The sequence below is a fragment of the Phreatobacter sp. genome (genome assembly GCF_016793595.1).
In the GTDB taxonomy this organism is placed as follows: domain Bacteria; phylum Pseudomonadota; class Alphaproteobacteria; order Rhizobiales; family Phreatobacteraceae; genus Phreatobacter.
The window spans coordinates 112,939-167,286 of sequence record NZ_JAEULY010000003.1; the positions used below are offsets into that span (position 1 = coordinate 112,939).

Below are 54,348 nucleotides of genomic sequence, written 5' to 3' on the forward strand. Positions count from 1 at the left end.
CGACCGGGGCGCCCTTGGCCGGCGCCGATTCTTCCTGGTCGGCCTCTTCGAGGCTGACGAGCTCGGCGTCTTCCACCTCGAGTTCGGCTTCCTCGTCGTTCGGCTTCGGCGCGGCCTTGGCCGCGGCGGCCGCGGCCGCCGACGAACCGCGGCGGGCCGGCTCGAACATCGCGCGCTGCAACACCTCGCCCGTGTAGGGCGACACAATGGGGTCGCGGTTCAGGTCGTAGAATTTCTTGCCGGTCGTGGGGCAGATACGCTTCACGCCGAGTTCGGGTCTCGCCACGTGCGGACTCCTTGAAGAGCAGTCGGACTGTGTCTGGAAGGCGGTCAGTTGGACGCACAGCCCCCGCTTGTCAAGAGGCTTGCGGCGCGGGATAGAGCGCAGCTTGAGAGTTTTATCGAGAATGGGCGAGGCGCAGTGAGCACATCGGCAACCAGGACTCCGTTGACCGCCCGGCGCGGAGCGGCCCTCACCGGCACCGTGCAGGTGCCCGGCGACAAGTCCATCTCGCACCGCGCGCTGATGTTCGGCCTGCTCACCGTGGGCAGGACCACCATCACCGGCCTGCTCGAGGGCGAGGACGTGATCAACACCGCGAAGGTCTGCCGGGCGCTCGGCGCAAGGGTCGAGCAGACCGGCCCGGGCGCCTGGACGGTCCATGGCGTCGGTGTCGGCGGGCTTGTCCAGCCGGCGGAGCCTCTCGACTTCGGCAATTCCGGCACCGGCTGCCGGCTGATGATGGGCGTCGTCGGCGCCCACCCGATCCGCGCGACCTTCGATGGCGACGCCTCGCTCAGGAAGCGCCCCATGCGCCGCGCGCTCGACCCGCTGGAACTGTTCGGCCTCACCGTCGTCTCCCAGGCCGAGGGCGGCCGCCTGCCGATCACCACGCAGGGCCCGAAGGACGCGGTTCCCGTTGTCTACGAATCGCCGGTCGCCTCCGCGCAGGTGAAGTCGGCGGTGCTGCTCGCCGGCCTCAACACGCCGGGCGTCACCACCGTCATCGAGAAGGAGGCGACGCGCGACCATACCGAGCGGATGCTGACCCATTTCGGCGCCGAGGTGACAGTGACGCCGCATGGCGAGCATGGCTGGCGCATCGACCTCGTGGGGCAACCGGAACTGAAGCCGGCCCCCGTGGTCGTGCCGGCCGACCCCTCCTCCGCCGCCTTCCCGATGGTTGCCGCCGCCATCGTGCCGGGCTCGGACGTGACCATTACCGGCGTGATGATGAACCCGCTGCGCACCGGCCTGTTCACCACGCTGGTCGAGATGGGCGCGGAGATCGAGATCCTCAACGCGCGCGTCGAGTCCGGTGAGGATGTCGCCGACCTGCGCGTGCGCGGCTCGAAGCTGACCGGCGTCGATGTGCCGGCGCATCGCGCGCCCTCGATGATCGACGAATATCCGGTCCTCGCGGTCGCGGCCGCCTTCGCCGAGGGGCCGACGCGCATGCGCGGCCTGCACGAACTGCGGGTGAAGGAATCCGACCGCCTGGCCGCAGTGGCGGCCGGGCTCGCGGCGGCCGGCGTCGATCACACGATCGAGGGTGACGACCTGATCGTCGCCGGCAACGGCAAGGTGCCGGGCGGCGGCACGGTGGAGACCCACATGGACCACCGCATCGCCATGAGCTTCCTCGTCATGGGCCTCGGCACGACGCAGCCGATGACCGTCGACGATACGGCGTTCATCGCCACCTCGTTCCCGGACTTCACCGGCCTGATGCGCGGCCTTGGGGCGGATTTCTCGTGATCGTCGCCATTGACGGTCCGGCCGCCTCCGGCAAGGGCACGCTGGCGAAGCGCATCGCCGCGCATTACGGCCTGCCGCATCTCGACACCGGCCTCCTTTACCGGGGCGTCGGGCGGATCATGCTCGACCGCGGCTTTCCGCTCGACAATGTCGAGATTGCCGCGACCATCGCGGACCATCTCGACATTGCTGATCTCAACGCGGAGCGCCTGCGCACCCGCGAAACCGGCGAGGCCGCTTCCGTCGTCGCAGCGCATGGCCCGGTGCGCAAGGCCCTCCTCGATCTGCAACGTCGCTTCGCCGGCCAGCCGGGCGGCGCGGTGCTCGACGGGCGCGATATCGGCACGGTGATCGCCCCTGATGCCGGGGCCAAGCTGTTCGTCACGGCAAGTTCCGAGGAGCGCGCCCGCCGCCGCTTCCACGAACTCGTGGCGCGCGGAGAACTGACCGATAGCGATGCCGACTACCGCGCCGTGCTCGCCGATATCGAGAAGCGCGACGCCCGCGATTCCGCCCGCGCCGACGCGCCGCTCATGGTCGCCGCCGACGCGACCATCCTCGACACGACGCAGCTCGGCATCGAGGAGGCCTTTGCCGCCGCCCTCGCCATCGTCGAGGCGAAGCGGGCATGACGCCGTTCGGCGCCCGCGTAAGGAGCCTGCGCGAGGCGAAGGGCGCCACCCTCACCGCCATGGCAGAGGCCATCGGCGTTTCCGCCGCCTATCTCTCGGCGCTGGAACACGGCAAGCGCGGCCGCCCGAGCTGGTATCTCGTCCAGCGCATCATCGCCTATTTCGGCATCATCTGGGATGACGCAGAGGAACTGGCGAAGCTCGCCGAGATCTCCCATCCACGCATCGTCATCGACACGTCCGGCCTGTCGCCGCAGGCGACCGAACTCGCCAATCTGCTGGCGCGGCGCGTGTCGCTGCTCTCCGACGAGGAGATCGCCGAACTGCTCTTCGTGCTGAAGTCCAAGCTGCCGGGACGCTGAGGGCTCGGAGATTCCGGCTCAGAGCCCCTTCAGGAAGGCGACGGCGCGCTCCAGCGCCATCCGCCCATCCGCATCGTCCAGGTTGAACTGATATTCGTGCGGCAGGGCCGGCTTGTGGTCAGCCGCGAAGAACAGCCGGTCCACCCGCACGCCCAGCCCCTCCAGCCGCCTTGCCAGCGCCACTGACTGGGGCGCTAGCGGATCGCCGTTGCCGGCCGAGATGAACGCGGGCGGGAAGGCGGCGGTCAGGTGGTCCGTGACGTCCATCCGCCGGAAGACCGGGTCGGACAGGAAGTCCTTCCGGCCGCTATAGGCCCACAGAACGGTGTGCACGAACCAGCCACCGATCCCGCCCCCGCGCGCGGCATCGATGTCGTAGCCGCCGCAGAACAGCAGCGTGCCGATGATCTGGCGACGCTCGATGCCCGGCGTGATATCGACCGCCCGCGCATAGTCCGGCGAACTCGCAATGGCTGCCGTCTGCGCCGCGATCTGCGCGCCGGCCGAATCGCCCGCCAGAACGATGCGGTCGGGGTCGATGCGATAGGCGGCCGCCCGCGCGGTCAGATAGGCCAGCGCCACCATCGCCTGACGCACTGGCGTTGGATAGCGCGCCTCCGGAGCGATGGAATACTGCACCGATACAACCGTGAAGCCGCGCGCCGCCAGAATGCGCGCATAGGGGCCGATCTGCGCCTTGTCGCCCGACACCCAGCCGCCGCCGTGGATCCAGACGATGGTGGTCAGCGGCGCGGTGCCCTCCGGCGGGTGATAGATGTCCAGCCGGCCATCGGGATCGCCCGGGTCGTAGGCGACATCGATATGGGCGACGACACCGGCGGGCACGTGTTTTTGCAGCGCCGCGACGGTGCGTGCATCGCCGATGCCGAACACCACGCGAACCAGCATCGCCCCCGGCCAGGGGCTGACCTGAAAGCTCGCATAGACGACCAGCGCGAGAACCAGCGGCACGGCGGCGATGCGCGCGAGCCGCCGACCGAAGCTCCGTGGCCCGGCGGGGGCTTGCGCACCATCCGTCACGGCGACACTCCGGGATGCCGCATCACGGTCTGCTCGCGCGCGGCGGGCGTCGGCTGAAGCACCGGCCGGAAGATGCGGACGCTGTCCTCGCGCCGGACCGCCGCGGGCCGATAGACCTGCTTGGTCGCCTCGACCAGATGAACCCCGGCAAAGGGCAGCGACAGCGCCGAGCCCATCCGCTCCCAGGCGATCGCCGAGCCGAGGATCAGCGATTTCTTCAGCGGCGGCACCCACAGCGCCTGGCTCCAGGCGACCGGGGTGAACGAGGACTGGCGCATCAGCTCGGTGAGCTGGCGCGCCGAATAGGGCCGCCCCTGCCCGAACGGCGTGTTGTCGCGCTGCGCCCATAGCCCCCTGCGGTTCGGCACCACCGCCAGCACGCGGCCGCCGGCCGCCAGCACCCGCCAGGCTTCGGCCAGCAGCGCCTGCACGTCATTGGACACCTCCAGCGCGTGGACGATGATGAGCCGGTCGACGGCCGCGTCGGGCAACGGCAGCATGTGATCCTCAACCAGCACGGAGCGGCAGGGACGCGCGGTCGGCCAGTGGATCACGCCCTGCTGAGCCGGCATGAAGGCCAGCGAGCGGTCCGGCTCGTCGCGGAACAGGCCGAGATAGGGCGTGCAATAGCCAAGCCCCACCGTGGTCATGCCGCGCGCCGACGGCCAGTGCGTGCGGATGGCGCGGCTCACCATCCGGCGCGCGACCGTGCCGAGCTGCGAGGTGTAGAAGACGCGAAGGTCGATGACGTCGGACACGAGCGGATGCTTCAGCGGTAGCGGGAGCGGCTGAGCCGGAGAATGGATTGCCGGGGGGCGGCAGGCAATGTGATAAACGCCGCCTGATGAATGCCCGGAGAATGCCATGACCGCCCAGACCCACCAGTTCATGTGCCTCAGCGACAATTTCGGCCTGCTGATCCACGACCCGGCAACGGGGAAGACCGCTGCGGTCGACGTGCCGGAGGCGGCGCCCGTGCTCGCCGCGGCGAAGGAAAAGGGCTGGACGATCAGCCACATCCTCGTCACCCACCATCACGCCGACCATGTGCAGGGCATTGCCGAGGTGAAGCAGGCGACCGGCGCTGAAGTCATCGCCAACGGCGCCGACGCGCATCGCATCCCGCTGGTCGATCAGAAGGTCGCTCCGGGCGGCAAGGCGACGTTCGGCTCGCTGGTCGCCGACGTCATCGACACGCCCGGCCACACGGTCGGGCACATCAACTATCACTTCCCCGCCGACAGGATCCTCGCCTCCGGCGACACGCTGTTCTCGCTCGGCTGCGGGCGGCTGTTCGAGGGTACGCCCGGGCAAATGTGGGAGGCGCTCAAGGTCCTGCGCGCCCTGCCCGACGATACCAAGGTCTTCTGCGGCCACGAATATACCGCGTCCAATGCGAAATTCGCCGTGACGGTCGACCCGGACAATGCCGCCCTGAAGGCGCGCGCCGAGGAGGTCGCGACGCTGCGCGCGGCTGGCAGGCCGACCTTGCCGACGACGATCGGCCGGGAAAAGGCAACCAATCCCTTCCTGCGCGCCGATGACGCGGCCATTGCCGCGACGCTCGGCATGGCCGGCAGGCCGGCGGCGGAGGTCTTTGCCGAACTGCGCGAGCGCAAGAACAAGGCGTGAGGCGGCGGATAGCCGGCGTCAGAAATCGACGGCGATGCCGCCGACTTCCCAGTCGTCGTAGCGGACGGGATCGGAGCCGCCGCGCCCGTGCAGTTCGGGATTGGCGGCGAGTTCCTTTGCCTTGGCGTCCAGCGCCGCGCGCCGCTCGGCCGCCTCGGCCAGCGCGCGCTTGGCAGCCTCCGGGAGCACTTTCCTGGGCGTTTCGATGGCTGCCGACGGTCGATCGACCGCAACCGCGGTGGTGAAGACGGGCTTGTCGCTCATGGCCCCCGAGAAACCCCCGGCAAGGCCCTGAGTCAACTCCCGAAGGCGTGAGACCAGCGGGCGGAGCCGGGTGTGTTGACCGCCCGGAGGCCATGGCTATAGTCCGCGCCCGTTGCCCCTATGGCGGAATTGGTAGACGCGCTCGACTCAAAATCGAGTTCCGCAAGGAGTGCTGGTTCGATCCCGGCTAGGGGCACCATCCTAAACCAGACATGCCGTCACTGCGGACAGGGCGCGCCCGCGGCAGCCCATGCGCCGAGTGCCTCGCCCAGTTCCGCGATGGTCAGCGGCGGCGGCTTGCGCTGCCCGCCACGGCCGTCGAGGCCGGGCTGCCAGGCCCAGAGCACCAGGGCGTCCTCGGTCATGTGCCTGACGAGGTCGGCCACGGTGCGGTTTCCATTGGCCTCCGGGTCCTTGAGCCGCCGGCAGAGGTCGCCCGACGACAGGCCGACCCAGCCCATCGAGCGTGGCGCCAGTCCCCAGTGCGGCGCGCCCGGCACGCCGCTCGCGGCATTGTTGCGCTCCTGATGGCAGGCCGAGCAATGCAGCCCGGGTGCGCCATGGTTGTTCGGCCCGCGCGTGACGCTCATCCGGTGGGGATGCATAGCGTCCGTCTGCGTCGGGCGGTCGGATGCGGGATGGCAGTTGATGCAGCGCGGCGAGGTGAGCACTTGCTCGATGCGCCCCCAGGCCCGTTCTCCCTCGGACGCTATCGGCTGGGCTAGCGCCGCACCGCTGGCGACGATCAGCGCCACGGCGAACAACGACGGACGCACGAATGCCATTCCCCACCTCCCGGGATGATGCATGCACCTGCGATGTTGCCTGAGCTCAAGCCCTGCCATACGCACGGCAATCCGGCATGTTGATCGGATCAGTCGCCCGCGGCGGGCCGATCGGCATTGTCGTTCGACGAACGGTTCAGCGCGGTCTTCACGAATGAGAGGATGTCGCGCGCATGGAAGGGCTTGCGAACGAAAGCCGCGCCATTCAGTTCATGCGGCAGGTCGGTCGGCAGAGAGCCCGAGACGAAAGCGAACGGCGTGCCCCTGCGATGGAGGGCCAGCGCGATTTCGAAGGTCTTGCCACCGATGACGTCGACGTCGAGCAGGGCCAGATGCACCTGATCGTCAGCCAGGCTGCTCGCCGTCCGCAAGCTGTCGGCCAGCAGAATCTCCGTCTGGTCGCCCAGATGGTCGATCACCGCCGCCTCGATATCCATCGCGATGAACGGATCGTCCTCCACGATGAGTATGCGCTGCCTCGACATACCGCCTCACCTACCGTCTGTCGCGGACATGCCTTCGCCATGCCCCCCGTCAACCCGTCCGCCGTGGTGCGATCCGCGCCCGGCGACAATATTGTCGATATGCACTTAACGGGCCGTGTCCGCGAGGACCCTCCCGTGCATGCTGCCGCGTCGAGGACGACCCGGCCGGCTGTCCGTGGAAGCCGGAGGCCCTCAATCCGGGCCTTCGAGCAACCCCATCCCCATATGCGCCCCGCTGGCCGCGAGGGTAACCACGGCGACGTCCAGAACGGCCGGGGTCACGGCGAGGAAGCCGCCAAAGACTGCCGTCCCGACCAGAACGGTCGCAATGGCCGATACCGTCCATGAGATCATGGAGGACCCTCCGACCGGCCGAGCGCCCTCGGGACGGTCGGCCTTACGCTACGATAACCGCCACCGCGGCGGAATTGTTCCAGCCCATGTCGCGAAAACCTGAATCGTTTTTGACGGCGCTGCACCGGGATGGCGAAGGTGCCGGTTACGCCACCTGGCGCTCGGGATTCCGCCCGAAGAACAGGGCCTGGCTGATGGCCGCCTTCACGGCGTCCGGCTGGAACGGTTTGGTGATGAGGAAGGCCGGCTCCGGCCGCGATCCGGTAAGCAGCCGCTCTGGATAGGCCGTGATGAAGATCACCGGCAGGTCGATCGATTGCAGAATCTCGGCCACGGCGTCGAGGCCCGACGAGCCGTCGGCGAGCTGAATGTCGGCGAGCACGAGACCCGGCCGGCGCTGGGTGACGAGCCCCACCGCCTCCTTGTGCGTGCGGGCGATGCCCGTGACCGAGTGGCCGAGCTCCTTGACCAGCGTCTCGATGTCGAGAGCGATGATCGGTTCGTCCTCGATGATCAGCACGTCCGTCGCCACCTGCTCCGCGATCTCGCGGCCGGCCCGGCCGATCAGGTCTTCCGCGGCAGCCACGTCCACATCCAGGATCCGCGCCACGTCCTCCAGGCTGAACCCCTCCACGGTGCGGAGCAGGAAGGCCTGGCGCGGTCGCGGGGTCAGCGCGTCGAGATTGCGTTCCACGGGTCCGGCCCGGAGCGGAGCGCGGGAAATCTGCGCCATGTTGGCCGGCATGGACGACCACAGCTTCAGGAAAATCCGGTAGAGAGCGATGCGCGCGGGAACATCGCGCGGGAAGGTCGAGGGATCCGCGACCAGCGCCTCGAGCGTCGTGACGACATAGGAATCGCCGCTCGCCTGGCTGCCGCCGAGCGCACGGGCGAAACGGCGGAGGTAGGGGATGTGCGGTGCAATATCCGCAGCGATCGTCATCTCTGGCACTCCTGTCCAACCGACCAATGGCAACTCGGAACCCCTTGTCGAAGCAAGCATTTTATTTTTCTGAATCGACGGAACCATGCCATTGTCGGCACGTTCTGGGTTGGATCGGCAGCGCCTCGCCGACGTGTCTGGTGGAGAATTCGATGGGTGGCTTGCCCGAACCGAACGAGGGTCGCGACAGCGATGACGATGGCCAGGACATCGTTCTCGACGCCCGGATTCAGGACGCCATCGGCAGATCGCTCAAGGCGCATTACGACGACCTGATCAGCGCGCCGATCCCCGACCGGCTGCTCGTCCTCCTGGCCGAGCTGGAAGCGAAAGAGCGTCGCGATGATCAGCAATGACTTCCGCGAGGGGCTGATCGCCGAACTGTCGAACCTGCGTGCCTTCGCCGTCTCGCTTTGCGGTTCGGTCCAGCAGGCCGACGATCTCGTGCAGGACACGATGCTGAAGGCCTGGAGCAATGCCGACAAGTTCCAGCCCGGCACCAGCCTGCGCGCCTGGCTCTTCACCATCCTGCGGAACACCTATTATTCGCTCTACCGCAAGCGCGGCCGCGAGGTGCAGGACAGCGACGGCACCTATGCCCAGCGGCTGGCGGTTTCCGGCGAGCAGGAGAGCGCGCTCGACCTTGCCGATTTCCGCGTGGCACTGGCCAAGCTGTCGGAGGAGCACCGCGAGGTTCTGATCCTCGTCGGCGCCAGCGGTCTGTCCTACGAGGAGGCTGCGGAGATCTGCGGGGTCGCCGTCGGCACGATCAAGAGCCGGGTCAACCGGGCGCGGGCGCGGCTTGCCGACCTCCTCGGCATATCGAGCGTCAACGACATCGGGCCGGACCGCAACAGCACGGCCGTGATCCACGCCTCGCCAGTGGATCTTGCGCGCACCTGATCGGTGAAAGTCATGGCGTTCCGCACCGTCCGGGCTCGTCTGCTGGCGCTGATGGTGCTGGTTGTCCTGCCGATCGCCGTGATCGCGGCGGTCACGGCGACGCTGACCTACCGATCGGTCCTGACCTCGATCGAGGCCGCGCAGGTCCAGACAGTCGGCAGTTTCGCGGTCCGCACCCGCATCTGGTATCGCGAGACCCTCCGTTCGCTGCTCACCGCCGTCGCCGCGGTCAAGGCGAGCGAGGCCGCGTCGGTCTGTGACGCGATCGCGAACCGCATCGTCGGCGACGCGACCGGGTTCGAGTTCATCTCCATCCGGGTCGGCGACCGTCCCGCCTGTCAGGCGAGCCGCGGCGTCGAGGTCACCTCCGGTACGCTCGGCGCGATCCTGACCTCGTTCCGCCAGCGACAGCGGGTCGCGAGCTGGGCCGGCACCGACCTCGCCGACAGCCGCTACGGCCAGATCCTCATCGGGCAGAGGCGCTTTCTGGGCGTTCACGCGCGCCAGGAGGCAACGGCCGCGGGAGAGCCGATCGAGGCTCTGCTGCTGGTCGATTCCGCGACCCTCGACCGCAGCTTCGACCTCGGCACCACAGCACCGGGCGTCGTCGTCGGCCTCATCCAGATCCCCGATCAGGTCATCATCGCGCGAGGCGCGCCGGAGGAGGACGCGTCCTGGCTGCCGCGCGAGGAGATCACCGGCGCCGGGACGACCCGTTGGGAAGGCGTCAGCCGCGCCGGCGTCCGCGCCACCTTCGCGGCGCAGGCGGTGGCCGTACCGGACCTCTACATCCTCGCCCGCTTCGATCGGGCAGCCGAGCGCGCCGCCTTCCTCCAGTTCATCGCGCTGCTGCTGACCCCGCTGGTCACGCTGGCCATTCTGTTCGCTGCCTATTCGCTCGCGATCGATTCCAACATCATCCGCTGGATTCGCGGCATCGAGGCGGCCGCCGTCGCCAGCACCTCGCAGGCCCCGAAGCCGGCCCCGGTCGATCCGGCCATGCCGGAAGACATCCGGCGCGTGTCGGAGGCGTTCAACCGGCTGACCGCGGAGCAGGCGGATCGTCTCGAAAACCTCAACGCGACCGTCGGCGCGAACCGCCATCTCGTGCGCGAGCTGCATCATCGGGTGAAGAACAGCCTGCAGGTGGTCCAGAGCTATCTGGGCCTTGCGCGACGCGAACACGGCGACCTCCATCGCAGCGTCCTGTCGGAGGTCGAGGCCAAGGTGCAGGTGCTGTCCATCGCCTACCGGCACGCATTGGCGCAGGGCGAGATGCGGCCGGTCGAGCTGCGGCCCATGCTGGACGAAGTCGCCGCCATGCTGGCGGGGCTGATGCGCGCCGGTGCGCCATGGGTCTCCGTATCCGTACCGGACGGCATCGCGCTGGTCATCGACCGCGCCATCCCGCTCGGCCTGCTGGTGGTCGAGGTGGCAGGATCGGTCCAGCGCGCCGATGCCAGTGCGCATATCGATGTCTCCGTGCGCCCCGAGACCGCCGATGGGGTCCTGCTCGCCATCGAGACCGGCGCCGATGTGCCGGGTGCCGCCGACACGCGCATCGTGCATGGCCTGCTGCGCCAGCTTGAGGCGACCTCGGCGCGACCAGCCGGCGGGCGTTCGCTCGGCGAGTGGCACGTGCCGCTCTGACCCCTGCCGTCAGGCGACGCCCGCGTGGCTCACCGCGCGCGAAATATCGACGCCGACGGCGAGGCCAAGCTGCGCGCCGAACGGGCCGGTGAAGCTGCCGGCGACCGGCGAGGCATCGCCGGGCACGCGGGCCACCGCGACGCGGATGAGATGCGGATCGGCGACCAGCGCATTGGTCGGGTCGAACTCCACCCAGCCGTCGCCCGGCACGAAGACCTCGGCCCAGGCGTGGGTCAGTCCCACCGCCGCGCGGCTGGCGGGATCGTCATTGCCCTGATTGTGGAGATAGCCCGTGACGAAGCGGGCCGCATAGCCGAGCCTGCGCACCGCCTCGATGAACAACCAGGCAAGGTCGCGGCACGAACCGGACCGGACGGCGATGGTCTGTCCCGGAGCCTGCGTCCCCTCCTCGAAACGCACCGAATAGCCAAAGCCGGAATGGATGGCGTTGGACAGGCGCGCGAGCGGATCGGGATCGCCGGACTGATCGGCCAGAACCTCGCCGATCCACGTGACCAATGCGCCGTCCTCGTCCTCGCTGGCCGGCGCCATGAACGGCTGCAGCACGATGCGCTCGCCGTCGGAATAGTGCGGAGCGAAGGGCGCCGTCGGCCCGGCGCGGGCGCTGGGGAAGGCCGACGCATAGCGTCGCAACACCAGCCCGCTGGCGATCTCCAGCCGGTCGCTCGGCTCGCCGAAGGTCGCGATCGCGACGGGATTGCCATACGCGTCGTGCATCCACTGCAGGCTGGCGGCGGGCGAGATCTCGATCCGGGTGTCGAGGATGCGGATGTCGAAACTGTCGCGCGGACGGATCATCAGCCTGTGCGGACCGAAGCTCACCGGGACAGAATAGGTGTAGGTGGTCACATGCCGGATGAAGAGGTCCATGACCGAACTCGAAGGCTGAGGCGCTGGCCGCTCCGCGCCAGCCTAGCGCAATGGGCAGCCGCGCAAAAATGAAGCCGCCCGAGGCGGCTTTCAGTTTGGAGAGTTGGAGAGGTCCATATCGCGGAAAGTGAAGCGATATGCCCGAACAACACCCGGGCAGGCCTCTGGTTCCCGTCTTGTGGCAAATTACCGCGCCTCCAGCGCCGGTTCGCGCCGGCGCATCATGCGCCAGAGCGACTTGCGGATCGGCTCGGATTTCACCTTGGCGCCTGCCGGCCGGCGCACCAGTACGATCTTGCGCTCGTGGAACTCATCGAGCCCCGCGCGATGGCCGACGCTGATCAGCGTTGACTGCGCCAGTTCTTCCGCGAACAGGCCCAGGAGGCTCGCCTGGCTGCCTTCGTCGAGCGCGGCCGTCGCTTCGTCCATGATGATGATCGACGGCTTCTGGATGACGAGGCGGCAGAACGCGATGCGCTGCCGCTCGCCACCCGAGAGGACGCGGTCCCAGTCGTCCTCCTCGTCCAGCCGCCTGACCATGTAGTCGAGGCCGCAGCGCTTCATGGCCGCAACGATGGTCTCGTCCGGCACGTCGCCCTCCGTGTCGGGGTAGAGCAGCGCGTCGCGCAGCGTGCCCTTCGGCACGTAGGGCTTCTGGGGGACGAAGGCGTATTTGACGCCCCTCGGGAACGCGATCGCGCCCGAACCCCATGGCCACAGCCCCGCCAGCGCGCGGATCAGCGTGCTCTTGCCGGAGCCGCTCTCGCCCGTGATCAGCACCTTCTCGCCGGGCGCGATATCGATGGACGCGTCATCGATCACCACGCGGCCGTTGCGGTGGGCAAGCGACAGGTCCTTGATGTGGATGTGATCATCCTCGCTGACGCCGAGTGCGATCTGCTGGTCCTCCTCCATGATCGTGCCAACGTCGATCTCCTGCAGCGTCTCGGCGAACTCATCGACGCGCACCAGCGAGGCGTACCACTCGGACAGCCGCACGAAATTGTCGACGAACCAGATCAGTGCCGCCTGCACCGCGCTGAATGCCGCCGCGACCTGCATCACCGCACCGAGCGTCAGCTCGCCGGACAGGTATTTCGGCGCGATGAGCAGCAGCGGGACGATGGGGAAAAGGGCGCCATTGGTATTCAGCACGAGCGCGATGAAACCCTGCCTGCGAACGACCGCGAGCCAGGCGCGCACCACCTCCGCATAGGTGCCGCGCACCGACTGGCGCTCGTCGGCATCGCCCTTGATCAGGGCGATGCTCTCGGCATTCTCGCGCAGCCGGGTCATCTCGGCGCGGAACAGCGCCTCTGCCTCGTTCTTGGCGGCGACCCTGCCGACCAGCGCCCGCCCGACGAAATAGGCGGCGGCCGAAGCGATCGCGGCATAGAGAACCGCCGCCATGGCCATGTATCCCGGGATCAACAGCGTCCGCCCGCCGAGTGAGACGCCGATCGAGCCGGCAACCGTCCAGAGGATCGCCGCAAAGGTCACCGCCGTCGTGAAGGCCGCGATCAGGCCTATCGCGAATTCCACCAGCGGCTCGGTGGCGATGCGGACATCCTCCGCGATGCGGAATTCCGGGGCGGTCTGCTCGGTCTCCAGAAATCCGAGGCGGTAATAGCGCTGGTCGGCGATCCACCAGCCCGCAAGGCGGTTGGTCAGCCATTCGCGCCAGCGTACCTGCAGCAGCATGCGCAGCACGACGAGGCCGGACATGGTCAGCGCCGCCGCGCCGACGAGAACGGGCAGCAAGGCGATGGCCGACATCACCGCCGGCAACTCCTTTTTCTCCAGCGCGTCGAAGAACAACCGGTTCCAGCTGTTGATGCCAACCTGCGCCGCGATCTGCGCGAAGGCGAAGGCCAGCACGGCGACCGTCAGGATCCACGCACGCCGGCGCGATCGCCCGGTCCAGAAGCCAAGCGCGACACGAAAGAACTCCGTCGTCCGGGAGCGCCGGTTCGCGGCCGCCGTCTCGTCGGGCTGATCGCTCATGGGATGGTTCTCTCGGGGCCTCCCCAACGCACTCTGCCGGCCCGAGCGGAGGAACGCCGCTAGGCGCCGCAGGTTCCTCGCGGCACAAGACACCCTGTGCTTTTTCCCGGCCTCGCGTCACAGGCACGCCCGCGCAGGAACAATTGCCGCGCCCCTTCGTTGCTTTAACAGCCATGGGCGACGCCCCGCGCCTTGCCCGCGGTCCGAGCCATCACCGACACCAACGGGAGATCACCATGATCCGGACCTTCCTCACCACCGCGTCAGTCGCCGCCGTGCTTGCCACGGGCGCGATCGCCCAGACCCAGACGCCGTCCACCCCCGCGACGCCCGCGCCGATGCAGCGTCAGCAGGCTCCGGCCGCGCGCACGGCTCCGGCCGAACCGACCGTCCATCTCTCGGCCAACGAGTTCTCGGTGAACAAGCTGATCGGCATCTCGGTCTACGCGCCAAAGCCGGACAATGCCGCAGCCGCGACCTCCGACCCGACGACAACGGCCTCGACCGCCGGTACCGGGGCCATCGCTCCGACGCCGGCCAGCGACGAGCAATGGCGGGCCATGCGCGAGCGCCACGACTCGATCGGCAAGATCGATGACCTCGTCATCGGCGCCGACGGCCGCATTACCCATGCCGTGATCGGCGTCGGCGGATTCCTCGGCATCGGCGAAAAGAAGGTCGCGCTGGAATTGCGCGAAGTGAAGCTGATGCGTCAGTCCGACGGCACCGTGTTCGGCGTCATCATGCGCACCAAGCAGCAGCTTCAGGAGATGCCGCGGTTTGCCGGCGAGCGGACCTGACGCTCCCGCAGAATGTAAGGTCTGTCGCCAAGAGGCGGCCGCGGGCCCCGCGCTCTCCGGAGCGCGGGGTTTCTTTTTGGGCTACTGGCAAAGGCGGGACTGCCCGTCCCGGCCGCGACGCTCGGCATCGAAATGCAGGTGATTGGCGTGGGCGGCATCGGATCCTGGCCCGAGGACCGTGGTGAACCAGCCGCAGGCCGCCTTGCGAACCGCCGACAGGAAGCGCCGCTCCGCGTCGGAGGCGGGCGTCTCGACAACGACGCGTCGCCGCCCATCCAGTTCGAACCATGCGATGTCCACCGCGAGCCCCTGGCCGTGGGCGCTGAGCTTCGCGCCAGCCAGCCGGCTGCGCGGACGACACTCGAAACCGCTCCCGGTGCCCGCCGCGACCAAGTCGGCGCCGAGGATGCCGCGCGCCATCGGCCGCAATGCATCGCGCGTGAAGCTCGCAAATCGCTCCGCCGCGTCGCAGGCGAGGATCGGGCGATCGGGCCAGCGGAGAACGGTCCCGCCATCCTGCATCCGCTCGATCTGGACGGCATCCTCGATCACGCAACGCGCATCGTTGCGGGCGGGTGGAGATGGCCGCTGGAATGTCACGCCCATCGCCGCGAGACGCTCCGCGCAGGTGCCGGGCCGCGGCGGAGCCGCGGCACTCTCCCCGGGCGGCTGGGCGGGCATCGCGGGAGCCGCCTCTGCCGGTTCGGCGGGAGCAGACGGCCGGGGCTCAGGCAGAGGCGCGGAGAATAGGGGCACGCGCTGCCGGCGCTGGCGCGCCTCGGCGATATCGAGCGCCGTGGCCATGCCAAGCGCTGACACGACCGTGATCGTCGCGAGCGCCGCGAACTGAACCCGTTGCCGTCTGCCGCGTTGTTCAACCATGCAGTCGACCTCGATTCCGGAGGAATGCCCCATGTCTCGCCGGACATCCCGCACGAACGGCTTCGTCCTTCTGGCCCGGCCCGCCCTGCTCGGCATGGCCGGCGCGATCGCCACGGTCGTCACCCTGACCGTCGGGGAGTTCCGGCCGGCCCGGTCGTTGGGTCCGATCGCCAGCGCTCAGGCGCTCGCGGTTGCGCCGAGCCATGCCGATCTCGACTATGCGCATGGCGCCTTCGAACGCTTCCGCGATCAGCCCGATACGGGTGCGCGCCCCTCGACCATCGCGGCCGTTCACCGCTCGATCAGCAACTGATCCGGCTCTCGCGACGGGGCGCGTCCGCCCGCTGGATGCGAAAAACCCGCGGAAGGCGATTTCGCCCTCCGCGGGTTTCAGCATGAGCGAATCCGGGCTCAATGGGTGGTCGTGAAGCGCGTATAGTAATCGAGCGAGGGAGCCTGCCCCGCGCCGTCGTTCTTTTCCCCGATCGATCATCGCAATATTCGGCCACGAGACCTGCGCCAGCCCTGCCCCGGCCTCACCGGCAATCGCCTCGATCTCGCTTGCGAGCAACCCGTCGTCCTCGCAGATCAGAACAGGCATCGTCGGTCCTCGCGGATGGCCGGCATGAGCGCGATGGGATGAGGGGTCAGCCGTTCTTGCCGAGCTGGCGACCGACAAGCGCGCCGAGCGCGACGGCACCAGTGATGACGCCGGCACTGACCGTGGCGCTGGAGGCGAGCGCGCGGGCCGCGGGCAAGACCATCGGCGCGGCGACCAGGGCCGCCGTCGCGACATTGGCCCGCCGCCTTGCCCGATGCCGCAGGATCATGCCGGTCAGGACCAGCATCAGCGCGATCCCGGCGAGAGCGCCGGCAATGATCAGGCTGGCGGCGATGGCGCCATGGGCCGCCGCCAGCATCATATGTGCCACGGCGATCAGGAAGCCGCAGGCAGCCGCGAAAACGATCAGCGCCACGGCATGGATCGCGAGAATCGCGACGTTGCGCCGGACGGCGCCACCGAGTTCCGATGCCGCCAGCAGTGAGAGAGCCCGCAGCATGGTGCTCACCGCGCCGAGAGATAACCGACGATGAGGCCGGCGGCCGCCGCAAGGCCCAGCGCGCGCAACGGGCGGGTCTTGAGCTCGTCGGCGACCAGCTTCTGCAGTTCGCCGGCCTGATCCTTCGCGGCCCCCAGCATGACGTCGGTGTCGACGCCGACGGCCTTCAGCTTCTCCTGTACGTTCGCGGCGAATTCTCCTGCTTCCTCGACGACCGCCCGACCCATGTCAGCGGCCCCGGCGGTGGTCTTGCCGCGCAGCTCCTCCGCGCGCCCGACCGCGTCTCCGGCGGTGGAACGGAGGACTTCCGATACCGTGTCGTCGTTCGTCTTGACGCGGGCCATGGAGCACTCCTGACTATCGCATTTCGTCGCGGCCCGGAGACCCTATGCCTCCGCGCCGCTCCGCAGCATTGAACGCGCCGCGCTCGCTTCTGTTCCGGCCGTGGGCACGCCGGAAGCCTCCTCCTCGTTCATCGAGCGATAGCTCGACAGCACCTCGAACATGACGAGACCGATGAGCAGCAGCGGCGTCGACAGCACGGCGCCGACCGGCCCCCAAAGCCAGAGCCAGAACACGAAAGACAGGAAGACGAGGAATGGCGACATGGTCAGCCGGCGGCCAATCAGGCTGGGCGTGACGATATTGCCCTCGATGGCATGCATGCCGAGAAACACCGCCGCGGGCCAGATCGCGCCGAACAGGCTGGTATCGGCCGTCAGCCCGGCGCCGAGGATCAGGACAGTGGCGATGAACGGGCCGACGAAGGCGAGATAGTTGAGTACGAAGGCCATGGCGCCCCAGAATGGCGGATAGGGGAAGCCAGCCGCCCAGGCGAGCACGGTGGCGAGCAGACCGACGACCAGATTGATCACTGTGACGACGCCGAAATAGGTCGCGATCCGGCTTTCGGTCTCCTGGAAGAAGGTATCGGCGACCTGTCGCGCGCCGCGCCCGAGGCACATGCGCAGCAGGCGCGCCTTCAGGGTGCGCCGCCCCGCAAGATAGAAATAGACCGTGGCGATAAAGATCAGCACGCCGCCGGCGGCGCTCGTCGAGGTCAACGCGATGTTGAGCAGCGGGCTGAACTGGTTGCCGGTGGAGACCTCCAGCGCCGGGCCGCCGGAGCCCGTCGCGCCCTGCACGCGATGAACGATGTCGAACAGCCCGTCGAGCTTCGTCCGCAAGGTCGCGAGGATCGCTGGAATCTGGTCGACGCCCATGGCGACGGGTGCCGCCAGCAGGCCGAAGATGGCGATCAGCACGAGGCCCCCGACCACCACCACCAGTCCGGCCGCTCCCGGAGCGGGAAGGCCCTTGCGGATAAGCCGGTCGGTCAGAGGGCCCAAGACGATGCCGAACACGATGCCGGCCGTGACCGGCAGCGCCACCGGCCGCGCGATGGCCAGCGCCGCCGTCCCGAGGATCAGGAAGATGCCGAGCGCCGAATAGCGCAGCACCGGGTCGTGATCGCCTATGTCGAACAGGCCCGGCTTTTCGTCGTTGGTCTCGGGCACCGGTTCCGCTCGCGGCAGGAACCACAGAATGTCGTTTCGCATCGTCGACCGTTCTCCGCCGCCCGGCGCGGGGCGAGGTTCCGGCGAACCTATGGAAAGGTCCGCCGCGCCGCTGTCGGCGGCACAAGAACCATCGGCGCGGGCAAGGGTTCCCGACCGTCAGGTCCGGTCGCTGGCGCGCAGCACGATCTCGATGCGTGCAACGATGCCTTCCGGCCGGTAGTCGATCGCGAGTTCGCCGCCAAGTTGGGCCGACAGGAGCCGATTGAGCAGCAAGGAGCCAAAGCCACGGCGCGTCGGCGTCCTGACTTCCGGCCCGCCGCTCTCCGTCCAGACCATGGTCAGTTTCGGTTCGACCGGCGCGCCGTCGGTCTCGATCGACACATGGACGCGCCCCTCCGGCACCGACAGCGAGCCGTACTTCACGGCATTCGTGGTCAGTTCATGCACGGCCATGCCCACAGAGACGACGATGTCGCGCGGGATTTCCACGAAAGGTCCGTCAATCGTCACCCGCCCGGCGTCGTCCAGATAGGGCTGGAGTTCGCTCTTCAGGATCTCGTGCAGGCCCGCGCCCGCCCACGCCTCGTGGGTTAGCAGCGAATGGGTGCGGCCGAGCGACACGAGCCGGTCCGAGAAATCGTCGCGGAACGCCGCGAACGTCTTGGCCGAGCGCCCCGTGGCCGAGGCTATGGCCTGGACCGTCGCCAGAATGTTCTTCACGCGGTGGTGCAACTCGCGAATGAGCACCTTCTGATGCTCGTCCGCCTCCCTGCGAGCGGTGATGTCGAGACCGGTACCGAGCACCTGGGCGACCTTGCCTTCGGCGTCCCGGGCGAACGGCGTCTCGCGGATCAGGAACCAGCGATAGCCTCCGTCTGCATGACGGATACGGTATTCCGCCTCGCGCACCTCGCCATCGGCCATCCGCCGCACCGACAGGCTGAGATCGGTCAGAACCTGCCGGTCGTCCGGGTGCACGAGCTCGTTGAGGGCCCTGATGCTGCGGCCCGAAAGCTCCGCCGGGGCATAGCCCAGCGACTCGTAGATCTGCGGGTTCATGAAGACGTTGCGCCGGCGCTCGATGTCGGTGATGTAGATGAGGTTTGGCGCCAGGATCATCAGGCGCTCCAGCCGCGATTTCTCACCCGCCAGCGCCGCCTCGGCCCCGTGTTCGGCAGTGACGTCGTCGATGATCGCACCCACGGCGGTCACCTCGCCCGCCTCCTGCCGCACGGGGTAGAAATCGGCCTGCCAGACGCGCCGCCGGGACGCATCGCCATCCGGGCTCCCGATCAGTTCGAGACGGCCGACCGCCTCGCCGGCCAGCACCTTCCGGATCGCCGGCTCCAGCGTTTCGGCGAATTGCGGCATGACCTCCGCGACGGTCTTGCCGCTCTCCGTCGCGACCGGGCGGCCAACCATAGCGGAAAGCGCGGCGTTGACCCGCAGGAAGCGCATCGCGCGGTCGATGACGGCCAGCCCCACCGGCGCGAACTGATAGACCGATTCCAGTTCAAGGACGCGCGCCTCCAGCTGGGCCTGCGCGCCGACCAGCGCGCGCTCCGCCAGCTTGCGGTCGTGGATATCGGTGGCGCTGCCCAGCCAGCGCTCGATGCCGCCCTGGCGCGTGAAGATCGGCACGGCGCGCACCACGAACCAGCGGAAGTCGCCGTCGCCCGCCTGCAGGCGGCATTCGAATTCGAACGGCTCCGCGGCAGCCCGCGACTGGTTCCACAGCGCAACGGCCCGGCGCTGCTCGTCCGGGTGAACGTAGTCGCTCCATGCCGTCGCGGCGACCATGCCGGGCGCCATGCCCGTGAAGGCATGCCAGCGGTCGTTGAAATAGTCGTGCCGCCCATCGGGCCCCGTCGACCAGATGAGCTGCGGGATCGTGTCGGCAATGGTCTGGAAGCGTCGCTCGGAGGCCCTGAGCTCGGCATCCATCTCGCGGAGCGACACGGCGTCGCGCTCCCGCCGCGTCTCCTCGACGGCGTAGTCGCGCCGGACCGCCGACAGGATGCGGCTCGACGCCAGCATGGCGATGCCCATGGCGGCCGCGATGAGGCTGACCCCGATGGCCGCGACCGGACCGATGGTTGACAGGAATGCCGTGCCGAACACCTGCTCGGGAATGGCGATGACCGTGCGATAGCCGCTCACCCGCGCGGTGGCGAAGGCGAGCACGACGGGCATGCCGTCGGCCGCCGCGGTGCGCGCCAGCCGGTCAGGCTCGTTGCGCATGCTGTCGCGGATGGGACCGATCACGCGCGACCCGACGAAGCGCTCCGCGTCGCGCGATCGGGTCACGACGATGTCGCGGGTGTCGATGACGGCGGAGATCCAGTCCGGCGGCATGTTCTGGTCGCGAAGCGAAGTGGTCAGCATGTCGGCCGGCATGATCAGCGCGACGGCGACCCGCTGGCCGGTCCTCGTGCTGGCGGCGATCGCGCCGAGGATCATCGGCGCGGCGCCGGGCTGGCCGACGATCAGGTCGGACACCACGATGTCGTTCCGGGCCAGCGTCCTGCGCGTGAGATCGGCCGCCGCCTCCGGCGCAAGCGTTGCCAGCGTCGCGGGCAGCGAGAAGGCCGACCCCAGAATGCGCCGGCCCTGATCGTCGAGCACCGCGACATGCGTACCGGCCGGCGCCGACTGGCGCGTCTGCTGGTAGACCGAGACCCAGTCGCCGCCCGCCAGCGACGACGAGGCCGCGACGACGCGCAGATAGATCTCCACGGAGCGCATTTCGCTGTCGATGCTGGCGGCAGTGGCGCGCGCGACATCGACGAGCCGCGCCTCCACGCGTGCGCGCTCGCTGAGATGCGCCTGCCAGACCGCGCCGATGGCGAGCGCCAGAAGCGGCACGGTGATGCCGGCGATCAGGAACAGGAGACGCGTCCGCAGCGAGCTCAGGCGCTGGCGGTAACTGCCTGTCTGCGTGTCGGGGGCGGGCTGGATCAGTCCGTTATTCATGAAGGGCGACGAAATCCCGGCGTGGCGAGGCGGGTCAAGGTTCGGGTGGCGCACGGGCGCGCCTGGACGTCAGGCCGCGACACCAACGCGCCTGCCGGCCTTCTGTTCCCACGACGCGGGGAAGAGTTTTCGGCCCGTCGGCCCGGCCTCCGATCGCGTGGAACTTCGCCGCCTCATCGCACGTTGCTGAACCGACATTGCGACGTCGGCGCGGCCAACCCGCCGTCATCGTCGATGACTATCGAAACCGTCAGGAGAACTGTCATGGGTAGCCTCCTCCACTGGGCCGTCATCTTCCTCATCGTCGCGCTGGTTGCGGCTTTCCTCGGCTTCGGCGGCGTCGCCGGAACCGCGATGAGCGGCGCCCAGATGCTGTTCTGGGTCGCGATCGTGCTCTTCGTCGTTTCCGTTGTCGCCGGCCTGATACGCCGCGCCTAGCGGCACCGGGACGGAGTTGCGCGAGGCCGGATCCGCCGAGGGTCCGGCCTCTTTCTTTGCGGGCTGTTCGTACGAGCGACGCACCCCGTCGCGTTCTTCCTCGGTCAGCGCTCCGATACCGGCATAGTGGTTCTCGGATGGACCGGCGCGCATGTCGTGCCCGAGGGCCGCAAACCCGCAACGAAAGCCGCAAGGTTGCCCCATCGGCATTGTCGCCGGGCGCACGGCAGACACCTGCGTCGGCTTGACCTTTGCAATCGATTGCAATAGATCTGCGGCAGGGAGTGAAACGATGATCATCGAGCGCCAGGAGCAGGTGACCGATGCGGTGCTGTCGGCCATGGCCGAAACGGCGGATCCGCGCCTCAAGGAGATCATGGAGGCGCTGGTTCGCCACCTGCACGCCTTCGCGCGCGAGGTGCGGCTGACCGAACCTGAATGGGAAAAGGCGATCGAATACGCGGTCGGCCTCGGCCAGTTCACCAATGACACCCACAACGAGGCGGTCCTCGCCTCTGACGCGGTGGGACTGTCGACCCTCGTCTGCCTGCTCAACAATGGCAATGCCGGCAATACGGAAACGGCCGCCGCGCTCCTCGGCCCGTTCTGGCGGATGCACTCGCCGCGCACCGAGAACGGCGGCTCGATCCTGCGGTCCGAGACCCCCGGCGCGAGGCTCGCCGCCTCATGCCTCGTGCGCGACGGCAAGGGGCAGCCCATCGCCGGCGCCGAAGTCGATGTCTGGCAGGCCTCGCCCATCGGCATGTACGAGAACCAGGACGAGAACCAGGCCGACATGAACCTGCGCGGCAAGTTCGTCACCGGGGCGGACGGCCGCTTCGCCTTCACCTCGGTCAAACCGGCGGGCTACCCGGTGCCGACCCATGGCGTCGTCGGCCGGATGCTGGAGGCGCAGAACCGCCATCCCTTCCGTCCGGCGCACATCCATTTCCTGATCTACAAGCCCGGCTTCAAGACGCTGATCACCCAGGTCTTCGTCGATGACGACAAGCACCTCGAGAGCGACGCCGTGTTCGGCGTGACCCGTTCGCTGATCGGCGACTTCGCCAGGGACGGCGACGGCTACACGCTCGACTATACTTTCGTGATGGAGCCGGGCGAAGCCGTGCTCCCCGTTCCCCCGATCAAGTGAAGGACAGCGCATGAGCGCATCCAGGCTTTCCGGCAAGGTTGCCGTCATTCTCGGCGGCTCGGGCGGCATCGGCGCGGCGAGCGCCCGCCTGTTCGCTGCCGAAGGCGCGACCGTCGTCGTCACCTATCGCTCGGACAAGGCAGCGGGCGAAAAGGCCATTGCCGGCCTGCCCGGTTCCGGCCATTTCGCCGCCAGCGCGACGGTGGAGGACACCGTGACGCTCACGGCGCTCGCGGCCGAAGTCGAGAGGCGGCTCGGCCGCTGCGACATCCTCGTCAATTCGGCGGGCTACACGAAGCCCGTCGCGGCCGGCGATTTCGACGCCCTGACCGACGACTTCATCGACGAGATGTTCCGCGTCAACTGGCGCGGCCAGTTCGCCGCCGTCCGCGTCTTCCGCAAACTGCTGGAGGCCAGCGGCGACGGGCTGATCGTCAACGTCTCCTCGCTTGCCGCTCTCACCGGCCAGGGCTCCAACATCGCCTATGCCGCCTCCAAGGCCGGCATGGACACGCTGACCAAGGCTCTGGCGCGCACGCTGGCGCCGGCCGTGAGGGTCATGAGCGTCTCGCCCGGCGCGGTCGATACCGATTTCGTGCCGGGGCGCGGGCCCGAACAGCTCGCCAAACTGGCGCCGACCATCCCGCTGAGGCGCGTCGCGACGGTCGACGACTGCGCCCGCGCCATCGTCGCCTGCGCGACCCATCTCACCTATTCGACCGGCTCGATCATCCTTCTGGATGGCGGCCGGGCGCTCTGACAGCCGGGGCTCTCGCCCCCAATCGACAACGAAGGCAAAAGGGTACCCTGATGAGGCCGATGCGGAACAAGGTCGTCATCACCTGCGCGGTGACCGGCAACCTGACGACCCCCGACCAGACCCCGCACCTGCCGATCACGCCGGAGGAGATCGCCGAGGCCTGTCTCGGTGCGGCGGAGGCCGGCGCTGCCGTCACCCATATCCATGTGCGCGAGCCCGGCACCGGCAAGCCGTCGATGGAGCTCGAATACTACCGCGATGTGGTCGCGCGCATCCGCGCGCGCAACCCCAAGCTGATCCTCAACATCACCACGGGGCCGGGTGGCCGCTTCGTGCCCTCCGAGGACGATCCCAAGGTCGCGGCGCCCGGCACGACGCTGGTGGTCCCCGAGAAGCGGGTCGAGCATATCGCCGCGCTGAAGCCCGATATCTGCACGCTCGACCTCAACACGATGAACTCCGGCGCGCAGGTGGTCATCAACACGCCCGGCAATGTCCGCCGCATGGCCAGGGTCATCCGCGAGGCCGGCGTCAAGCCGGAAATCGAGCTGTTCGATTCCGGCGACATCGCCCTGATGCACGACCTCCTGAAGGACGGCTCCATCTCCGGTCCGTCCATCGCCTCTTTCGTGATGGGCGTGAAGTACGGCTTCCAGCCGACGCCGGAGACGGTGCTCTACGCCCGCGACATGCTGCCGGCGGATACCGAGTTCACGGTGATCGGCACGGGGCGCTCGTCCTTCCCGATGGTGGCGCAGTCGGTGCTCGCCGGCGGGCACGCGCGCACCGGGCTCGAGGACGCGGTCATGCTCGACCGCGGCGTGCTCGCGCCGTCCAACGCCGCCATGGTCGCGAAGGCCCGCCGCATCGTCGAGGAGCTCGGCGCGCAGGTGGCGACGACCGACGAGGCCCGCGACATTTTCCACCTGCCCTCCCGGGCCGCGTGACAAGAGGACGCCATGACGGTCGCCACCGAGATCGAGGCCGAGACCGCAGCCCTCGCGATGCGCGCGGTCCGGCTTGCTGCCAAGGCCGAAACCATCGAGGCGGTCGCGCCCACGGTCGAGCCCGTGGCACTGGCGCGCCGTAGCGCCGACGACGTGCTGGTCGAGGTACGGGCCGCTGCGGTCAATCCGTCCGACGCCAAGGCCGCCATCGGCATGATGCCCTATGCCGTCTTCCCCCGGACGCCGGGCCGCGACTTCGCCGGCATCGTCGTCGAGGGACCGGCCGATCTCGTCGGGCGGGAAGTCTTCGGCTCGTCCGGCGATCTCGGCATCCGCCGCGATGGCACCCATGCCACGCATCTCGTCGTCGAGGCATCGGCGCTGGTCGAGAAGCCGGCAAACATTTCGCTCGCCGAGGCGGCCGGCATCGGCGTGCCCTTCGTCACCGCGCAGGAAGGCTTCCGCCGCACGGGAATGCCGAAGGCCGGCGAGACCGTGCTGATTCTCGGCCTCAACGGCAAGGTTGGCCAGGCCGCGACCCAGATCGCGACATGGCAGGGCGCCAGGGTCATCGGCGTCGTCCGCAAGGACGAGGGCCATGCCGGTCATGCCAGCGGCCCGGTCACCGTGATCAACGCCGCGACGGAGGACGTCGCCGCGCGCGTCAGGGAACTGACCGGCGGACGCGGCGCCGACATCGTCTACAACACGGTCGGCGAGCCCTATCACGAGGCGGGCACGAAATCGCTGGCCGTCACTGGCCGCATGATCATGATCGCATCGGTGAAGCAGCCGGTCGCCTTCGACATCTTCGCCTTCTACCGCGGCCGCCACACCTATGTCGGCATCGACACGCTGGCTCTGTCCTCGACCGCGACGGCCGACGTTCTCCGCGATCTCGTAGCCGGCTTCGCATCGGGTGCGCTGAAGCCGTTCCCGATCGAGAGCCGCGCCATCTACCCGCTGGACAGGGCGCGCGACGCCTATATCGCGGTGCTCGGCGCCTCACGCGACCGCGTCGTCTTCCTGCCCAACGGGTGATCCGATGCACGTCAACCGCTTCGCCGACCTGAAGCCCTATCAGTCTCCCGGCCATCACGACATGCGGATGCTGCGCATGCAGGGCCGCGAGGCGGGTCCCTCGGAAACGATGTGGCTGGGCGTCTCGCAGCTTCTGCCCGGCGGGCATATCGATCCTTCCGCCTCGCCGGAGGAGAAGATCTATGTGGTACTCGACGGCGAACTGACCATCCAGACCGACAGCGAGACGGCGGTTCTGCGCCAGTGGGACAGCTGCCGCATCGCTCCCAACGAAATCCGCGCCCTGAAGAACGAGACGAACAGGACCGTGGTCGTGCTGCTCGCCATGCCGCTGCCGAAGCCGGCGGCCTGAGCCAACGGCATGTCAGGACCAACGACAAGAATGACGCCCCCCGGAGGATCCCCCCATGCCCCTCGATCGCAGAGGCTTGCTCATAGGCGCCGGCGCGGCGTCGGCCGGTGCTTTCCTTGGAGCCCAGGGCGCCCGCGCCCAGGCCTATCCCAACCAGATGGTCCGGCTGATCGTGCCCTTCTCGGCCGGCAGCATGACGGACATCCTCGCCCGCTCCCTCGCCGAGAAGCTGCGCGAGAAATGGGGCCAGCAGGTCATCGTCGAGAACCGGCCCGGCATTGCCGGCACCGGCGGCGTCGCCCGGGCGGCGGCGGACGGCCTGACGCTGATGCTGACCTCCAACGGCCATGTGGTGATCCGCGCGGTCAACCGCGACGCGACCTTCGACCCGGTGAAGGATTTCGTCGCCATCGCCAAGGTCGCCTCCATGCCCTCGATCATGATCGCGCCGGCCGAGGGCGACATCCGCACGGTGGACGATCTGGTGAGGACGGCGAAAGCCCGGCCGGGCCAGCTCAACTATGCCTCCGCCGGCCTTGGCAGTTCCACCGGCATCGCGGCCGAGGTGTTCCGCCACGCGACCGGCACGCAGATGCAGCTCGTGCCCTATCGCGGCATGCCGGAAAGCCAGACCAGCGTACTTAGAGGCGATTCCGCCTTCTGCTTCACCTTCTTCAACGTCGGCGGCGACCTGATCCAGGCCGGCCGGATCCGCGCCCTCGCGGTCACCGGCGATGCGCGGATGTCGCAGCTGCCGAACGTCCCGACCTTCAAGGAGGCCGGCCTTGCCAGTTTCGCCTATGACGCATGGTTCGGCGTACTCGGCCCGGTCGGCCTGCCGAAACCGCTGGTCGACCAGATCGCGCGCGACATCAAGGAGGCGCTGGGCGCGGCCGACATGCGCCAGCGTTTCGAGCAGCAGGGCGTGACCCTCGTGACCTCGACGCCCGAGGCCTTCCAGGCGGAACTCGCCAGCGATGCCGAGAAATACGGTCCGCTCGTGCGGCAGGCCGCCGGCGGCTGACGCCGTTCAGGCCGCGATGGCCTCGCGGCCATCGTGGCCCGCCACGGTCAGGTCGACGATGACGCCGGGCTCGATGGGCGCGTTGAGGCGGACCGGCGTGAAATGCTCGGTGCGGCCCATGCCGGTCGTCTCGGTCAGCACGCGGTAGCCACGGCCCACCATGCCGTCGAGATGGGCGCGCAGCGCCTGTTCGCCGCGCTCGCGCAGGCGCTTGGCGCGGCTCTTCACGACCTCCCGCGCGACCTGCGGCATGCGCGCCGCCGGCGTGCCGGGTCTGGCTGAGAACGGGAAGACGTGGAGATGCGTCAGGTCGCACTCGCCGACGATGTCGAGCGAGCGGGCGAACATGTCCTCCGTCTCGGTCGGAAAGCCCGCGATGATGTCCGCGCCGAACACCATGTCGGGCCGCAGCCGCTTCACCTGATCCGTGAAGGCTATTGCATCCGCGCGCAGGTGCCGCCGCTTCATCCGCTTCAGCACCATGTCGTCGCCGGCCTGCAGCGAGAGATGCAGATGCGGCATGAACCGGGCCTCGCCGCCGATGACGTCGAGCAGGTCGCGGTCGGCCTCGACGGAATCGATGGACGAGATGCGCAACCGCTCCAGCTCCGGCACATGTTTCAGAATCGCCTTGGTGAGCGCGCCGAGCTTCGGCTCACCCGGCAGGCCCTGCCCATAGCTGGTGATGTCGACCCCGGTCAGCACGACCTCGCGATAGCCGTTCTCGACCAGCTTGCGGACCTGTTCCACCACCTCCCCCATCGGGACGGAGCGCGAATTGCCGCGGCCGAACGGGATGATGCAGAAGGTGCAGCGGTGGTCGCAGCCGTTCTGCACCTGGACGAAGGCGCGGGAGCGCCCGGTGAGCCCGTCGACGAGGTGCAGCGCCTGTTCCCGCACCGCCATGATGTCGTTGACCGCGACCTTCTCGGTCGCTGCGACGCCGAAATCCGGCCCACGTGACAGCGCCAGCCGGGTCTCGCCCCAGGCCTCCGCCTTCATCTTCTCGTCATTGCCGATGACGCGGTCGACCTCGGCCATCCCGGCGAACATTTCCGGCTCGGTCTGCGCCGCGCAGCCGGTCACGACGATCCGGGCGTTGGGGTTCTCGCGCTTCATGCGGCGGATGGTCTGACGTGCCTGCCGCGTCGCCTCGGCGGTCACCGCGCAGGTATTGATGACGATCGCGTCGGACAGGCCCGCCTCCGAGGCAAGCTTCTGCATCACCTCAGACTCGGAGGTGTTCAGCCGGCAACCGAAGGTGACGACCTCGACGCCCATGGCTCAGGCAGCCGACGCGAACAGGGCCGGGTCGAACGTGCCGGTATGTTCCAATTCGGTCGGCCCGGTCATGATGACGTGGTTGTCCTCGCGCCACTCGATGAACAGCTCGCCGCCGGGCAGGCTGATACGCGCGGCGCGGTCGGTCCGCTTGGTGCGGGCGGCCGCAACCAGCGCCGCGCAGGCGGCCGAGCCGCAGGCCCTGGTGATGCCGACGCCGCGCTCCCAGACCCACAGCACGATGTGATCGCGCGCCTTGACGGCGGCGAGCGAGATGTTGGCCCGCTCCGGAAAGATCGGATGGTTCTCCAGCATCGGCCCGATCTTCGGCAGGTCGAAGGCATAGGGATCGTCGACCCAGAACACCGCGTGCGGATTGCCCATCGAGACGACCGACGGTGAATGCAGGATCGGCGCGTCGATAGGCCCGATCTGCAATTCGATGGCGCGGGTGTCGCGGAACTCCTCGGCGAGCGGAATGTCCTGCCAGCCGAAGCGCGGCTCGCCCATGTCGACCGAGAAGGCATGCGGCCCGGTGCGGCGGCAGTCGAGCAGGCCGGCGACCGTCTCGACCACCAGATGGTCGCGGCCGGTCTCCTCGGTCAGCACCCAGGCGACGCATCGCGTGCCGTTGCCGCAGGCGCCCGCCTGCGATCCATCGGTGTTGTAGATGCGGATATAGGCGGCCGTGCCGGGCGTCCTCGGCCTGTGCAGCACCATCAGCTGATCGAAGCGCGATCGCTCACCGGCGGCGATCGCCCGCGCCTCAGCCGCGGTCACGACATGGCTCGATCCGCGCAGGTCGACCACGACGATCTCGTTGCCGGCGCCGTTCATCTTCCAGAACGGATGGTTTGCGAGGGCGCTCATGACGTTGGTCTCGTGACACCGGGCTCTCGTCGGGCCGTGATCCGATGACGGAGTTGGTGCGTCAATGTGATGAAAGGGACACGATGCGACTTTCCTATATAGGCTATCGTGCCGCGCATCAAAATGGCCGGCGCGGGGCGCTGGTGCAGGCGAAGGATGGGCGGGCCATGACGGCTCTCGTCACGACGGTCTTCCTGGGTGTTCTCGCGGCAGCGGCGCTGACAGCGGGAACAGCCTTCGCGCAGGCGCCCGCGGCGCCTCCCGCCGAAACGCAGCGCGCGCCATCGCCGCCGCCGACCGCGCCTGCCGATCCCGCGCCACCTGCTCCCGCGGCCCCGGCTGCGCCCCCCGCCGTCGCCGCACCCGACGCGCCGGCCTCGGTGCTCCCCTCCGACGAAGTCGTGCAGGGCGCCGGCTTCGGCGACGAGGTGACGCTTGAGGCGAGGCCCGCCGTCATCCTGCCCGGCAAAACCACCTGGGACGACCTTTACGGCACGTTTCGCAAGGCGATCGAGCAACTCACCCGCATCGCCAGCGCCAACGGGCTGACCGCCTCCGGCCCGCCGATGATCCGTTTTGTCTCGTCCTCCGACGATCAGGTCGACTACGAGGCCATCCTGCCCGTCACGCGGATCGACGGCGATCCCGCGCGCCTGACGCCGGCGAAGCCGGGCGAGACGCCCGCCGGCCGCGCCATCCGCTTCGTCCATCACGGCGGCTACGACACGATGGAACAGACCTACGACGAGATCACCAACCATCTCGACGAGCGGGGCATCGCCGCCGAGGACGCTTTCGTCGAGGAATATGTCCGCGATCCCGACAAGACTCCCGAGACCGAGATGGCCACCTTCATCTACGTCTTCCCGAAGAAATAGCGGGGCCCGCAATCTCGCAATTCGTTCCCGCGAGATTTGCACGATCTGATTGCGCGGACGCAAGGAATTCACGATAGCGCCGCCGGCGGCCGCTCCTATCTTGTCTCCAACACACGAGGCCTTCCGCCTCACCGGGAGACAGGACCATGACCCGCAACGGCATTCATCACGTCACCGCCATTTCCGGCCCGGCCCGCCGCAATGTCGATTTCTACGTCGGCACGCTCGGCATGCGGCTGGTCAAGAAGACCGTCAATTTCGACGATCCCGGCACCTATCACCTCTACTACGGCGACGAGACCGGCCAGCCCGGCACGATCCTGACGTTCTTCCCCTGGGAGCATGCCGCTCCCGGCCGGATCGGCATCGGCCAGACGCAGGAGACCATGCTTCGCGTACCCGCGGGTTCGCTCGGCTGGTGGGCGCAGCGCTTCATCGAGAAGGGCGTGCCGCACGAGACCATCACCAGGCGCTTCGGCGAGACGGTTCTGCCGTTCTCCGATCCCGACGGCATGAAGCTGTCGCTGGTCTGCCTGGCCGGCATCGGCGACGAGCCGGGCTGGGCCGGCGGCGACATCCCGGCCGAGCACGCCATTCGCGGTTTCCACGGCGTCAGCCTGCTGGTCGACGAGGGCAGCCGCACCGGCGCGATCCTCAGCGACGTCTTCGGCCTTGCCGAGGCCGGCCGCGAGGGCACGACCGTGCGCTACCGGGCAGCGGATACCGCCATCGGCGGCATCGTCGATGTCCGCTCGGCTGGTGGCTTCCTGCCGGGGCGCGAGGGTGCGGGCTCGGTGCATCACATCGCCTTCCGTGCCGCCGACGATGCGGAGCAGGCGGCGATGGTGAAGAAGCTGACCGAAACCCACGGCCAGCGCGTCACCGCGCAGCGCGACCGCAACTACTTCCGCTCGGTCTATTTCCGCGAGCCGGGCGGCGTGCTGTTCGAGATCGCGACCGACGAGCCGGGCTTCTCGATCGACGAGCCGGTCGCCAGCCTCGGCGAGGCGCTGAAGCTGCCGCCGCAATACGAGGCGCAGCGCAGCCGCATCGAGGCCGTGCTGCCGGCGCTCGCCTGACAGGACCAGACGCTCCCCGCGCATCCGGCGCGGGGAGTTCCTTCACTTCATCGCCGCGCCAAAGGCGCAGGCTTCGGGAGGTCGCCATGACCGTCGCCACTGCTTCCTCGTTCACCTATCGCCACGTGCCCGCCACGGATGCCTCGCGGCCGCCGCTTCTGCTGCTGCACGGCACCGGCGGCGACGAGAACGATCTCATCCCGCTCGGCCAGATGATCGCACCTGGAGCCGCCATCGTCTCGCCGCGCGGCAAGGTGCTGGAAAACGGCATGCCGCGCTTCTTCCGGCGGCTGGCCGAAGGCGTGTTCGACGAGGCCGACGTGATCCGCCGCGCCAACGACCTCGGCGACTTCATCGCGGAGGCCCGCGAGCGCCATGGCCTTGCCGCGCCCGTCGCGGTCGGCTTCTCCAACGGCGCGAACATCGCGGCGGCGCTGCTGCTGCTGCGGCCGGAGGCGCTCGCCGGCGCGGTCCTGATCCGCGCCATGACGCCGCTGGCCGACGCACCGAAACCTGATCTTGCCGGCAAGCCGATCCTCATGCTGACCGGCGCCATGGATCCGATCATCCCCGAGGCGAACGCAGCGGAGCTCGCCCGGCGGTTCGAGACGTCTGGCGCCAATGTCGAGCACGAAGTCCTGCCCGCCGGACACAGCCTGACCCAGGCCGACATCCGTCTGGCGCGGGACTGGCTCGGCAAGCTGAGGGCCTGAAAAGCAGAAGGCCCGGCCTTGCGGCCGGGCCCTCTTCAGCGCTCCCCTCCGAGCATCTGAATCAGCGCGTCACCACCACGCGGGTGCCGACGCCGACGCGATTCATCAGGTCGACCACATCCTCGTTCAGCATGCGGAAGCAGCCGAAGGAAGCGGCCGTGCCGATCGAGCGGCGCATGCCGGCGCTGGTGCCGTGAATGGCATATTCCCCACCCGCCAGCGTCAGGGCGCCTTCGCCCATCGGATTGTTCGGCGCGCCGCCCGGAATGACATCGGGCAGCGCCGGATTCGACCGCCGCACGACCGCCGGCGGCGACCAGGCCGGACGCACGTGGCGGCCGTTCACCACCGTCTCGCCGAGCCATTGCTCGGACGGGCGGCCGACTGCGATGCGATAGCGGATCGCCGTGCCGTCGGCCTGCACGAAATAGAGCCTGCGCTCCGAATTGCGGATGATGATGGTGCCCGGCTCGGCGCTTGAAGCCGTGAACCTGATGACGTCGCGGGCTTCTGCCGCGCCCGGCGCCGCGATACCGGCAAGCGCACACGCGCCCACCGCGGCGGCCGCCAGCCGCCGGATGACTCCAGTCCCCATGACCCTCTCCCACGCCGCCTTTACGGCTCCCGACGGATGACATCAGGAATCCGCGGCGGCGGTTTCTTCGCAGTTGCCAAGTCAGAAAAACCGGCAATCAGAGTCAACGAGTCATTCCATGTCCCGGCGCGGGTTTCCGTCCGATGTTGCGGCCGCGCAACGCTTGCGGCGGCGGCAGCCCGCACGGTGACGAAACCTTCACCACGATGCGCATTCACCCGGCATCAACCATGTCCGGCAACCCGGCCCAGACAGCTGCCCCCCATCATGGCCCCGAGGGATTGGGGAAGGTTGCCGATGCGCCTTGGGGGACGAGCCACCGTGCCGCTGCGCGAGCGCATGTCCGTTCGGACCGTCGCGCTCGCCGTGGTCTTCGGCGCCATTGTCGGGCTGCCGATCGCCGCGCTGTCGCTTGCCGCGCGCGCGGGCGGGCAGCAGGCGACGGAGCTGCGCGAGGCGGCCGACCCGGTTGAGGCAGCGCCCGTCTGGCGCACGGTCGCGACCCGCCATGCCGGCTTCGACGTCGATGCGCCCCGCTGGCGCCCGCTCGGCCAGCGCATGACCGTGCTGCGCCGCGCTGACGGCCTGTCGCGCGAGCATTTCCAGTTCGGCGAGGCCTCCGACGGCCGGCGTCACGCCGCCGTGGTGGTCGATCGCGGCGAGCTCGACCCGGCGTCGGCCGCCGACGAGCTGTCGGCGCTGTTTTCCGATCTCGGCCTGATCGCCCGCGTGAGCGCCAGCCCGCTGCCGCTGGAGACCAAGTTCGGCGCGGCCGCGACCGCCGACGTGATGCTGGCCGGCGATGACGGCGCCAAGGCCTGCCTCGCCTTCCTCGTGCGCGCACCGGATGCCCGCCTGCGCATCGCCGGATGGACCTGCAATGCCGGCCCGGAAATCGTCAGCCGCGCGGAGGCGACATGCTTCGCCGACCGCATCTTCGCCGTTGGTCTCCGGGACCCCGCCGTCGCCGGCATTTTCGCGCGCGCGGAACTGCGCCGGCAGGAGGCCTGCCCCGGCGCGGGCGCTGCCTCGGCGCCTGTCGGCACGACCGAGCGCGGCGGCCGTCCGGCCCTGCGCACGAACCGGCTCTGATCCGTCGCAAGACGGCCGCTTTACCCTTCATTAACCATAAACGCCCAAGGTGCGCGCCGAACCACGATGGAGGCGCACATGGCTGTTGGTCAGATCGGTCCGAATGCCGTCGGCCCCGCCGGAGCCGGCGGAACCGCCACGGGCCAGGCGGCTGCTCCCGCCCGGACGGAAGCCGCGCCGCGCACGCGCGTCGCCGGCGTCACCGTGACCCTCTCGCCGGAGGCGCGCCAGCACCTGTCGCGGATGGAAGGTTTCACCGCCACCATCGGCACGTCGAAGCAGCCGAAGCAGATGGCAAAGCCCGGCCTCAACATCGACTTCCGGACCTGAGCGCGGCCCCGTTCGCGCATCGCTCGTCGCGCGCGCAACTCTTTCCGTCATGGCCGGGCATAGGCGGCCTTTGACCGCCATTCCCTAGCTTGCACGTCGAGGCACTGCCTCGACTATGCCGGCCATCCACGAATTTCTTCATCGGTTGGGTTCAAGTCGCGGATGCCCGGCACAAGGCCGGGCACGACGCGAGCAGGCGGGCTCTCACGCCGCGAGGCGCTGAAGCTCCTTCACGATCGCGTCGCCCATCGCCGCCGTGCCGACGACATGGGTGTTTTCGGACTTGATGTCCGCCGTGCGCAGCCCGCTGGCCAGCACATTGGTCACCGCCTTGTCGAGCATGTCGGCGGCTTCCACCAGCTTGAACGAATAGCGCAGCGCCATCGAGAACGACGAGATCGTCGCGATCGGATTGGCCGCGCCCTTGCCGGCAATGTCCGGCGCCGAGCCGTGGACCGGCTCGTAGAGCGCCTTGCGCTTGCCGGTCGCCGGGTCCTCGGCACCGAGCGAGGCGGAGGGCAGCATGCCGAGCGAGCCGGTCAGCATGGCCGCCACGTCCGACAGAATGTCGCCGAACAGGTTGTCGCAGACGATGACATCGTACTGCTTCGGCCAGCGGACGAGCTGCATGGCGCAATTGTCGGCCAGCACGTGCTCCAGCTCCATGTCGGCGAACTCGGCCTTGTGGACGCGGGTGACCACCTGCTTCCACAGAACGCCTGATTTCATGACATTGTGCTTCTCGGCCGAGGAGACCTTGTTGCGCCGCGTCTTGGCCAGTTCGAAGGCGACGCGGGTGATCCGCTCGATCTCGGAGGTCGTGTAGAGCTGCGTGTCGATGGCGCGCTGCTGGCCGTCTTCCAGCGTGACGATCTCCTTCGGCTCGCCGAAATAGACGCCGCCGGTCAGCTCGCGCACGATCAGGATGTCGAGGCCCTCGACCACTTCGGTCTTCAGCGACGAGGCCGCCGCGAGCGCCGGGAAGCAGATGGCCGGCCGGAGATTCGCAAACAGGCCGAGATCCTTGCGCAGGCGCAGGAGGCCGGCTTCCGGGCGCTTGGAATAGGGCACGTCGGCCCATTTCGGCCCGCCGACCGCGCCGAACAGCACGGCGTCGGCGGCCTGCGCCAGCGCCATGTCGGCGTTGGAAATGGCCTCGCCATGCGCGTCATAGGCCGTGCCGCCGACAAGGCCGCGCTCGGTCTCGAAGCCGGCAATGCCCTGCTTGGAGAACCAGCCGACGACCTTCTCGACCTCCCCCATCACCTCCGGGCCGATGCCGTCGCCGGGCAGGATGAGAAGCTTGTGCGTGGCCATGGCCATGTCCTTGGAATTTTTGCCGCTGCGGCGCTTTACCGCCAAGCGCGGCGCGAGGGCAAGCGGCCGGAACGGGAGATTGCCATGCCGGCCGGCAAATCCGGGCCGGGCAGCAAAAAGGGCGCGCCCGGCGGACGCGCCCTTTGCAACCGGGATGGTGGGCCGGCCTACTCGGCCGCCGGCGTCTTTTCGGCGGCTTCCGCTGACGCGTCGTCCTCGACCCGCGGCGTCCTGCGCTTGCGCGGGCGCGGGGCGGGCGCTGCCTCGTCCTCGGCCTGAACGGGAGCCGGAGCGGACACGGCGCCACCGGTGATGAAGGACGGCAGGCCAAGGCTCCCCGTCTCCTCCTCGCGGACCGGCGACCTCTCGGCAGAAGACCGCTCGGCAGCCGGCCGGTCGCTGCTCACCCGCGGCGCATCGCCCGGCTCGCCGCCCTCGTCCTGATCGAAACCGGAACCCTCGCGGCGCGACTGCCGCTCGGCGAAGCGCTCGGCGCGGCGGCGCTCGAAGCGCTCGCGGCGGCTCTCGTAGGGACGCCCGTCCTGACGCTGGCCGTCACCCTCGGGCGCGGCGCCCTGAACGTCCGGCTGCTCGCCGCCGCCCGCATCCTGCTGGAAGCGCGGACGGTCCTGACGGTCCGGGCGCTCCTGGAAGCGCGGGCGATCCTGCCGGTCCGGGAACCGGTCGCGATCGCGGTTCTGGCCTTGGAAGTCGCGCCGCTCGCCGCCCTGGAAATCGCGGCGCTCGCCCTGGAAGTCGCGCTGGCCCCCGCCGAAATCGCCGCGCGGCTGCTGATTCTGCTGTGGCGGCTGTTCCGGGCGCACGAAGACAGGCGATTCGAACCGCTTGTCGAAGGGCGAGGCGAAATCGTCGTCGTCGTCCTCATCCCCTTCGTCCTCGACGACGGGCTGACCATCCGGACGTGGCTGCTGCTGACGCTGCGCCTCGTGAGCGGCCGCGATGATGCGGAAATAATGCTCGGCGTGTTGCAGATAGCTTTCCGCCGCGACCGGGTCGCCGGACGAATGGGCGTCGCGCGCCAGCTGAAGGTATTTTTCGGCGATGTGCTGGGCCGTGCCCCTGATCTTCACATCCGGTCCGTTCGATTCGTAGCTCCGCGACAGCGGATTCGGACCCTTGCCGCCGCCGCGATTGTTGCGGCCGCGCATTCGCTTGTTGTTGCCGTTCCTCATGTCGGTCCTTTGTCGACCTCCTCAAGCGGCGGCCGCATCTGCGCGGCGCGTCCATCTCATCCGGCCACCATGGGCAGAGCCGCAAGGGCTTTCAGGCCCGGCTCCGCCGATACGGCGGCAAATCCAACGATCTATCGGGTTCAAGGACGCGGGCATCTGCCCGGCCTTCCGCGCGCCTCGCGCGCCTAGTCCTCTTTCGGGATCGGATCGCCGCGCGCCCTGCGCCGCGTCTCCGACTTGCTCAGCCCCACCAGACCTGTTCGGTATCGATGTTCGATGCGCGGATATGACCCCGGACCGCATCGAATCCCATAAGCTCAAATTAGCGGGTCCGACGCCGGATTCCAAGCGGATTCTGCGAATCGCCCTCGCGCCCTCACGGAGCCGGATTGCCGCGAAGCTGATGAACCTCGTCGATCCGCGCGAGAATCTCGTCGGAAAGCACCGTTTCGCCACCGTCGATCGCCGTCTTGAGCTGGCTCAGCGACGTCGCACCGACAATCGCCGAGGTGACGAACGGCCGGCTCGCGACGAAGGCAATCGCCATTGCCGCTGGGTCGAGGCCGAACGCACGGGCTATGCCGACATAGTCGCGCACGGCCTCCTCCGATCCCGGCTTCTGATAGCGTTGCTGACGGTCGAACAGGGTCACCCGCGCGCCGGCCGGGCGGGCGCCGTCGAGGTACTTTCCAGTCAGAAAGCCCTGCGCGAGCGGCGAATAGGCGAGCAGGCCGACCTGCTCGCGCAGGGCGACCTCGGCGAGCGCCGTCTCATAGGTGCGGTTGAGGAGGTGATAGGCGTTCTGCACGGTCTGGACCCGCGGCAGGCCGCGCATGTCCGATTCCTTCAGGAACGACATCGTGCCCCAGGCGCTCTCGTTGGAGAGGCCGACGAACCGTACCTTGCCCGCCTTCACCAGGCCGTCCAGCGCGTCGAGCTGCTCGGCGATCGCCGTCTCGCCCGCGCGCGCCTGCCACAGGGCCGCGTCGAATCGCGTCGGATTGGCCCCGAAGGGCGCGGGCCGCTCCGGCCAGTGCAGCTGGTAGAGGTCGATATGGTCGGTGCCGAGCCGCTTCAGGCTCTGTTCGAGGGCAGTGATCATCTGCGCGCGCGTGAGACGCGTCGGCGCCTTGTCCGGCCGCAGCCAGTCGAACTGGCCAGCGCCCGCGACCTTGGAAGCCAGGAAAATGTCGTCGCGCTTTCCCCGCGCCTTCAGCCAGGAGCCGATGATCCGCTCGGTCGAGCCGTAGGTCTCGGCCTTCGGCGGCACGGAATACATCTCGGCGGTGTCGAAGAAGGTCACGCCGCGCGAGACCGCATAGTCCATCTGGGCATGGCCCTCGGCTTCGGTGTTCTGCTCGCCGAACGTCATGGTGCCGAGGCAGATGGCGGTGACGGTCTCGCCGGTGCGGCCGAGGGGGCGGGTCTGCATGAAAATATCCTGATGGGGGAAGTGGGGGGAACGCGTCAGCCTCGCGGCCGCGCCCGCGCACGCACAAGCAGTTCCTCGGCCCTGGGCACGATCCGCTCGACGATCACGTCGACGCCCTTCGCGTTCGGGTGCATGCCATCGGCAAGGTTGAGGCCGGCAGTCGCGGCGACCCCGTCGAGGAAGAAGGGGTAGAGCAAGGTTCCGTGCTTTTCGGCAAGCTCCGGGAAAATGCGGCCGAAGGCCTCGCCATAAGCAGGGCCGAGATTGGGCGGGGCGAGCATGCCGGCGATGAGAACAGGAATGTTGCGCGCCTTCAGCCGGGTCAGAATCTCGTCGAGCGCGCGGCGCGTCACCCCGGGGTCGATGCCGCGCAAGGCGTCGTTGGCGCCGAGCTCGAGGATCACGGCATCGACATCGTCGCCGACCGCCCAGTCGAGCCGCTCCAGCCCACCCGTCGATGTGTCGCCGGAGACGCCGGCATTCTCCACCGACACGGCATGGCCCCGCGCCCGCAGCGCCGCCTGCAATTTCACTGGAAAGGCATCGCCCGGAGGCAGCTGGTAGCCGGCGGTCAGACTGTCGCCCAGGGCGACGATCCTGATCTCGCGCGGGGTCTGCGCTTCGGCCGGACGGACGGCGACAAGCGCCAGGGCAACGACGAGAGCGGTCACGAAGTATCGCACGTGCGTTCCCTTCCCAAGCCGGCAACCCGTTGCCATCTAGGGTCGGCCGTGCCTTGTTGCAATGCCGAAATGGACCGAAGCGCCGCGATGGATGCCCTGAACCGCCAAGCCGATGCCTCTTCCGCCGTGCTGCTCGACCAGGTCGAGCTGTCGCTCGGCTCGGGCGCCTCGCGTGTCCACATCCTCAAAGGCATCTCGCTCAGCGTCGCGCGCGGCGAGAGCGTCGGGCTCGTCGGCCCGTCCGGATCGGGGAAATCGACGCTGCTGATGGTCATGGCCGGGCTGGAACGGCCGGATGCGGGAACCATCGCCGTCGCCGGCACGGACATCACCCGGCTGGACGAGGACGGCCTTGCCCGCTTCCGCGGCCGACATGCCGGCATCGTGTTCCAGTCCTTCCATCTAATCCCGACCATGACGGCGCTGGAAAACGTCGCCGTGCCGCTGGAACTCGCCGGCGACCGCGACGCCTTCGACAAGGCCGCCGCCGAATTGCAGGCGGTCGGGCTCGGCGCCCGTCTCGACCACTATCCCGCGCAGATGTCGGGCGGCGAGCAGCAGCGGACCGCGCTGGCGCGCGCCGTCGCGGGCAAGCCTGAAATCCTGTTCGCCGACGAGCCGACCGGCAATCTCGACGAGACCACGGGGCGCTCGATCATCGAGCTGATGTTCGCCAAGCAGGCCGAGCGCGGCGCGACGCTGATCCTCGTCACCCATGACCGGGCGCTGGCCGAACGCTGCGACCGGGTCGTGCGTCTGCGCTCAGGCACCATCGTCGAGGACATCCGCATGGCGGAGCGCGTGTCTTGATAACCTTCGTCGCGCGGCCGGCGCGCCTGCCCGTCGCCATCCGCCTGGGCTTGCGCGAATTGCGCGGCGGTTTGCGCGGCTTCGGCATCTTCCTCGCCTGCATCGCACTCGGCGTGACCGCCATTGCCGGTGTCGGCTCGTTCGCGCGCGGCCTCGTCGATGGTCTCGCCCGCGAGGGCCGCGTGATCCTCGGCGCCGACGCCTCCTTTCAGGTCATCCATCAGGAACTGCCGCAGGCGATCGTCCAGGCCCTGCGCCAGAAGGGCACGACGGCCACCATGGCCACCACCCGCGCCATGTCGCGGGTCGAGCCCGCCGGCGCGCCGCCACGCTCGGCCCTCGTCGAGATCAAGGCCGTCGAACCGGCCTTCTACCCGCTCGTCGGCGCGCTGGAGACCGAGCCGCCGCTCGGCGCGACCGAGGCGCTGGCCGAGCGCGACGGACAATACGGCGTCCTCGTCGAGCCCGCCTTGCTCGCCCGCCTCGATCTCAAGGCCGGCGACAGCCTGATCCTCGGCAACCTCTCCGTCCGCATCGCCGGTGTCATCCGTCAGGAACCGGACAGGCTCGCCGCCGGCATCGGCTTCGGCCCGCGCCTGATCCTTTCGCTCGACGCCTTCCGCGCCACCGGCCTGATCCAGCCGGGCTCGCTGATCCGCTGGATGTACCAGCTGCGTCTTGATGACCGCCTCGCCTCCGACGCCGATGTGCGACGCGCGGCCGAGGACATGACACGCCGCTTTCCGGAGGCCGGCTTCGAGATCCGCTCGCGCATGAACGCCTCGCCGCAGCTCGCCAACCAGGTACAGCGCTTCTCCCAGTTCCTGACGCTTGTCGGACTGACGGCCCTGCTGGTCGGCGGCGTCGGCGTCGCCAACGCGGTCGCGAGCCTCGTCGACCGCAAGCGCGACGACATCGCCACCCTGAAAGCGCTCGGTGCGACCGGCGGCACGGTCTTCGCCGCGACGCTGACCCAGATCGGCGTGCTCGCGCTTGTCGGCACCGCCATCGGCCTCGTTGCCGGCGCCCTGCTGCCGGGGGCGGTGGTCGGGCTGTTCGGCGCCATCCTGCCGCTGCCGGTCGATGCCTCGGTTCACCCGTCCGAACTCGCGATCGCCGCCGCCTACGGCCTGCTCGTCGCGCTCGCCTTCGCGCTCTGGCCGCTGGGGCGGGCCCATGACGTGCCGGTCTCCGCCCTGTTCCGCGACACCGTGGATGGCGAGCGACGCCTGCCGCGCCGGCGCTATCTGCTGCTCGCCGGCGGCGCGCTGGCGGCCCTCGTCACGCTGTCCGTCGTCTCCTCGTTCAACCCGCGCCTCGCCATGGGCTTCATGGCGGGGGCCGCCGCCGTCTTCGTCGCGCTGCGCCTTGTCGCCTGGGCGATCATGGAAGGGGCCATGCGCTTGCCCCGGCCGCGCCGAACGGGCCTGCGCCTTGCCATCGCCAATCTGCACCGGCCGGGTGCGCTGACCCCCGCCGTGGTGCTCTCGCTCGGCCTCGGCCTGACGCTGCTCGCGGTCATCGCACTGGTCGATGCCAGCTTCCGCCGGCAGATCGAGCAGGCGCTGCCGGCCCGCGCGCCGTCGTTCTTCTTCGTCGACATCGCCAATTCCGAAGCCCAGCGCTTCGACGCCTTTATCGCGCGCGAAGCGGCGGACGCCGAGCTGAACCGGGTGCCGATGCTGCGCGGCCGCTTCGTACGCCTCGGCGGCCGGCCGGTGGAGGAAATCCGCGCCCGCGACGACATCGCCTGGGCGCTGCGCGGCGACCGCGGCATCACCTATGCCCCCTCAGTGCCGCAGGGCTCGCAGATCGTGTCCGGCCAGTGGTGGCCGGCCGACTATGCCGGCCCGCCACTGGTCTCCTTCGACGAGCGCATGGGCAACGGCTTCGGGCTCAAGGTCGGCGACGAGGTGACGGTCAACGTGCTCGGCCGCAACATCACCGCCCGCATCGCCAATTTCCGCCGGATCCAGTGGGACAATCTCGGCATCAACTTCATCGTCGTGTTCTCGCCGAACACCTTCCGCGGTGCGCCGCATGCCCATCTCGCGACCCTCACCTTCCCGGCGCAGAAGAGCGCCGCCGAGGAGATCGCCCTCCTGCAGAAAGCGGCCGCCGTCTTCCCGGCGGTGACGACCGTCAGGGTGAAGGACGCGCTTGAGGCTGTCGGCCAGCTCGCCGCGCAGATCGCCGCCGGCATTCGTGGCGCCAGCCTCGTGACGCTGATCGCATCCGTGCTGGTGCTCGCCGGCGCCATCGCCGCCGGCCACCGGGCGCGTGTCTACGACGCGGTGATCCTCAAGACGCTCGGCGCGACGCGCCCCATGCTGATCGGCACCTATGCAACGGAATACGCCATTCTGGGCGCGGTGACGGCGCTGTTCGGGCTCGCGGCGGGCTCGGTCACGGCCTGGGTCGTCACGACCCAGGTCATGAACATCCCCTTCGCCTTCGCGCCGCTCGCCGCGCTCGGCATCGTGCTGCTTGCGGTGGTGCTGACCGTCGGCTTCGGCCTCGTCGGCACCTGGCGCGCGCTCGGCGAAAAGCCGGCCCCCGTGCTGCGCAACATGTAAGGCTTCGCGCCGGAGCCGGAGATGCGCTTCCCCTGTACGGAAGGCGTCGGGTGCATTGCGACAAAGGGACGCGTAAGCCCGGAATTACTGGGTTTTCGGGAAGTTTGGCCTTGTTTCCGCCGTGGGCTCAGCCATATTTGGCAGCGAGGAGAGCAGCGTCCATTCGCGTGCTCGCCGATGAGGGAAACCCAGAGGTTCTTCCATGTCGCACTACGATCCGAACGCTCAGGCCTATGGTGGCTACGGCTACGGGCAGCCGACGGCGGTCCAGCAGGCCCAGATCGACCAGGGTCTGCGGTCGTACATGATCGGCGTCTACAATTACATGATGATCGGCCTGGCCATCACCGGCTTCGCCGCTCTCGGCATCTACATGCTCTCGGTCACCGGCGACGCCAACCTCGCCGCCCGCGGTGCTCGTGGCGCGGCTCTCGCGATCCGCAGCGGCCAGTATCTGACGCCCTTCGGCGCCTTCCTGTTCACGAGCTGGTTCAAGTTCGTGGTCATCCTCGCCCCGCTGGGCGTGGTGATGCTGCTGTCGTTCCGGGCCGACCGGCTCAGCGCGCCGGCCGCGCAGATCACGTTCTGGGTCTATGCGGCGCTGGTCGGCGTCTCGATGACCACGATCCTGCTCGTCTACGCTCACTCGTCGGTCGCCCGCGTGTTCTTCATTACGGCGGCGTCCTTCGGCGCCCTGTCGCTGTGGGGCTACACGACCAAGCGTGACCTGTCCGGCATGGGCACCTTCCTGATGATGGGCCTGTTCGGCCTGATCATCGCCTCGCTGGTGAATATCGGCATCGCCGCCTTCACCGGTCAGGCATCGACCATGCTGCAGTGGATCATCTCGGTCGTCGGCGTTCTCGTCTTCGCGGGTCTCACCGCCTACGACACGCAGAACATCAAGAACGAGTACATCTACAGCCTGTCCTATGCCAATGACGGCTCGATCCTGCAGAAGGCCGCCATTTTCGGCGCCCTCCAGCTCTACATGGACTTCGTCGGCATGTTCCAGTTCCTGATGTCGCTGCTCGGCTCGCGCAACGAGTAACCGGCACGCCATCCCGGCGCTCCAATCGAACCCCCGGCTTCGGCCGGGGGTTTTTGTTTGGCCGTGCCGGTGCCGGCATCGCCGTGGTGGTGGCGATGATCCGCGATGTCGCTTCACGGATCGGCGGAGCACCGCGCCTTCGTCTTCGGCCTGCCGAAGCCCTGACTACCGGACGGCCAGAACCAGCGCGCGCGGAATGCCGGCGAGATCGGAACGCAGCGCCCTGATTGTCAGCCCGGCATCGCGGGCGATCGCCGCGACCGGGTGAGCCTGGCCGATGCCGAGCTCCAGCGCCACGACACCGCCGGGCGCGAGCAGGCGGCGTGCGTCACCGAGAATGGCGCGATAGGCGTCGAGCCCCTTCGCGCCGCCGTCGAGGGCAAGGCGCGGATCGTGGTCGCGCACTTCCGGGTCGAGCCGCTCGCAGTCGGCGGAGGGAATGTAGGGCGGGTTCGACACGATCAGGTCGAAGGGACCGCCGATCCCGGTGGTCCAGTTGCCCGTCGCGAAACCGGCCCGCGCGCCGAGGCCGAGCGCCTGGGCATTGGCGCGCGCGGCCGCCAGCGCCTGTTCCGAAAGGTCGACCCCCAGCCCTCGTGCCAGCGGTCGCTCAGCGAGGATGGCGAGCAGGATCGTGCCCGGCCCCGTGCCGAGATCGAGGATGCGGGCCTCACATTCGCGCGGGATCGCATCGAGCGCGGCGGAGACCACCGCCTCGGTATCGTCGCGCGGGATCAGGCAGGCGGCATTGAGGGTGAGGGACAGGCCGTGAAACTCGCGCTCGCCGAGGATGCGCGCGACCGGCTCCCGGGCAAGGCGTCGACTGGCAAGAAGCCCGATGCGCTCGGCCAAAACCGCGTCGACCGGCGCATCGGCCGCCGCTCCGGGATGGGCGGGATCGACGCCGGAGGCGTGCCTGACGATCAGCCGCGCGTCGAAATCGGCTTCCGCGATACCGGCTTCCGCGAAGGCCCCGGCGAGCCGCTTGCGGGCGTCGCGCAGCGGCGTGCCAGCCTCGATCACGCCGCGCCCTCGAGCGCGAGGAGGCCCGCCTGATGGTCGGCGACGAGCGCGTCGATGATCTCGCCCAGCGCTGTTCCCGCCATGATCTCCGGCAGCTTGTAGAGCGTCAGCTCGATCCGGTGATCGGTCACGCGCCCCTGCGGAAAATTATAGGTGCGGATGCGCTCGGAACGGTCTCCCGAGCCGACCTGCGTCCGCCGGTCCGCCGCGCGGCCGGCATCGGCTTTGCGCCGCGCCTCGTCGAACAGGCGCGAGCGCAGGATGGCCATGGCGCGCGCCTTGTTCTTGTGCTGCGACCGCTCGTCCTGCACCAGCACGGCCGTGCCGGTCGGGATATGGGTGATGCGCACGGCCGACTCGGTCTTGTTGACATGCTGGCCGCCGGCCCCCTGCGCCCGCATCACGTCGATCCTGAGGTCGCTCTCGTCGATGGCGACATCGACCTCCTCGGCCTCCGGCAGCACCGCCACGGTCGCCGCGGAAGTGTGGATGCGTCCACCCGATTCCGTCGCCGGCACGCGCTGGACGCGATGAACACCGCTCTCGAACTTGAGCCGCGCATAGGCGCCGGCGCCCTTCACCTCGGCGACGATCTCCTTGAAGCCGCCGACCGTGCCCTCCGAGAGCGAGATCACGTCCACAGACCAGCCCTGCAGCGCAGCATAGCGCTCGTACATGCGGTAGAGGTCGCCCGCGAAGAGCGAAGCCTCGTCGCCGCCCGTGCCGGCGCGGATTTCGATGATGACGTTCTTGGCGTCGGCCGCGTCCTTCGGCAGCAGGGCGAGCCGCAACCGGTGCTCCAGATCGGTGACCCGCTCCTCGAGCGCCGGCTTCTCCTCGCGCGCCAGCGCCGCCATCTCGGCATCGGTTCCGCCGTCGCCCAGCATCGCCTCGACGTCAGCCAGCTCGGCCAGCGCGGCGCGATAGGCCTCGACCGCCTCCACCACCGGCGACAGTTCGGCGAATTCGCGCGACAGGGCGACATAGCGTTCGCCATCGACGCCGGCGGCAAGTTCGGCCTCGACCAGCGCCCGCCGATCGACCAGCGCATCCAGCTTCTGGGTCGGCAGCATCAGAGCGTCACGCCTTCAGCCTCGGCGAAATGGCGCAGCCGCTCGCGGATCGACGGGCCGCCCTCCTTGGGCTGCTCGATCAGCGGGTCCAGCACGGCGGCCAGCCGGCGGAGATCGAGTTCGAGGATCATCGACTTCACCGGCCCGACCGCGGCCGGCGACAGCGACAGCGACCGGTAGCCGAGGCCGGCCAGCACCATGGCTTCCAGCGGCCGGGAGGCGAGCTCGCCGCAGAGCGTGACCAGTTTGCCGTATTCCTGACCCTTGCGCGCCAGCAGGCGCAGGGCACGCAGGATCGGCGGGCTCATCACGTCGAAGCGGTTGGCGACGCGGTTGTTGCCGCGATCCACCGCGAACATGAACTGGACGAGGTCGTTTGAGCCAACCGACAGGAAATCGACGCGCGGCAGCAGCTCGTCGAGCTGGAACAATAGCGCCGGCACCTCGACCATCGCGCCCACCTGCACCCGTTCGGGCATGCGGTGCTCGTGACGGCGCAGATGCGTCAGTTCGCGCTCGACGATGGCCTTGGCCTGGTCGAATTCCTCGGCCGCTGCGATCATCGGGAACATGATGCGGACCTCGCGGCCCGCGCCCGCGCGCAGCATGGCGCGCACCTGGCTGCGCAGCAGGCCCGGCCGGTCGAGGCCGAGGCGGATCGCCCGCCAGCCCAGCGCCGGATTCTCCTCCTGCACCACATCCATGTAGGGCAGCACCTTGTCGCCGCCGATATCGAGCGTGCGGAAGGTGACCGGACGACCATCGGCCGCGTCCAGCACCTTGCGATAGAGGTCGAGCTGCTCGGCGGTGCGCGGCAGCGAATTCGCGACCATGAACTGCAGTTCGGTGCGGAACAGGCCGATGCCGGCCGCGCCGGTCTCGCTGATGAACGGCAGATCGACCATCAGGCCGGCATTGAGGTTCAGCTTGATCTCGACGCCGTCCCTGGTGATGGCCGGCATGTCGCGGATGGCGGCGTACTGGGCCTGCCGCCGGGCGCGGAACCGCACCTTCTCGGCATAGGCGCTCTCGACGTCGCCGGTGGGGCGCAGATGCACTTCGCCGGTGGCGCCATCGATGATGATGGCATCGCCCGGATCGGCGAGGCTGGTGACGTTCTCCGCATGGCCGACCGTCGGAATGCCGAGCGAGCGCGCCACGATGGCGACGTGGCTGGTCGCGCCGCCCTCCTCCAGAACGAGGCCGCGCAGACGCGAGCGGTCGTAGTCGAGCAGCGCCGCCGGCCCCATGTGCCGGGCCACGACGATGGCGTTTTCCGGCAGGTCCTCGCGCGCGGTCGGCTTCTCGCCGGTGAGCTGGCGCATCAGGCGGTTGGCGAGATCGTCCAGATCGTGCATCCGCTCGCGCAGATAGGGGTCGGTCTGGCGCATCATCCGCGCGCGGTTGTCCGACTGGACACGCTCCACCGCCGCCTCGGCGGTGATGCCGGTGCCGATCGCCTCCTTCAGCCGCCGCACGAAGCCGCGATCATGCGCGAACATGCGGTAGGCTTCGAGAATGTCCTTGTGCTCGCCGCCGCGCGCCACGTCCTCGCTGTCGAGCATGTCGTCGATCTCGGCGCGCAGCGATTCGATCGCCGTCTCCAGCCGCGCCATTTCCCGGTTGGGGTCGTCCGCGATCAGCTTGGTGACCTGGATGCGCGGCTCGTGCAGCACGACGTGGCCGAGCCCGACGCCGTCGGCCAGACCCTCGCCCGGCAGGTGAAGCGGGCGGCGGGCGGCGGGCTCCTGGCCCGGCAGGGCGAGCGCGGAGAGCTCGCCCGAAGCGATCATCTCGGCGAGAACCATCGAGGTCGTCTGAAGCGCCTCGACCTCGTCTTCCTCGTATTTGCGGTGCGCCCGGTTCTGGACGACCAGCACGCCGAGCGTGTTGCCGCCGCGCAGGATCGGCACGCCGAGGAAGGAGTGGAATATCTCTTCACCCGTCTCCGGCTTGAACGAGAAGGACGGGTGCTCCTGCGCGTCCGACAGGTTCAGCGATTCGGCCGTCTGGGCGACGAGACCGACGAGACCCTCGCCCGCCCGCATGACCGTAAGATGGACGGCCTCGCGGTTGAGGCCCTGCGTCGCGTACAACTCCAGCGTGCCGTCGACGCGCAGCACATAGACCGAGCAGACCTCGGCCACCATGTTGGCCGCGATCATCACCACGATCTTGTCGAGGCGCTCCTGCGCCGAGATCTGCTCCGCCATCACCTCGCGAAGGCGACGAAGCAGAAGGCGCGGACCGCCGAATGCCGGACGCATCGGACTGGTCTCGATCTGGGCCCTGTCAGCCCTCGGGGACTTGCAACGGAACGGCGAACGGGCGCCGCTAACCCACCATTAAGGGCCGCGCCGCCGTTTGCAAAGCAGGTTGGAGGCCGCGCAGGGCAGGAAGCGGACCAGCGCGCGGCCCGCTGCCGGCATCACCTCAGGCCGCCTTGTCGAGCCCGTAGAGCGAGTGCAGCGTGCGGGCGGCAAGCTCCGTATAGGCTGCATCGATCAGCACCGAGAACTTGATCTCGGAGGTGGTGATCGCCCGGATGTTGATGCCCTTGTCCGCCAGCGCCTGGAACGCCTTGGCGGCAACGCCCGCGTGCGAGCGCATGCCGACGCCGATGCAGGACAGCTTCACCACGTCCGAGGCGGTCTCCAGCGCCTTGAAGCCGACCGTGTGCTTGGCGTCCATCAGCACCCGCCGGGCGCGCTCGAGATCGGCGCCGGGGCAGGTGAAGGTGATGTCGGTGGTCGCGCCGTCCGAGGAGACGTTCTGCACGATCATGTCGACATTGATATTGGCCTCGGCCAGCGGGCCAAAAATGGCGGCGGCCACGCCCGGCTTGTCGGCGACGGCGCGAATGCTCACCTGCGCCTCGTCCTTGGAGAAGGCGATGCCGGTGACGACCTGCTTTTCCACGATTTCCTCCTCGTCGCAGATGAGTGTGCCGAGCTGCGGGTTGTCGGGATCGTCGAAGGACGACCGGACATAGGTCCGCACCCCATGGATCATCGAAAGCTCGACCGAACGCACCTGCAGCACCTTGGAGCCGAGGGACGCCATTTCCAGCATTTCCTCGAAGCCGACCTTGTCGAGGCGCTTGGCCTTCGGCACGACGCGCGGGTCGGTGGTGTAGACGCCGTCGACGTCGGTGTAGATGTCGCAGCGCTCGGCATGGATGGCGGCGGCGATCGCCACGGCCGACGTGTCGGACCCGCCGCGTCCCAGCGTCGCGATGCGGCCGGTGTCGCGGGTGACGCCCTGGAACCCGGAAATGACCGCGACCTCGCCGGCCGCGAAGGAGGCGTCGAGATTGGCCGAGGGAATGTCGGCGATGCGGGCGACCGAATGGGCCTCGTCGGTGATGATCGGCACCTGCCAGCCCTGCCAGGACCGGGCCTTGAGGCCCATCGAGTTCAGGACGATCGCGAGAAGGCCGGACGTCACCTGCTCGCCCGAGGCGACGACCGCGTCATATTCGGCATGGTCGTAGAACGGCGCGGCTTCCTTGCACCAGGCGACCAGCTCGTTGGTCTTGCCGGACATGGCGGAGACGACGACGGCGACGTGATAGCCGGCATCGACCTCGCGTTTGACATGTCGCGCCACGTTCTTGATGCGGTCGATATTGGCGACGGAGGTTCCGCCGAACTTCATCACGAGGCGAGGCATGACTGGCTATCCGGCGCGATCTGCGCCCCCGGGGTCGAAAAGGCGCGTATGCATAACGGCCGATCGGGGGTATGGCAACGCATCCGGATCGATCCGTTCGGACGCTCAAGACCCCGGATGCTCAAGACCCCGGACGCTCAAGACGAGGCCGCCATGACCGGAGCCGCAACCAGCGCCGACCGCGCCGCCCCCTCGACCCTCGACGCCGCCGAGGTCGAGAAGTTCGCGCGCCTTGCCGAGGAATGGTGGAACCCGACCGGCAAGATGGCCGTGTTGCACAAGTTCAATCCCGTGCGGCTGGCCTATACCCGCCGTCTGGCCGTCGCCGAATTCGGGTTGGACGAGAAGTCCCCGCGCGCGCTCGCGGGCCTGCGCGTGCTCGACATCGGCTGCGGCGGCGGCCTCCTGTCGGAACCGCTGGCGCGGATGGGCGCCAATGTCGTCGGCATCGACCCCGCTGCCACCAATGTCGAAACGGCGAAGGCCCACGCCGCCGGCTCCGGCGTGCCGGTCGACTACCGCGCCACGACGGCGGAGGCCCTCGCCGCGGCCGGAGAGGCCTTCGACATCGTCCTCGCCATGGAGGTGGTCGAGCATGTCGCCGACGTCGACCTCTTCGTCGAAGCCTGCGCAAAACTGGTGAAGCCGGGTGGCCTGCTGGTCATGGCGACGATCAACCGGACGATGAAGAGCTACGCGCTCGCCATCGTCGGCGCTGAATATGTACTGCGCTGGCTGCCGCGCGGCACACATGACTGGAACAGGTTCGTCACGCCGGGCGAGCTCGACGCCGCGATGGCCGCCGGCGGCATCGGCGCCTTCGATCGGACCGGCGTCTGGTACGACCTCCTGCGCGACCGCTGGGCGGAGACCCGCGACACCGACGTCAACTACATGGTCGCCGGCCGGAAGGCCCGCTGATCCGGCGCTCCAGCGGACGCTTCTCCATTGGAGGCGGGCCCGGTCGGTGCTAGGCTTGCGCCATGCGCCGCTCGGCTTTCCTCATTGCCGCCGTCGTTCTGGCCGCAGCGCCGGTTGCGGCCGAGGATGTCGCCGCGCCGCGTCCGCAGCTCGTTTCCCAGCGCCAGCCCTTCACGCCCGGACCGCCCGTCGAGCTTCCGCCCTGCACCTGCCGGGCGTCGGGGCAGGATTGGCGCGTCGGGCAGACCGTCTGCCTCAGAACGACCGGCGGCGAACGCCTCGCCATCTGCACGACCGACGAGAACGTGACCACTTGGCGTATATCGAACGTACCCTGCGCCACGTCTTCTTTGGCGCCGCGAACAACGGTGGCATTGACGCAGCGAAACCTTCGTTGATTCAACGAAAGGGGGCTGTGCATCCCTGAATTTCCGGGTTACGCTTCTTGTGGCTCTCAGATCCGGGCGGCAAGGATCTGGCGGCGGTCCGGTCTCGCCCAGGGCCCGGAACATCGCGGATATTCCTGGTCCGGAGCTCTCCCAGGTCCGCAATTGTGCGGAACCGGCAGTGCATTCGGAAAGGCTGACCGGCATGTCGATGACGGGTACCGTCAAGTTCTTCAACACCGAAAAAGGCTACGGCTTCATCAAGCCGGACGATGGGGGCAAGGACATCTTCGTCCATATCTCGGCTGTCCAGCGCTCGGGTCTCGCCAGCCTTGCGGAAGGTCAGAAACTGTCGTTCGAACTCGAGCCCGACAAGCGGGGCAAGGGTCCGAAGGCGGTCAATCTCGCGGTCAAGGCCTGACGCCGGATCGACGGGATTTCGGCGCTGCGCGTCGTCGCGACGTGCAGCGATAAAAGAGTTCGGCCGCGATTCCGTGGCCTCTTGTCAGACCTGCGACGCCTCCTGTTGCATGGACGCGGCCGCAGCGCGGCTGGCTTCGGGCGCCGTTCACGGCATCCGCCGGCTGCGGACTATCGATCCCACACCCCAAGAATCCACACCCAAGAATACCGATCCCGCCTGCGAGGCATTGATCTCGGTCAGTCAGCTGGATCCGGCTCCCGGTATCGCCCGTCCGCCTGCCAAGCGCCTCGCGACCTCGTGCGAAATGCGCTAGACCATCGGCATGACGGCCCACCTATCCCAAACCGACATTCTCATCGCGGGCGGCGGCCTTGCCGGCCTGTGCCTCGCCGTGGCGATCAAGGACGCGCTGGGGAGCGGCACGACGGTCACCGTGGCGGACCCGGCCCTTGCCGCCCCGCCCGCCGAGGACGGCCGCGCCTCCGCCTTCGCGGCCGCGGCCTGCCGGATGTTCCGGACCCTCGGCGCATGGGAGCAGGTCGAGCCCGAAGCCCAGCCGATCCTTGACATGGTCGTCACCGACAGCCGGACGATGGACCCGGTGCGGCCGGTCTTCCTGACCTTCGCGGGCGAGGTCGCGCCGGGCGAGCCCTTCGCCTGGATGGCGCCGAACGCCGTCGTCACCCGCGCGTTGCGCGCCCGCGCCGAGGCGCTGGGCGTGACGCTGACCGCCGCCGGCGTGGACGGCTTCACCGCCGACACGGCCGCCACCACGGCGCGCCTCACGAACGGGCAGAGCATGACGGCGCGCCTGCTCGTCGCCTGCGACGGCGGCCGCTCGCGGCTCCGCGACATGGCCGGCATCCGCACGGTCGGCTGGGATTATGGCCAGTCCGGCATCGTCTGCACCGTCGCCCACGAATACGAGCATCATGGCCGCGCCGAGGAGCATTTCCTTCCCGCCGGCCCCTTCGCGATCCTGCCGCTGAAGGGCAACCGCTCCTCCATCGTCTGGACCGAGCAGACGGAACGGGCGAAGCGGCTCTGCGCGCTGCCCAAACCCCTGTTTCTCGACGAACTCGAGACCCGGTTCGGCCACCGTCTCGGCGTCATCGAGGTCGTCGACAAGCCGGCCGCCTATCCGCTCGGCCTCAAGGTCGCGCGCGATTTCGTGGCGGCGCGGCTGGCGCTGGTCGGCGATGCCGCCCACGTCATTCATCCGATCGCCGGCCAAGGCATCAACATGGGCTTCCGCGACGTGGCGGCGCTCGCCGAATGTGTCGCGGAGGCGATGCGCCTCGGCCTCGATCCCGGCGCGCCGGACGTGCTTGCCCGCTACCAGCGCTGGCGGCGCTTCGACACCGCGCTGATGGGCGCGACCACGGACGGGCTCAACCGGCTGTTCTCCAACGGCTCCACGCCGCTGCGCACGATCCGCGATCTCGGCCTCGGCCTCGTGGACCGCATGCCCGCGCTCAAGGGCTTCTTCGTCCGCCAGGCGGCCGGGATCACCGGCGACGTGCCCCGCCTGCTGCGCGGCGAGGCTCTCTGAGCCTTACAGCCGCGCCGCGAGCCAGTGCAGGCCGGCATCGCGGAAGCCCTGATCCTCGATCGACTGCACGGTGTTCTTCACATAGTCGGGATTGGCGCCCGACTGGCCATGGCCCTGCCGCACGATGTGCAGCTGCTGGTCCAGCGACAGCCGTCCGGCATATTGGGTGTGGCCACGGTCGACCACATAGGTCACCGCCCGGACCGCCGGGCTGCCCGGCCGCTCCAGTGTGACGCGGCGAAACACCTCCAGATAGACCGAGGTCACCTGCTCGCGCTCGCGCAGATAGGCGATGGTCGCGGCGCGCTTCTCGCCCGCAACGCGGTAGGCGATGCCGCGGCAGGCGCCGCCACGGTCGAGGCCGAGAACGAGACCCGGCCGCTCCGGCGTGCCGCGATGGACGTGGGAATAGACGCAAAGCGAGCGGTGCAGCCCGATCAGCTTGGCGGACACGCGCTCGACATAGTCGAAGCCCGGCCGCCACATGAGCGAGCCGTAGCCGAAGACCCAGAGTTCGCTGTTCTCGTGATCCATGGCACATGCTAGCCGTGAGGACGAAGGGCGCGGGCTCTGCTATAGAGCCCGCCCGCGCAAAGCAAGCTCAGGACCTGACCTCTCCCATGCCGCGTCTCAGGACGATTCTCATTCCGGTCGCCACCCTCGCCGTCGCAGTCGGCGGCTGGACCGCCATCTGGCACTGGGGGTCGAGCCGGGCGGAAGACCTGATCCAGCGCTGGCTGGCGGCGGAAGCCGCCAATGGCCGCGTCATCGAGTGCCAGAACCGCACGAGCGGCGGCTATCCCTTCCGGCTGGAGATCGACTGCGCGAAGCCGGTCGTGGAACTGCGCGACGAGACGCGCCCGTACCGCACGTTCCGGTTCGAGCGGCTGAAGGTCGTCTCGCAGATCTGGAGCCCCGGCCATGTCATCACCGAGGCGACCGGGCCGCTGACCATGGTGTCCGAAGGCGACCCCTCCGTGCTGACCGCCACCTGGACCCTCGCCCAGGCCTCGGCCCAGCTCGCCATCGGCGGATACGACAATTCCTCATCGGCCATCGACCAGCTGTCGGTCATGCGCGACGGCCAGCCGCTGCTGCGCGCCGAGCGCACCGAGTTCCATACGCGACCGAACCGCGCGGACCCCATCAGCGTCGATGTCGTCGCGAACCTGAGACAGGCGCTGTTCGGCGCGCAGGCGACGGGGCCGGTCGATGCCGAGCTTCAGATCGTCGCGCGCAAGCTCCTGCGCACGCCGAGCCGGCCGCAGGTCCTGCCGTTGCCGCAATGGCAGGCGGCCGGCGGATCGCTGGACATCGTGTTGCTGAAGGTTCAGCAGGGCGCGGCGCTCGGTCAGGCCAAGGGCGTCGTGCGGCTGACCCCGGACGGCAAGCCGGATGGCGAGATCGAACTGCGCGTCGCCAATATCGATGCCGCGCTGGATGCCACCGGCCTGCGCGCCTCACTCGGCCCGCTGGCCGCCGGCGCGCTGACCATGGCGAGCCGCCCGACCGATATCGACGGCAAGCCCGCCCGACTGTTCAACCTGCGCGCCAATGACGGGCGGCTGCAGATCGGGCCGCTGCGCCTCGCCTTGCCGTCGATCCTGCCCTGAACCGGTCATGACCGCCACGGCCAGCGCCCCGCCCCTGACTCGCGCAACGCGCTCCGAGGAACTGCAGGCGCGACTCGCCGACGCCATCGTCTCGGGCCGGCTGGCGCCCGGCGCGCCCTTGGACGAGATGCAGATCGCGACGGAATATTCGGTATCGCGTACGCCCGTGCGCGAGGCGCTGAGGCAGCTTTCGGCGTCGGGACTGGTCGAGATCAGGCCGCATCGCGGCGCCGTGGTCGCCAAGCCCGACCACGCCGAGCTCAGGGACATGTTCGCGGTGATGGGCGAACTCGAGGCGCTCTGCGCCGCGCAATGCGCGATCCGGATGAACAGCGCCGATCGGCAGGCGCTCGACGAACTGCACCGCGTCATGGCCGCGCTGGTGCGCGACGGCGACCTCGATGCCTATAGCCGCGCCAATATCGACTTTCACGTCGCCATCTATCGCGGTTCCGGCAATGCCTATCTCGCTGACCTGACATCCGCCACGCGGCGGCGGCTGGCGTCGTTCCGGCGTGCGCAGTTCGAGGGGCGCGACCGCCTGACCAACTCACATCACGAGCACGGGCTGGTCATTCAGGCGATCCAGCGCGGCGACAGCGAGCGCGCGGCGACGGCCATGCGCGCCCATATCGCGCGATCCGCGGCGGCATGGGACATCCTCGCAAAGACGTCGGATGCAGCATCGCCTTAGGGCTGACAGCCTAAATTTTAGGCTCTTTGTGCCGCGCATCGCCTTATTGCATACAATTACCGAGCGCACTGCCGCCCTCCCTCCGGGTCGCCATTCGCGGCGCGACGACCATTGAAGTCCGGCAGGCCTTGAATCTACAGCGCTTTCGCCCGCGCTATCCGTTCTCTCCCTTCACTCGGTCCCGCTTGCCCGCCCGGCCGCCGGCGCTTGGCACGTCGGTTGCGAAGGCTCCGCGTCACGTCACGCCGGAAGCCCATGCCGAACAGCGCGCCCACCATCGCCGGACTGCACAGCGCCTATGCCGCCGGAGCGACGCCAGCCTGGGTCGTGGCGGCTGCCTATGCCCGCATCCGCGCGGTGGACGATCCCGGTATCTTCCTGCATCTCGCGCCGGAGGCGGAGATTCAGGCCGCCGCCGCGAAGCTGCCGGCCTT

General features: G+C 68.8%; 57 protein-coding genes, 1 tRNA gene and 1 pseudogene (2 of these 59 cut by a window edge). 32 read left to right on the plus strand and 27 right to left on the minus strand.

Annotated features, from left to right (window positions below; all coding sequences use genetic code 11):
* Window positions 1–286, minus strand: the 5' portion of a protein-coding gene (locus tag JNK84_RS03370) for a TIGR02300 family protein (RefSeq protein WP_293420561.1). Its footprint begins 137 nt before the window's first position; 286 of the gene's 423 nt are visible here — the first part of the coding sequence; its start codon is at window positions 284–286; the stop codon falls past the left edge of the window.
* A gap of 135 nt (window positions 287–421) precedes the next feature.
* On the opposite strand from JNK84_RS03370, the gene aroA reads away from it, so the two are divergent.
* Genes aroA through JNK84_RS03385 form a run of 3 tightly spaced genes read left to right on the plus strand, consistent with a single transcriptional unit; the run spans window position 422 to window position 2,753 of the window.
* The gene (gene aroA / locus JNK84_RS03375; RefSeq protein ID WP_293420563.1) at window positions 422–1,759 is read left to right on the plus strand and encodes a 3-phosphoshikimate 1-carboxyvinyltransferase; all 1,338 of its coding nucleotides are present in this window, start codon (window positions 422–424) and stop codon (window positions 1,757–1,759) included.
* Window positions 1,756–2,391 carry a (d)CMP kinase gene (gene cmk, locus JNK84_RS03380; RefSeq protein ID WP_293420565.1) on the plus strand — a complete coding sequence of 212 codons (636 nt, stop codon included), beginning with the start codon at window positions 1,756–1,758 and terminating at the stop codon, window positions 2,389–2,391. Before aroA ends, cmk begins: the two co-directional genes overlap by 4 nt.
* Window positions 2,388–2,753 carry a helix-turn-helix domain-containing protein gene (locus tag JNK84_RS03385; protein ID WP_293420567.1) on the plus strand — a complete coding sequence of 122 codons (366 nt, stop codon included), beginning with the start codon at window positions 2,388–2,390 and terminating at the stop codon, window positions 2,751–2,753. Before cmk ends, JNK84_RS03385 begins: the two co-directional genes overlap by 4 nt.
* Window positions 2,754–2,771: 18 nt before the next feature.
* Here the strand turns inward: JNK84_RS03385 and JNK84_RS03390 are convergent, their stop codons facing one another.
* Window positions 2,772–3,794, minus strand: coding sequence for an alpha/beta hydrolase (locus JNK84_RS03390; RefSeq protein ID WP_293420569.1), 1,023 nt, complete (start codon window positions 3,792–3,794; stop codon window positions 2,772–2,774).
* Window positions 3,791–4,552, minus strand: a complete 762-nt coding sequence (locus JNK84_RS03395) for a class I SAM-dependent methyltransferase (RefSeq protein ID WP_293420571.1) — start codon at window positions 4,550–4,552, stop codon at window positions 3,791–3,793. Before JNK84_RS03395 ends, JNK84_RS03390 begins: the two co-directional genes overlap by 4 nt.
* Before the next feature lie 106 nt (window positions 4,553–4,658).
* On the opposite strand from JNK84_RS03395, the gene gloB reads away from it, so the two are divergent.
* Window positions 4,659–5,426, plus strand: coding sequence for a hydroxyacylglutathione hydrolase (gloB, locus tag JNK84_RS03400; protein WP_293420573.1), 768 nt, complete (start codon window positions 4,659–4,661; stop codon window positions 5,424–5,426).
* Between the two features lie 18 nt (window positions 5,427–5,444).
* Here gloB and JNK84_RS03405 read toward each other — a convergent pair whose 3' ends face one another.
* A complete protein-coding gene (locus JNK84_RS03405; RefSeq protein ID WP_293420575.1) occupies window positions 5,445–5,690 on the minus strand; it encodes a DUF1674 domain-containing protein in 246 nt (81 codons plus the stop codon).
* A gap of 114 nt (window positions 5,691–5,804) precedes the next feature.
* Between JNK84_RS03405 and JNK84_RS03410 the strand changes: the two genes are divergently transcribed.
* A tRNA-Leu gene (locus tag JNK84_RS03410) sits at window positions 5,805–5,889 on the plus strand.
* Between the two features lie 19 nt (window positions 5,890–5,908).
* Here JNK84_RS03410 and JNK84_RS03415 read toward each other — a convergent pair.
* From JNK84_RS03415 to JNK84_RS03430, 4 genes are all read right to left on the minus strand, one after another.
* Window positions 5,909–6,475: a hypothetical protein gene (locus JNK84_RS03415; RefSeq protein WP_293420577.1), complete on the minus strand. Its 567-nt coding sequence runs from the start codon at window positions 6,473–6,475 to the stop codon at window positions 5,909–5,911.
* 89 nt (window positions 6,476–6,564) lie between these two features.
* Entirely contained in the window at window positions 6,565–6,960 is a 396-nt protein-coding gene (locus JNK84_RS03420) for a response regulator (RefSeq protein WP_293420579.1), read from the minus strand.
* Between the two features lie 192 nt (window positions 6,961–7,152).
* Window positions 7,153–7,314 (minus strand): hypothetical protein, encoded by a 162-nt coding sequence (locus JNK84_RS03425; RefSeq protein WP_293420581.1) that lies wholly within the window; start codon window positions 7,312–7,314, stop codon window positions 7,153–7,155.
* 145 nt (window positions 7,315–7,459) lie between these two features.
* A complete protein-coding gene (locus tag JNK84_RS03430; RefSeq protein ID WP_293420583.1) occupies window positions 7,460–8,257 on the minus strand; it encodes a response regulator in 798 nt (265 codons plus the stop codon).
* Window positions 8,258–8,409: 152 nt separating this feature from the next.
* Here JNK84_RS03430 and JNK84_RS03435 point away from each other — a divergent pair, with 152 nt between their 5' ends.
* From JNK84_RS03435 to JNK84_RS03445, 3 genes are read left to right on the plus strand one after another with little or no spacing between them, the layout of a single operon-like run.
* A complete protein-coding gene (locus tag JNK84_RS03435) occupies window positions 8,410–8,613 on the plus strand; it encodes a NepR family anti-sigma factor (RefSeq protein ID WP_293420585.1) in 204 nt (67 codons plus the stop codon).
* Window positions 8,600–9,160: a sigma-70 family RNA polymerase sigma factor gene (locus JNK84_RS03440; RefSeq protein ID WP_293420587.1), complete on the plus strand. Its 561-nt coding sequence runs from the start codon at window positions 8,600–8,602 to the stop codon at window positions 9,158–9,160. Before JNK84_RS03435 ends, JNK84_RS03440 begins: the two co-directional genes overlap by 14 nt.
* A gap of 12 nt (window positions 9,161–9,172) precedes the next feature.
* Entirely contained in the window at window positions 9,173–10,810 is a 1,638-nt protein-coding gene (locus JNK84_RS03445) for a sensor histidine kinase (RefSeq protein WP_293420589.1), read from the plus strand.
* A gap of 9 nt (window positions 10,811–10,819) precedes the next feature.
* On the opposite strand, the gene JNK84_RS03450 is transcribed toward JNK84_RS03445, so the two are convergent.
* Window positions 10,820–11,701 carry a transglutaminase family protein gene (locus JNK84_RS03450; protein WP_293420591.1) on the minus strand — a complete coding sequence of 294 codons (882 nt, stop codon included), beginning with the start codon at window positions 11,699–11,701 and terminating at the stop codon, window positions 10,820–10,822.
* Between the two features lie 186 nt (window positions 11,702–11,887).
* Entirely contained in the window at window positions 11,888–13,705 is a 1,818-nt protein-coding gene (locus tag JNK84_RS03455) for an ABC transporter ATP-binding protein/permease (RefSeq protein ID WP_293420593.1), read from the minus strand.
* 236 nt (window positions 13,706–13,941) lie between these two features.
* Between JNK84_RS03455 and JNK84_RS03460 the strand changes: the two genes are divergently transcribed.
* A complete protein-coding gene (locus JNK84_RS03460; protein ID WP_293420595.1) occupies window positions 13,942–14,505 on the plus strand; it encodes a PRC-barrel domain-containing protein in 564 nt (187 codons plus the stop codon).
* Window positions 14,506–14,586: 81 nt separating this feature from the next.
* Here JNK84_RS03460 and JNK84_RS03465 read toward each other — a convergent pair whose 3' ends face one another.
* On the minus strand, window positions 14,587–15,387 hold the full coding sequence (locus tag JNK84_RS03465; RefSeq protein ID WP_293420597.1) for an extensin family protein: 801 nt from the start codon (window positions 15,385–15,387) through the stop codon (window positions 14,587–14,589).
* A 31-nt stretch (window positions 15,388–15,418) separates the two neighbouring features.
* Here JNK84_RS03465 and JNK84_RS03470 point away from each other — a divergent pair, with 31 nt between their 5' ends.
* Entirely contained in the window at window positions 15,419–15,700 is a 282-nt protein-coding gene (locus tag JNK84_RS03470) for a hypothetical protein (protein WP_293420599.1), read from the plus strand.
* Between the two features lie 334 nt (window positions 15,701–16,034).
* Here JNK84_RS03470 and JNK84_RS03475 read toward each other — a convergent pair whose 3' ends face one another.
* The 4 genes from JNK84_RS03475 to JNK84_RS03490 form a co-directional block, all read right to left on the minus strand.
* Window positions 16,035–16,448, minus strand: coding sequence for a hypothetical protein (locus JNK84_RS03475; RefSeq protein WP_293420601.1), 414 nt, complete (start codon window positions 16,446–16,448; stop codon window positions 16,035–16,037).
* 5 nt (window positions 16,449–16,453) lie between these two features.
* A complete protein-coding gene (locus JNK84_RS03480) occupies window positions 16,454–16,792 on the minus strand; it encodes a hypothetical protein (RefSeq protein WP_293420603.1) in 339 nt (112 codons plus the stop codon).
* A 42-nt stretch (window positions 16,793–16,834) separates the two neighbouring features.
* Complete coding sequence (locus tag JNK84_RS03485) at window positions 16,835–18,007, minus strand: AI-2E family transporter (protein WP_293420605.1); 1,173 nt, start codon at window positions 18,005–18,007, stop codon at window positions 16,835–16,837.
* A gap of 117 nt (window positions 18,008–18,124) precedes the next feature.
* Entirely contained in the window at window positions 18,125–20,941 is a 2,817-nt protein-coding gene (locus tag JNK84_RS03490) for a PAS domain-containing sensor histidine kinase (RefSeq protein WP_293420607.1), read from the minus strand.
* Between the two features lie 264 nt (window positions 20,942–21,205).
* Here JNK84_RS03490 and JNK84_RS03495 point away from each other — a divergent pair, with 264 nt between their 5' ends.
* The 7 genes from JNK84_RS03495 to JNK84_RS03525 all read left to right on the plus strand — a co-directional run bounded on the left by JNK84_RS03495 (window position 21,206) and on the right by JNK84_RS03525 (window position 26,656).
* The gene (locus JNK84_RS03495; RefSeq protein ID WP_293420609.1) at window positions 21,206–21,379 is read left to right on the plus strand and encodes a DUF1328 domain-containing protein; all 174 of its coding nucleotides are present in this window, start codon (window positions 21,206–21,208) and stop codon (window positions 21,377–21,379) included.
* Between the two features lie 292 nt (window positions 21,380–21,671).
* On the plus strand, window positions 21,672–22,532 hold the full coding sequence (locus JNK84_RS03500; RefSeq protein WP_293420611.1) for a dioxygenase family protein: 861 nt from the start codon (window positions 21,672–21,674) through the stop codon (window positions 22,530–22,532).
* A gap of 10 nt (window positions 22,533–22,542) precedes the next feature.
* Window positions 22,543–23,292: an SDR family NAD(P)-dependent oxidoreductase gene (locus JNK84_RS03505; RefSeq protein WP_293420613.1), complete on the plus strand. Its 750-nt coding sequence runs from the start codon at window positions 22,543–22,545 to the stop codon at window positions 23,290–23,292.
* Between the two features lie 59 nt (window positions 23,293–23,351).
* Entirely contained in the window at window positions 23,352–24,239 is an 888-nt protein-coding gene (locus JNK84_RS03510; RefSeq protein ID WP_293420615.1) for a 3-keto-5-aminohexanoate cleavage protein, read from the plus strand.
* 12 nt (window positions 24,240–24,251) lie between these two features.
* Window positions 24,252–25,280, plus strand: coding sequence for a quinone oxidoreductase family protein (locus JNK84_RS03515; protein WP_293420617.1), 1,029 nt, complete (start codon window positions 24,252–24,254; stop codon window positions 25,278–25,280).
* A gap of 4 nt (window positions 25,281–25,284) precedes the next feature.
* The gene (locus tag JNK84_RS03520; protein WP_293420619.1) at window positions 25,285–25,632 is read left to right on the plus strand and encodes a cupin domain-containing protein; all 348 of its coding nucleotides are present in this window, start codon (window positions 25,285–25,287) and stop codon (window positions 25,630–25,632) included.
* Window positions 25,633–25,687: 55 nt separating this feature from the next.
* Complete coding sequence (locus JNK84_RS03525) at window positions 25,688–26,656, plus strand: Bug family tripartite tricarboxylate transporter substrate binding protein (protein ID WP_293420621.1); 969 nt, start codon at window positions 25,688–25,690, stop codon at window positions 26,654–26,656.
* A 6-nt stretch (window positions 26,657–26,662) separates the two neighbouring features.
* On the opposite strand, the gene mtaB is transcribed toward JNK84_RS03525, so the two are convergent.
* Together mtaB and dapF are read right to left on the minus strand one after the other, a co-directional pair.
* Window positions 26,663–27,937, minus strand: a complete 1,275-nt coding sequence (mtaB, locus tag JNK84_RS03530; protein WP_293420623.1) for a tRNA (N(6)-L-threonylcarbamoyladenosine(37)-C(2))-methylthiotransferase MtaB — start codon at window positions 27,935–27,937, stop codon at window positions 26,663–26,665.
* Between the two features lie 3 nt (window positions 27,938–27,940).
* Window positions 27,941–28,807, minus strand: a complete 867-nt coding sequence (gene dapF / locus JNK84_RS03535) for a diaminopimelate epimerase (protein ID WP_293420625.1) — start codon at window positions 28,805–28,807, stop codon at window positions 27,941–27,943.
* 167 nt (window positions 28,808–28,974) lie between these two features.
* Between dapF and JNK84_RS03540 the strand changes: the two genes are divergently transcribed.
* The 3 genes from JNK84_RS03540 to JNK84_RS03550 all read left to right on the plus strand — a co-directional run bounded on the left by JNK84_RS03540 (window position 28,975) and on the right by JNK84_RS03550 (window position 31,477).
* Complete coding sequence (locus JNK84_RS03540; RefSeq protein ID WP_293420627.1) at window positions 28,975–29,685, plus strand: GyrI-like domain-containing protein; 711 nt, start codon at window positions 28,975–28,977, stop codon at window positions 29,683–29,685.
* A 146-nt stretch (window positions 29,686–29,831) separates the two neighbouring features.
* The gene (locus JNK84_RS03545) at window positions 29,832–30,764 is read left to right on the plus strand and encodes a ring-cleaving dioxygenase (RefSeq protein WP_293420629.1); all 933 of its coding nucleotides are present in this window, start codon (window positions 29,832–29,834) and stop codon (window positions 30,762–30,764) included.
* An 86-nt stretch (window positions 30,765–30,850) separates the two neighbouring features.
* The gene (locus JNK84_RS03550; RefSeq protein ID WP_293420631.1) at window positions 30,851–31,477 is read left to right on the plus strand and encodes an alpha/beta hydrolase; all 627 of its coding nucleotides are present in this window, start codon (window positions 30,851–30,853) and stop codon (window positions 31,475–31,477) included.
* A gap of 61 nt (window positions 31,478–31,538) precedes the next feature.
* On the opposite strand, the gene JNK84_RS03555 is transcribed toward JNK84_RS03550, so the two are convergent.
* On the minus strand, window positions 31,539–32,072 hold the full coding sequence (locus tag JNK84_RS03555) for a L,D-transpeptidase (protein ID WP_293420633.1): 534 nt from the start codon (window positions 32,070–32,072) through the stop codon (window positions 31,539–31,541).
* Window positions 32,073–32,411: 339 nt separating this feature from the next.
* Between JNK84_RS03555 and JNK84_RS03560 the strand changes: the two genes are divergently transcribed.
* Both JNK84_RS03560 and JNK84_RS03565 read left to right on the plus strand, forming a co-directional pair.
* The gene (locus JNK84_RS03560; protein WP_293420635.1) at window positions 32,412–33,164 is read left to right on the plus strand and encodes a hypothetical protein; all 753 of its coding nucleotides are present in this window, start codon (window positions 32,412–32,414) and stop codon (window positions 33,162–33,164) included.
* A gap of 78 nt (window positions 33,165–33,242) precedes the next feature.
* Complete coding sequence (locus tag JNK84_RS03565) at window positions 33,243–33,494, plus strand: hypothetical protein (protein WP_293420637.1); 252 nt, start codon at window positions 33,243–33,245, stop codon at window positions 33,492–33,494.
* A gap of 204 nt (window positions 33,495–33,698) precedes the next feature.
* On the opposite strand, the gene leuB is transcribed toward JNK84_RS03565, so the two are convergent.
* The 4 genes from leuB to JNK84_RS03585 form a co-directional block, all read right to left on the minus strand.
* Window positions 33,699–34,811, minus strand: a complete 1,113-nt coding sequence (gene leuB, locus JNK84_RS03570) for a 3-isopropylmalate dehydrogenase (RefSeq protein WP_293420639.1) — start codon at window positions 34,809–34,811, stop codon at window positions 33,699–33,701.
* A gap of 167 nt (window positions 34,812–34,978) precedes the next feature.
* Window positions 34,979–36,004 carry a DUF4167 domain-containing protein gene (locus JNK84_RS03575; protein WP_293420641.1) on the minus strand — a complete coding sequence of 342 codons (1,026 nt, stop codon included), beginning with the start codon at window positions 36,002–36,004 and terminating at the stop codon, window positions 34,979–34,981.
* Between the two features lie 376 nt (window positions 36,005–36,380).
* Window positions 36,381–37,436, minus strand: coding sequence for an aldo/keto reductase (locus JNK84_RS03580; RefSeq protein ID WP_293420643.1), 1,056 nt, complete (start codon window positions 37,434–37,436; stop codon window positions 36,381–36,383).
* Between the two features lie 35 nt (window positions 37,437–37,471).
* Complete coding sequence (locus JNK84_RS03585; RefSeq protein ID WP_441343198.1) at window positions 37,472–38,155, minus strand: arylesterase; 684 nt, start codon at window positions 38,153–38,155, stop codon at window positions 37,472–37,474.
* 51 nt (window positions 38,156–38,206) lie between these two features.
* Between JNK84_RS03585 and JNK84_RS03590 the strand changes: the two genes are divergently transcribed.
* From JNK84_RS03590 to JNK84_RS03600, 3 genes are all read left to right on the plus strand, one after another.
* The gene (locus JNK84_RS03590; protein WP_293420647.1) at window positions 38,207–38,929 is read left to right on the plus strand and encodes an ABC transporter ATP-binding protein; all 723 of its coding nucleotides are present in this window, start codon (window positions 38,207–38,209) and stop codon (window positions 38,927–38,929) included.
* Window positions 38,926–41,505 (plus strand): ABC transporter permease, encoded by a 2,580-nt coding sequence (locus JNK84_RS03595; RefSeq protein ID WP_367272213.1) that lies wholly within the window; start codon window positions 38,926–38,928, stop codon window positions 41,503–41,505. The genes JNK84_RS03590 and JNK84_RS03595 overlap by 4 nt, the downstream gene beginning before the upstream one ends.
* Window positions 41,506–41,707: 202 nt before the next feature.
* Window positions 41,708–42,556, plus strand: a complete 849-nt coding sequence (locus tag JNK84_RS03600) for a Bax inhibitor-1/YccA family protein (protein WP_293420649.1) — start codon at window positions 41,708–41,710, stop codon at window positions 42,554–42,556.
* 165 nt (window positions 42,557–42,721) lie between these two features.
* Here the strand turns inward: JNK84_RS03600 and prmC are convergent, their stop codons facing one another.
* The 4 genes from prmC to JNK84_RS03620 all read right to left on the minus strand — a co-directional run bounded on the left by prmC (window position 42,722) and on the right by JNK84_RS03620 (window position 48,324).
* Window positions 42,722–43,579 carry a peptide chain release factor N(5)-glutamine methyltransferase gene (gene prmC, locus JNK84_RS03605; protein ID WP_293420651.1) on the minus strand — a complete coding sequence of 286 codons (858 nt, stop codon included), beginning with the start codon at window positions 43,577–43,579 and terminating at the stop codon, window positions 42,722–42,724.
* On the minus strand, window positions 43,576–44,652 hold the full coding sequence (gene prfA / locus JNK84_RS03610) for a peptide chain release factor 1 (protein WP_293420653.1): 1,077 nt from the start codon (window positions 44,650–44,652) through the stop codon (window positions 43,576–43,578). Before prfA ends, prmC begins: the two co-directional genes overlap by 4 nt.
* A complete protein-coding gene (gene ptsP, locus JNK84_RS03615; RefSeq protein WP_293420655.1) occupies window positions 44,652–46,919 on the minus strand; it encodes a phosphoenolpyruvate--protein phosphotransferase in 2,268 nt (755 codons plus the stop codon). Before ptsP ends, prfA begins: the two co-directional genes overlap by 1 nt.
* A 166-nt stretch (window positions 46,920–47,085) precedes the next feature.
* Window positions 47,086–48,324, minus strand: coding sequence for an aspartate kinase (locus JNK84_RS03620; RefSeq protein ID WP_293420657.1), 1,239 nt, complete (start codon window positions 48,322–48,324; stop codon window positions 47,086–47,088).
* A 153-nt stretch (window positions 48,325–48,477) separates the two neighbouring features.
* Between JNK84_RS03620 and ubiG the strand changes: the two genes are divergently transcribed.
* The 4 genes from ubiG (at window position 48,478) to JNK84_RS03640 (ending at window position 51,607) form a co-directional block, all read left to right on the plus strand.
* Window positions 48,478–49,245, plus strand: coding sequence for a bifunctional 2-polyprenyl-6-hydroxyphenol methylase/3-demethylubiquinol 3-O-methyltransferase UbiG (gene ubiG / locus JNK84_RS03625; protein WP_293420659.1), 768 nt, complete (start codon window positions 48,478–48,480; stop codon window positions 49,243–49,245).
* 62 nt (window positions 49,246–49,307) lie between these two features.
* A complete protein-coding gene (locus tag JNK84_RS03630) occupies window positions 49,308–49,643 on the plus strand; it encodes a hypothetical protein (protein ID WP_293420661.1) in 336 nt (111 codons plus the stop codon).
* A gap of 193 nt (window positions 49,644–49,836) precedes the next feature.
* On the plus strand, window positions 49,837–50,052 hold the full coding sequence (locus JNK84_RS03635; protein WP_293420663.1) for a cold-shock protein: 216 nt from the start codon (window positions 49,837–49,839) through the stop codon (window positions 50,050–50,052).
* Between the two features lie 325 nt (window positions 50,053–50,377).
* A complete protein-coding gene (locus JNK84_RS03640) occupies window positions 50,378–51,607 on the plus strand; it encodes a ubiquinone biosynthesis hydroxylase (RefSeq protein ID WP_293420665.1) in 1,230 nt (409 codons plus the stop codon).
* Between the two features lie 3 nt (window positions 51,608–51,610).
* On the opposite strand, the gene JNK84_RS03645 is transcribed toward JNK84_RS03640, so the two are convergent.
* The gene (locus JNK84_RS03645) at window positions 51,611–52,141 is read right to left on the minus strand and encodes a gamma-glutamylcyclotransferase (protein WP_293420667.1); all 531 of its coding nucleotides are present in this window, start codon (window positions 52,139–52,141) and stop codon (window positions 51,611–51,613) included.
* A gap of 86 nt (window positions 52,142–52,227) precedes the next feature.
* On the opposite strand from JNK84_RS03645, the gene JNK84_RS03650 reads away from it, so the two are divergent.
* From JNK84_RS03650 to atzF, 3 genes and pseudogenes are all read left to right on the plus strand, one after another.
* Window positions 52,228–53,220 carry a DUF2125 domain-containing protein gene (locus tag JNK84_RS03650; RefSeq protein WP_293420669.1) on the plus strand — a complete coding sequence of 331 codons (993 nt, stop codon included), beginning with the start codon at window positions 52,228–52,230 and terminating at the stop codon, window positions 53,218–53,220.
* A gap of 7 nt (window positions 53,221–53,227) precedes the next feature.
* Complete coding sequence (locus JNK84_RS03655) at window positions 53,228–53,914, plus strand: GntR family transcriptional regulator (RefSeq protein ID WP_293420671.1); 687 nt, start codon at window positions 53,228–53,230, stop codon at window positions 53,912–53,914.
* A gap of 255 nt (window positions 53,915–54,169) precedes the next feature.
* A pseudogene (gene atzF, locus JNK84_RS03660) lies at window positions 54,170–54,348 on the plus strand (allophanate hydrolase); it runs 1,623 nt beyond the window's last position.

Excerpts from the sequence above, each read along its gene's own strand:
- JNK84_RS03385 (WP_293420567.1), top strand. The coding sequence starts at position 2,388 with ATGACGCCGTTCGGCGCCCGCGTAAGGAGCCTGCGCGAGGCGAAGGGC.
- gloB (WP_293420573.1), top strand. The coding sequence starts at position 4,659 with ATGACCGCCCAGACCCACCAGTTCATGTGCCTCAGCGACAATTTCGGC.
- JNK84_RS03405 (WP_293420575.1), bottom strand. The coding sequence starts at position 5,690 with ATGAGCGACAAGCCCGTCTTCACCACCGCGGTTGCGGTCGATCGACCG.
- JNK84_RS03415 (WP_293420577.1), bottom strand. The coding sequence starts at position 6,475 with ATGGCATTCGTGCGTCCGTCGTTGTTCGCCGTGGCGCTGATCGTCGCC.
- JNK84_RS03420 (WP_293420579.1), bottom strand. The coding sequence starts at position 6,960 with ATGTCGAGGCAGCGCATACTCATCGTGGAGGACGATCCGTTCATCGCG.
- JNK84_RS03425 (WP_293420581.1), bottom strand. The coding sequence starts at position 7,314 with ATGATCTCATGGACGGTATCGGCCATTGCGACCGTTCTGGTCGGGACG.
- JNK84_RS03430 (WP_293420583.1), bottom strand. The coding sequence starts at position 8,257 with ATGACGATCGCTGCGGATATTGCACCGCACATCCCCTACCTCCGCCGT.
- JNK84_RS03435 (WP_293420585.1), top strand. The coding sequence starts at position 8,410 with ATGGGTGGCTTGCCCGAACCGAACGAGGGTCGCGACAGCGATGACGAT.
- JNK84_RS03440 (WP_293420587.1), top strand. The coding sequence starts at position 8,600 with ATGATCAGCAATGACTTCCGCGAGGGGCTGATCGCCGAACTGTCGAAC.
- JNK84_RS03445 (WP_293420589.1), top strand. The coding sequence starts at position 9,173 with ATGGCGTTCCGCACCGTCCGGGCTCGTCTGCTGGCGCTGATGGTGCTG.
- JNK84_RS03450 (WP_293420591.1), bottom strand. The coding sequence starts at position 11,701 with ATGGACCTCTTCATCCGGCATGTGACCACCTACACCTATTCTGTCCCG.
- JNK84_RS03455 (WP_293420593.1), bottom strand. The coding sequence starts at position 13,705 with ATGAGCGATCAGCCCGACGAGACGGCGGCCGCGAACCGGCGCTCCCGG.
- JNK84_RS03460 (WP_293420595.1), top strand. The coding sequence starts at position 13,942 with ATGATCCGGACCTTCCTCACCACCGCGTCAGTCGCCGCCGTGCTTGCC.
- JNK84_RS03465 (WP_293420597.1), bottom strand. The coding sequence starts at position 15,387 with ATGGTTGAACAACGCGGCAGACGGCAACGGGTTCAGTTCGCGGCGCTC.
- JNK84_RS03470 (WP_293420599.1), top strand. The coding sequence starts at position 15,419 with ATGTCTCGCCGGACATCCCGCACGAACGGCTTCGTCCTTCTGGCCCGG.
- JNK84_RS03475 (WP_293420601.1), bottom strand. The coding sequence starts at position 16,448 with ATGCTGCGGGCTCTCTCACTGCTGGCGGCATCGGAACTCGGTGGCGCC.
- JNK84_RS03480 (WP_293420603.1), bottom strand. The coding sequence starts at position 16,792 with ATGGCCCGCGTCAAGACGAACGACGACACGGTATCGGAAGTCCTCCGT.
- JNK84_RS03485 (WP_293420605.1), bottom strand. The coding sequence starts at position 18,007 with ATGCGAAACGACATTCTGTGGTTCCTGCCGCGAGCGGAACCGGTGCCC.
- JNK84_RS03490 (WP_293420607.1), bottom strand. The coding sequence starts at position 20,941 with ATGAATAACGGACTGATCCAGCCCGCCCCCGACACGCAGACAGGCAGT.
- JNK84_RS03495 (WP_293420609.1), top strand. The coding sequence starts at position 21,206 with ATGGGTAGCCTCCTCCACTGGGCCGTCATCTTCCTCATCGTCGCGCTG.
- JNK84_RS03500 (WP_293420611.1), top strand. The coding sequence starts at position 21,672 with ATGATCATCGAGCGCCAGGAGCAGGTGACCGATGCGGTGCTGTCGGCC.
- JNK84_RS03505 (WP_293420613.1), top strand. The coding sequence starts at position 22,543 with ATGAGCGCATCCAGGCTTTCCGGCAAGGTTGCCGTCATTCTCGGCGGC.
- JNK84_RS03510 (WP_293420615.1), top strand. The coding sequence starts at position 23,352 with ATGCGGAACAAGGTCGTCATCACCTGCGCGGTGACCGGCAACCTGACG.
- JNK84_RS03515 (WP_293420617.1), top strand. The coding sequence starts at position 24,252 with ATGACGGTCGCCACCGAGATCGAGGCCGAGACCGCAGCCCTCGCGATG.
- JNK84_RS03520 (WP_293420619.1), top strand. The coding sequence starts at position 25,285 with ATGCACGTCAACCGCTTCGCCGACCTGAAGCCCTATCAGTCTCCCGGC.
- JNK84_RS03525 (WP_293420621.1), top strand. The coding sequence starts at position 25,688 with ATGCCCCTCGATCGCAGAGGCTTGCTCATAGGCGCCGGCGCGGCGTCG.
- mtaB (WP_293420623.1), bottom strand. The coding sequence starts at position 27,937 with ATGGGCGTCGAGGTCGTCACCTTCGGTTGCCGGCTGAACACCTCCGAG.
- dapF (WP_293420625.1), bottom strand. The coding sequence starts at position 28,807 with ATGAGCGCCCTCGCAAACCATCCGTTCTGGAAGATGAACGGCGCCGGC.
- JNK84_RS03540 (WP_293420627.1), top strand. The coding sequence starts at position 28,975 with ATGACGGCTCTCGTCACGACGGTCTTCCTGGGTGTTCTCGCGGCAGCG.
- JNK84_RS03545 (WP_293420629.1), top strand. The coding sequence starts at position 29,832 with ATGACCCGCAACGGCATTCATCACGTCACCGCCATTTCCGGCCCGGCC.
- JNK84_RS03550 (WP_293420631.1), top strand. The coding sequence starts at position 30,851 with ATGACCGTCGCCACTGCTTCCTCGTTCACCTATCGCCACGTGCCCGCC.
- JNK84_RS03555 (WP_293420633.1), bottom strand. The coding sequence starts at position 32,072 with ATGGGGACTGGAGTCATCCGGCGGCTGGCGGCCGCCGCGGTGGGCGCG.
- JNK84_RS03560 (WP_293420635.1), top strand. The coding sequence starts at position 32,412 with ATGTCCGTTCGGACCGTCGCGCTCGCCGTGGTCTTCGGCGCCATTGTC.
- JNK84_RS03565 (WP_293420637.1), top strand. The coding sequence starts at position 33,243 with ATGGCTGTTGGTCAGATCGGTCCGAATGCCGTCGGCCCCGCCGGAGCC.
- leuB (WP_293420639.1), bottom strand. The coding sequence starts at position 34,811 with ATGGCCACGCACAAGCTTCTCATCCTGCCCGGCGACGGCATCGGCCCG.
- JNK84_RS03575 (WP_293420641.1), bottom strand. The coding sequence starts at position 36,004 with ATGAGGAACGGCAACAACAAGCGAATGCGCGGCCGCAACAATCGCGGC.
- JNK84_RS03580 (WP_293420643.1), bottom strand. The coding sequence starts at position 37,436 with ATGCAGACCCGCCCCCTCGGCCGCACCGGCGAGACCGTCACCGCCATC.
- JNK84_RS03585 (WP_441343198.1), bottom strand. The coding sequence starts at position 38,155 with ATGGCAACGGGTTGCCGGCTTGGGAAGGGAACGCACGTGCGATACTTC.
- JNK84_RS03590 (WP_293420647.1), top strand. The coding sequence starts at position 38,207 with ATGGATGCCCTGAACCGCCAAGCCGATGCCTCTTCCGCCGTGCTGCTC.
- JNK84_RS03600 (WP_293420649.1), top strand. The coding sequence starts at position 41,708 with ATGTCGCACTACGATCCGAACGCTCAGGCCTATGGTGGCTACGGCTAC.
- prfA (WP_293420653.1), bottom strand. The coding sequence starts at position 44,652 with ATGCTGCCGACCCAGAAGCTGGATGCGCTGGTCGATCGGCGGGCGCTG.
- ptsP (WP_293420655.1), bottom strand. The coding sequence starts at position 46,919 with ATGCGTCCGGCATTCGGCGGTCCGCGCCTTCTGCTTCGTCGCCTTCGC.
- JNK84_RS03620 (WP_293420657.1), bottom strand. The coding sequence starts at position 48,324 with ATGCCTCGCCTCGTGATGAAGTTCGGCGGAACCTCCGTCGCCAATATC.
- ubiG (WP_293420659.1), top strand. The coding sequence starts at position 48,478 with ATGACCGGAGCCGCAACCAGCGCCGACCGCGCCGCCCCCTCGACCCTC.
- JNK84_RS03630 (WP_293420661.1), top strand. The coding sequence starts at position 49,308 with ATGCGCCGCTCGGCTTTCCTCATTGCCGCCGTCGTTCTGGCCGCAGCG.
- JNK84_RS03635 (WP_293420663.1), top strand. The coding sequence starts at position 49,837 with ATGTCGATGACGGGTACCGTCAAGTTCTTCAACACCGAAAAAGGCTAC.
- JNK84_RS03640 (WP_293420665.1), top strand. The coding sequence starts at position 50,378 with ATGACGGCCCACCTATCCCAAACCGACATTCTCATCGCGGGCGGCGGC.
- JNK84_RS03645 (WP_293420667.1), bottom strand. The coding sequence starts at position 52,141 with ATGGATCACGAGAACAGCGAACTCTGGGTCTTCGGCTACGGCTCGCTC.
- JNK84_RS03650 (WP_293420669.1), top strand. The coding sequence starts at position 52,228 with ATGCCGCGTCTCAGGACGATTCTCATTCCGGTCGCCACCCTCGCCGTC.
- JNK84_RS03655 (WP_293420671.1), top strand. The coding sequence starts at position 53,228 with ATGACCGCCACGGCCAGCGCCCCGCCCCTGACTCGCGCAACGCGCTCC.